Raw genomic sequence first — 57,671 nt, forward strand, 5'->3', positions numbered from 1 at the left:
CCCCGCCTCCCCCTCCCTCCCGCCGCCTTACGTCCACAGTGGACAGTAGCCCAAAGCCACCGCATCCGAAACGATCGCCCGCCGAGCCAAGGAGCTCGGCGGACTGATCCGGCACGACGAAGCAGCTGCCCCGCGGGCGTGCGCCCTGCGCTGATGGAACTGCAAGTCCGGCCGCACCGCCCGCTCGCGGGTTCCCGAGCGCGACGCGTTCCCCGGTTTCGCCGCGGAGACGGCAGTGGAGTCCCTGCGCACGGCCTGATTCGTCGGAGCGGAGGAACTTTCCCCGCGCTCTCCTCGGTCCGGACGAACAAGTGACGTGCGCCACCGACCTAGCATTTCCGAAACGCCGGTCCACCATCCCTCGGACAGAAGGTGCACATGTCGAAAATTTCCGAAATCGAGACCTGGCTTCAGGAGAATTTCGCCGCGTTGCTGGCCAAGCATCAGGTCCCCGGAGCCGCCATCGCGGTGCTCGCCGACGGCGAGGTGATCGACCACGCGGCCGGCGTCGTGAACAAGGGCACCGGCGTGGAGTCCACTGTGGACTCGGTGTTCCAGATCGGGTCGATCACCAAGGTGTGGACGACCACGCTGGCCATGCAGCTGGTCGACGAGGGCAAGCTCGACCTCGACCGGCCGGTGCGCGACTACCTCCCGGAGTTCGCGCTCGGCGACGAGGACGCCGCGGCGGCGATCACCGTCCGGCAGCTGGCCTGTCACACCGCCGGGTTCGAGGGCGACATCTTCACCGACACCGGACCCGGCGACGACTGCGTGGAGAAGCTCGTCGCGACGCTGTCCGACGTGCCGCAGCTTTTCCCGCCGGGCGAGCGGTTCTCCTACAACAACGCCGGCTACTGCGTGCTCGGCCGCGTGATCGAGGTGCTGCGCGGCAAGTGCTGGGACGACTGCGTGCGCGACCACCTCTTCGCTCCGCTCGGCCTGACCCACGCGGCGTCCGGTCCGTACGACGCGATCCGCTACCGCGCGGCGATCGGGCACGTCTCGCCGAAACCGGGCGACGACCCGGTGCCCGCGCCGGTCTGGGCGCTCACCCGCTCGAACTCGCCGGCCGGGTCGACGCTCGCGATGCGCCCGCGCGACCTGCTGACGTTCGTCCGGATGCAGCTGAACGAGGGCAAGGCCGACGACGGCACCCAGGTGGTGCTGCCGGAATCGCTGCTCGCGATGCGCGAACCGCAGGTCGACGTGCCCTACCTCGGCCTGATGTCCGCGCACTGGGGTCTCGGCTGGATGCTTTTCGACTGGGACGGCGGCAAGGTGATCGGCCACGACGGCGGGACCATCGGCCAGTCGGCTTTCCTGCGCGTGGTGCCCGAACGCGGCGTCGCGGTCGCGCTGCTGACCAACGGCGGCAACCCGATCCACGTGTACCACGAGATCTACACAAAGCTGCTCGACGAACTCGCCGGGGTGCAGGTGCCGCCGCTGCCCGAGCCGAACCCCGCCGCCGCGCCAGCCGACCTTTCTCGCTACGTGGGCGAGTACTCGTCCATGGTCGCCGACACCGTCGTCGTCGAAGAAGACGGCAAGCTCTGGATGACGCGCACCCCCAAGGGCATCTTCGCGGAACTCAGCAGCGCACCGCCGGCCAAGGAAGAGCTGTTCCCGTGCCAGGGGGACACGTTCGTCGCCAAAACCGACCAGCTGCCCGGTGTTTACCTGGCACACGCGTTCGTCGGCGATGACGGCAACGGCCGCGCCCAGTTCGTCCACACTGGACGCGCGGACCGGCGGGTTTCCCAGTGAGCGGTATCCAGGCGCAGATCGAAGCTGTGTTCGCCGACGCTGGCGCGGAAGGGTTCCTGCATGCCCGGGAAATCGGTGCGCCGGGCCCGGAAGTGTCGGCGGGCGGGGACGCCCCGGTCGTCCTCGCTTCGGTATTCAAGATCCCGGTGGCGCTCGCGTACGCCCGCGAGGTCGCCGCCGGACGGCTGGACGACACGGAACGGACCAAGGTGACCGCGCGGTACCGGATCGGCGGCATCGGCACCGCGGGCTGCGCTGACGACGTCGAAATGAGCTGGCGCGACCTCGCGCACTTCATGCTCACGATGAGCGACAACGCCGCGACCGACGTGCTCTACCACCGGCTCGGCCAGGAAACGATCGACGGGGTGCTGGCCGACCTCGGACTCGCCCGCACCCGGCTGATCGGCTGCTGCGAGGACTTGTTCGCCACCGTCGTCTCCGATCTCGGCGGCAGTCCGGAGTCCGATCTCGAAGCGCTGCTGGGTGAAGCGACTCCGGAGCAGCTGGACAAACTGTCGGTTCGCGATCCGGAACGCACCACCTCCTCCACGCCGCGCGAGATCACCGAGTTGCTCGACGCGATCTGGACCGACCGGGCGGGCGAACCGCAAGCGTGCGAACGGGTCCGCACGATCATGGCGCAGCAGATCTGGCCGCACCGGCTGTCGTCGGGCTTCCCGTCCGGCGTGCGGGTGGCGGCGAAAACCGGGACGCTGCCCGGAATCCGCAACGAAGCGGGCGTGGTGACCTTGGGGGACGGCCGCCGGTTCGCGGTCGCGGTGTTCACTCGCGCGCATTCTCTCGAAGACCGCCTTCCCGCGGTCGACGCGTCCATCGGCGCCGCCGCCCGGCTGGCGATCGACCACCTCCAGAGCGCGACTCCGTAGGAGAAATCCCATGAAAACTGCCCGGCTCACCGCCGCGATGGCGGGCGTGGTGGCCTTGACCGTGAGCGCGTGCGGGGGATCAGCGCAATCCGGGACGGACCGGACCGCGAACCAGAAACTGGTCGACGGCAAGACGTTCACCTATGCCATCCCGACCGATCCGGGAACGCTCGACCCGGCGATCACCGTGCTGTCGGTCGCCCGCAACCTCGACGGGTTCCTCTACGACAGCCTGATCAATCTCGATTCGAAGGGCCAGCCGGTGGCGGGGCTCGCGGAAAAGTGGGACGCCACCACGACCACCGCGACCTTCACCCTGCGCAAGGGCATCACCTGCGCTGACGGCAGCCCGCTGAGCGCGGCCGACGCGGCGGCGAACATCAACTACGTCGGCGACCCGGCGAACAAATCCCCGCTCGCCGGGGTCACGGTGGCCCCCGGCACGAAGGCGGCCGCCAGCGCGGACACGGTCACGGTCACCAGCGGAGCGCCGGACGCCTTCCTGCTCCGCAACATCGCCGGCCTGCCGATCGCCTGCGCCAAGGGGCTCGCCGACCGCAAGACGCTCGCCAAGGGCGAGAACGGCACCGGCATGTTCACCATGACCGAGATCGTCCCGAACGACCACTACACGCTGACCCGGCGCAAGGACTACACGTGGGGTCCCGGCCAGTTCGACCCGAAGCAGAAGGGCCTTCCGGACAAGGTCAACGTCCGGGTCATCCCGAACATGACGACGATGTCGAACCTGCTGCTGTCCGGCGAGGTCAACGCGGGCTCGGTGATCGGGCAGGACCAGCAGCGGCTCAAGGCCCAGCGGCTGTACCACGCCGACATCGTCTCGCCGTTCGGCGAGCTGTTCTTCAACCAGGCTCCCGGCCGGTTCGGCGCGGACCAGGCGATGCGCCGCGCGCTGGTGCAGGCGATCGACCTCCCGCAGGTCGCGAAGGTGCTGACCCGCGACGGCAGCGCGCCGGTCAAGGGCATGGTCACCATCGAACCCCGGCCGTGCGACGGCGATTCGGCCACCGGGAAGATCCCCGGTTTCGACGTCGCCGCGGCGAAGGCGGCGCTGGATCAGGCGGGCTGGAAACCGGGACCGGACGGCATCCGCGTGAAGGACGGGAAGCGGCTCGCGCTGACCGCGATCTACGGCACGCAGGCCGGTCCGACGATGCCGCCGGGCGCGGAGTTGATGCAGCAGGGCTGGAAGGCCGTCGGCGTCGACGTCACGCTCAAGGGCCTCGACAGCCCGGGCATCAGCCAGGCGCTGTTCGCCACGGGCGAGTGGGACATCTCGATGGCGCCGCTCGGCCTCACCCTGCCCAGCCAGCTGGTGCCGTTCATTTCCGGCGGGCAGCCGCCGCAGGGCACGAACTTCGCGCACATCAAGAACCCGCGGTACGACTCGCTGGTCGCCAAGGCGGCGACGCAGGCCGGGGAAGCGGGCTGTGCGGACTGGACGGCCGCGGAATCGGCGCTGTTCGAGAAGCAGGACGTCGTGCAGTTCGCGAACTCGGTGATCCCGACCTACGGCAGCAACGCGAAGTTCGAGATCGTCAACGGCTACCTGACGCCGGCGTCCATCCGGATGTACGCCTGATGACCGGCGCGATCGCCGTAACGGGCCCGAAGGTCAGTCCCTGGCTGACCTTCGGCGCCCGCCGCCTCGGGCGGTTCGTGGTGTCGCTGTGGGTGCTGGTGACCATGGCGTTCCTGATGATCCAGCTGATCCCGGGCGATCCGGTGCGCGCGGCGCTCGGCCTGACCGCGCCGATCGAACTGGTCAACGCCCGGCGTGCCGCGCTCGGGCTGGATCATCCGCTGTGGCAGCAGTATCTCGATTATTTCGGCGGGCTGTTCCGCGGCGATTTCGGCACGTCCATGCTGACCGGGCAACCCGTCGGCGACGTCATCTCCGACCGGCTCCCGGCGACCCTGCAACTGGCGTTGCCCGCGTTCGCGGTGGTCATCGGGCTGGCGATTCCGCTCGGCCTGACGTTCGCCGTGCTCACCCGCGGCGGCCGGCACCGCGGCGCCGAGCTGGGGTTCACCTCGACCACCGTGCTGTTCGCCGCGATCCCGGAGTTCCTGGTCGCAGTGGCGCTGGTGGCGTTCTTCGCGGTGCAGCTCGGCTGGTTCCCGGTGGCCGGGCACGACGGCGCGGGCTCGCTGGTGCTGCCGATCATCGCGCTGGCGCTGGGCCCGGCCTCGACGCTGTCCCGGATTGTCCGGGTCGAGACGCTTTCGGTGCTGGGCAACGATTTCGTCCGCACCGCGCGGGCGAAACGGCTGCCTGCCCGGCTGATTTACCTGCGCCACGCGCTGCCGAACGCGCTGACCGCGACCCTCACGCTCGGCGGCCTGATGCTGACCAGCCTCGTCGCGGGCACCGTGCTGGTGGAGAACGTCTTCGCCTGGCCCGGTCTCGGTTCGACGATCTCGCAATCCATTCTGCAGAAGGACTACCCGCTGGTGCAGGGAATCGTGCTCGTGTACGGCATCGGCGTGCTGCTGGTGAACCTCGTCGTGGACCTGCTGCTGGCGATTCTCGATCCGCGTTCGACGATCCGGGAGAACTGAGATGGCGAAACGGCGCGGACAACAGTGGCTGGCCGCCGTGCGCACCCCGCTCGGCGCGTTCGCCGCCGTCCTGCTCGTGCTGGTGCTCGTGCTCGCGGTGCTGGGCCCGATCCTGTGGCGGGACGCGGCTTCGGCGATCGACACGAACGCGATCAGCCAGGGCCCGTCGGGCGCTCATCTGGTCGGCACGGACGAATTGGGCCGCGACATCTTCTACCGCGTGCTCGTGGCGACCCGGCTTTCGGTGGTGCTGGCGCTGCTGGCCGCCGCGCTCGGCGTCGTGACCGGCCTGGTGCTCGGCATGCTGCCCGCGGTGCTGCCGCGTCCGCTCGGCCGGCTGCTGACGGCGGCGGTGAACATCGCGGTCGCGTTCCCCGGCCTGCTGCTGGTGCTGTTCTTCGCGGTGATTTTCGGCGTGGGCACCCAAGGCGCGGTGATGGCGATCGGGTTCGCGCTGGCCCCGCAGTTCGCCCGGCTGACGCAGACGTTGTCGGCTTCGGTGGCCGGGCGGGATTTCGTGTCCGCCGCCCGGGTCGCCGGAGTGGGCCGGATCCGGTTGCTGTTCCGGCACATCCTGCCGAACATCGGAGAGCCGCTGGCGATCAACGCCACCCTCGGCGCCGGTGGTTCGCTGCTGGCGTTCTCCGGGCTGTCGTTCCTCGGAATCGGCGTGCAGGCCCCGGAATACGACTGGGGACGGCTGCTCAACGAGGGGCTGAACGGCATTTACGTCAACCCGGCCGCGGCGCTCGCCCCCGGGGTCGCGGTGGTCATCGCGGGCCTGGCGTTCAACCTGTTCGGCGAGACGGTCGCCGGGGTGATCGGCGTGCGGACGCGGTTGCCGCGGCTGGGTCCGCGAATCCGGCGCAAGTCCACAGTGGATACCGCGGCGGCGGACGAGGCCGTGCTGGTGGTCGAGAACCTGGAAGTCGCGTTCCCCCGGCCGGCCGGCTGGACGGTGCCGGTGCGCGGGGTGAGCTTCACCGTGCGGGCGGGCGAAGTGATCGGGGTCGTCGGCGAATCCGGTTCCGGCAAGAGCTTGACCGGGCTGGCGGTGTCGCGGCTGATCGAAGCGCCGGGTCGCGTGACCGCGGACCGGCTGGACTTCGCCGGAACTCCGGTGCTCACCACACCGGAGCGCGAATTGCGGACGCTGCTCGGGACGTCGCTGGCGATGGTGTTCCAGGACCCGATGACGTCGTTCAACCCGACCCGGCGGATCGGCCGTCAGCTCGCCGAGGTTTCCGAGCAGCACCACGGGCTTTCCCGGGCCAAGGCGTTCGAGCGGGCGGTCGACCGGCTGCGCGCGGTGCGGATTCCGGCCGCGGAACGGCGGGCGATGCAGTACCCGCACGAGTTTTCCGGCGGCATGCGGCAGCGCGCGATGATCGGCATGGGACTGATGGGCGACCCGCGGCTGATCATCGCCGACGAACCCACGACCGCGCTGGACGTGACCGTGCAACGGCAGCTGCTGCGGCTGCTGGCCCAGACCCGCGCCGAACGGGACACCGCGGTCATCCTGATCAGCCACGACATCGCGGTCGTTTCCCAGACCTGCGAACGGATTCTGGTGATGTACGCCGGACGGATCGTGGAAGATCTGCCCGCCGCCGGACCGGACCTCGCGACGCGGCATCCGTACACGCGGGCGCTGCTGGCCACGACGCTCGACCTGGAGACGGACCCGGACGCGCCGCTCGCGGTGATCCCCGGTCGTCCGCCGGAACCCGACCGGCTGCCGTCCGGCTGCGCATTCGCCAACCGCTGCCCGGTGGCGACCGAGCGGTGTCGCGAGGAGGACCCGGAACTGACTGTGCTCGCGCCGGAACATCGGGTGGCGTGCTGGCATCCGGATGCGGCAGGGTCGGAAACAGCGGTCGCGGCGGTCGTGGCGGGAGGGGCGGAATGAGCGAGCTGGCGTTCGATTCGGTCAGCGTCCGGTACGGCGGACGACGCGGGCTCACCGCGGTCGACGGAGTTTCGCTGACCGTCCCGGCGGGCAAGGTCGTCGGCCTGGTGGGCGAATCCGGGTCGGGCAAATCGACGCTCGCCCGGGCGGCCGTCGGCTTGTCGCCGGTGAGCGCCGGACGCGTGCTGCTCGGCGGCGTGGACGTGCGGAAACTGCCGCGCCGGCGTCCGCTGCAGATGGTGTTCCAGGATCCGTATTCCTCGCTCAACCCGCGGATGACCATCGGCGAGTCGATCGCCGAAGCCATGCCGCGCGGGACGGACCGCCGAGCCGAGGTCGCCCGGTTGCTGGAACTGGTCAATCTCGATCCGGAACGGGCCGCGCACCTGCCCGGCCAGCTGTCCGGCGGGCAGCGGCAACGGGTCGCGCTCGCCCGGGCGCTCGCGGGCCGTCCGCAGGCGCTGATCGCCGACGAGATCACCTCGGCGCTCGACGTTTCGGTGCAGGGCGCGGTGCTCAACCTCGTGCGCTCGGTGCAGCGGCAACTCGATTTGTCGATGCTGTTCATTTCGCACAACCTCGCCGTGATCCGGTATCTCAGCGATTTCGTCGCGGTGATGTATCTCGGGCGGATTGTCGAGGCCGGACCGGCACATCAAGTGCTCACCGATCCGCGACACCCCTACACCCGCGATCTGCTCGATGCCGCGCCCTCGGCGCACAAGCCGCTGTTCGACCTCGAACCCGGCCCGACCGCGGACGCGGAACCGCCGGATCCGCACCACCCGCCGGCCGGCTGCCGGTATCACCCGCGCTGCCCGGTCGGCCCGCTCGCGCGGAGCGACCGCGAGATCTGCCTCCGGACCGATCCGGCCGACGGCGCCGCGACCCGCAAGCACGCCGCAGCCTGCCACTTCACTGAATCCGAGGGCCACGAGCCCGCGATTTCCCAAGGAGCCAGCGTATGACCCGCCGTCTCGGCATCGACGACCTTTACGACCTCGCCGCGCCCAGCCAGCCCGCGCTCTCGCCGGACCGCAGCCGGATCGCCTACGTGGTCCGGACCGCGGACCGGGAGGAGGACCGGAACGTCGACGCGCTCTGGACAGTCGGCGCCTCCTCCGGAGAAGCCCGCCAGCTCACCCGCGGCAACGCGGACGCGGCGCCCGCCTGGTCTCCGGACGGTTCCCGCCTCGCGTTCCTGCGCGCCCAGGACGGTCCGCCGCAGGTTTGGGCCCTCCCGGCGGACGGCGGCGAGGCCGAGCAGCTCACCAAGCTCCCGCTCGGCGCGGGCGCCCCGGTGTGGAGCCCGGACGGCAGCAAGATCGCGTTCTCCGCGGCGGTCGACCTCGCCGCGGTGGTCGAAGAGCCGCCGGCGAACACGCCGATCGTCGCCGAGCGGCTGGACTACAAGTCCGACGGTCCGGGCCTGCTGAAGACGCTCCGCGGCCACGTGCACGTCCTCGACCTCGCGACCGGCGAAGTCGAGCAGCGCACCTTCGGCGACTGGCACGCGGGCCAGCCCGCCTGGTCGCCCGACGGCACGCACGTCGCGTTCACCGCGGCCCTGGACGACGACGCCGACCTCACCTTCCGGGCCGCCGCCTACGTCCTCGACGTGACCGAACGCAACGCCGAACCGCGCCTGGTCGGCACCGACCAGGGCATGGCGGGCACGGTCGACTGGACCAGGGACGGCAAGGCGCTGCTGGTGGTCAGCCGCACCGACACCGCGACCGGACACCTCGGTCTGCTGCGCGTTCCGCTGGACGGCGGCGAGACAGTCGACCTGGCCGCCAGCCTCGACCGCAACGTGATGCCCGGCGGCCCCGGTTACCCGGGTGCCCTCCCGCAACTGACCGCGGCGGGCGACGTCGTGCTGTTCGCGATCCGCGACCGCGGCTGCACCCATCTGTACGAAGTGGACGTTGCCGGCGGCGAACCGCGTGCGGTGCTGACCGGCGAGGGCAACGTGGTGTCCGGAATGGACCTGGTCGGCGATCAGGCCGCGATCGTGTTGGCTACCGCCGATTCCTTCGGCGAGGTCGCCGTTCTCGACCGCGTCACGGGCAAGGTCGACGTGCGCACGAAGCACGGCGATGCAGTGTCCGAAGTGGAATTGTTCGCTCGTGAGTCGCGTGAATTCACCATCAGCGACGGCACCGTCGTGCAGGGCTGGCTCATCCGCGACCCCGAACGCACCGGCCCCCAGCCGCTGCTGCTCGACATCCACGGCGGTCCGCACAACGCCTGGAACGGTGCCGCGGACTCGATTCACCTGTACCACCAAACCCTTGCTGAACGCGGCTGGGCAGTGCTGCTGATCAACCCGCGAGCCAGCGACGGGTACGGCGAAGCGTTTTACAACGCGGCGATCGGCGCGTGGGGACACGCGGACGCGCCGGACTTCCTCGAGCCGATCGATCAACTCATCGCCGAAGGCCTGGCCGATCCGGACCGGCTCGCCGTCACCGGCTACAGCTACGGCGGTTATATGACCTGCTACCTGACCAGCCGCGACGACCGCTTCGCCGCTGCCGTGGCCGGTGGGGTGGTGAGCGACCTGACCAGTCTGGCGGGTACGTCCGACGGCGGGCATTTCATGGCAGTCAACGAATTCGCCGGACTCTCGTGGGGCAAGTACGAGAAATCCTCGCCGCACGCGCAGGTCGAGAACGTCCGCACCCCGACGTTGATTCTGCACGGCGGCGAGGACGTCCGGTGCCCGGTCGGGCAGGCTGAGCAGTGGTTCACCGCACTGCGCGAGCGCGATGTGCCGACCCGGCTGGTGCTGTACCCGGGCGGCGCGCATCTGTTCATTTTGGACGGTCCGCCGTCGCACCGGGCCGACTACAACCGGCGCGTGGTCGACTGGGTCGAGCAGTACGCGGGCTCGCGGGTGCCGATCGAGGCCGCGCACTGGAGCCGGCGGCTCGCGGAACTGGCGCGCAAGTACGACGTTCCCGGTGCGTCGCTGGGAATCCTGCGCGTCGACACCGGCGAGGAGGTCTTCGCGACCCACGGCGTGCTGAGCAAGACGACCGGGGTCGAGGTCACCGAGGATTCGCTGTTCCAGATCGGCTCGATCTCCAAGGTGTGGACGTCGACCGTGGTGATGCAACTCGTCGACCAGGGCCTGCTCGACCTCGACGCGCCGATCATCGACGTGCTGCCCGAACTGCGGCTGTCCGATCCGGAAGTGGCCAAGCGCGTCACCATGCGGCATCTGCTGACGCACACCAGTGGCATCGACGGCGACATCTTCACCGACACCGGCCGCGGCGACGATTGCGTCGAGAAGTATGTCGACCTGCTGGAGGACGCCGCGCAGAACCATCCTCTCGGCGCGACTTTCTCCTACTGCAACTCAGGGTTCATCCTCATGGGCCGGGTCATCGAGAAGCTCACCGGGAAGACCTGGGACGCCGCGATGCGGGAGAAACTGTACACGCCGCTCGGCCTCACCCACACCGTCACGCTGCCGGAAGAGGCGCTGCTGTTCCGTGCCGCGGTCGGACACGTCTCGCCGGACGGCGAAGAGCCGGCCCCGGCCCCGGTCTGGCAACTGCCCCGCTCGGCCGGACCGGCCGGGCTGATCACCGCGCGCGCCGCGGACGTCCTCGCCTTCGCCCGCCTGCACCTCACCGGCGGCCTGACCGCGGACGGCACGCGGATCCTGTCGGCGGAATCGGCCAAGGCGATGGCGGAGAAGCAGGCCGACGTCCCGGACAAGCACACCCTCGGCGATTCGTGGGGCCTCGGCTGGATCCGCGACGAGTGGGGCGGCCGCCGCGTCATCGGCCACGACGGCAACACCATCGGGCAGTCGGCGTTCCTGCGCCTGCTGCCGGACGCGGGCCTCGCGGTCACCCTGCTGACCAACGGCGGCCACGCGCGGGACCTGTACACCGAGCTGTACCGGGAAATCTTCGCCGAACTGGCCGACGTCGCGATGCCGCGCCCGCTCGAACCCCCGGCCACGCCGGTGAAGGTGGACGCGAGCCGCCACCTGGGCGTCTACGAACGGGCGGGCGCGCACATCGAGGTCGTGGAGCGCGAGGGCGGACTGCGCGTCATCTACACGGTGACCGGACCGCTGGCCGAAATGATGCCAGACAACGTCCACGAATACGACCTGGAAGCGGTCTCGGACACGCTGTTCCTGCTCCGCATGCCGGGCGGGCAGTTCTGGACGCCGGTGCTGTTCTACACCCTGCCGACGGGGGAGCCGTACCTGCACTTCGGTGCCCGGGCGACGCCCAAGGTGTCCTGACGCGGGAGGGGCTGGGCATTCGCTGCCCAGCCCCTCCAGCCGGGTCAATCCTTGCGTCGGGCCATAAAACGCCCGATCAGCAGCACCAAGCACACCACCGCCACTCCGCCGCCGAGGTAGCGGTAAATGTCCGCCAGCCCGGCGAACTGGCCGATCGAATTGACGGCGGCGCCGGCGAGAAAAGCCAGCCACAGCAAGGTAGTCACAACAGCGCCGCCAGCGGTGCGGCTCGGGGAAGTCTCCATGCCGAGAACACTATGGAGCGCCGAGGGCGGCGACCACGCCGTAGACCCCCCACTTCGTGGTAGCGCCTGCGCTACCTCTTCCCGTTCAGATAAGCCAGCACCGCCAGCACCCGCCGGTGCCCGCTGTCCTCCGGCAAGCCCAGCTTCGCGAAAATGTTGCGGATGTGCTTGAGCACCGTTCCGTCGCTCACCACCAGAAGTTCCGCGATCGTGGCGTTGTTGTAGCCCTCCGCCATCAACCCGAGCACCTCGCGCTCGCGCGCGGTCAGCGCGTCGAGCGGATCGCGGCGGTGCGCCAGCAGCTGGGTCACCACCTCCGGGTCCATCGCCGTGCCGCCTTCCACCACGCGGTGGTGATTTCCGTGGCCAACACGCTGGTGATGACCACCGCGCAGCGATCGCGGGAGTTCGCCCTGCTGCGGCTCATCGGCACCACGCGAGGCCAGGTCGTCCGGATGATGCGCCTGGAAGCCTTGACGACCGCCGGGTATCGCGGCCTTGCTCGGCACTGTGGTGGCAGCAATTCCGTTGGCACTGCTCAATCTTGCCCTGCGGGAAACTCCGCTGCCGTCCGGCACGCCGGCGGTGTTCGGCGGAATCCTCGCCGGAGCGTTCCTGCTCAGCCTGGTCTCGCTCGGTCTGTCCACGCGGGTCGCCTTGCGTGTCAAGCCCATCGACGCCATCGGCCTCCGAGAATAGGAACAACTGGCCCGCGGCGGATCGAACGCCAAGCCGCGCGCCGTCGTCCGGACCAATCCGGACGCGGCCGCGGCGACGGAGAGCGATGGCCGACTGGACTGGACCTCGTCCGCCGCACCTGTCCCACTGACCGGGAGCAACTCCCACAATCCGGTCGCCGCCGCCGAATGGCCCAGCGTCCAGGCAAAACGCCCCCACGTCGTGAGCATTCCGTGATCAAGTCCGAACCCCGCGTATCGACCGCGGCAGTTTCTACCCTGGTCATCGGATTAATCGGGCACACTCACTCATTCGGCTTAACAACTTCGCTATCTTGGACCCCGTGGTGCACGCAAAGTCACGTTCCGCTCAGCGGGCGAGCCTTCGGCTGGGCGCCGTGGCAGCGGCCACGGTCCTGGGGGCCGGGCTCGCCGGAGCCTACGTCGGCCTGCACCGGACCGCGGAAGCCGACACCGCGAAGCCGGTGTCGAACGTTGCCGTCGCGCGCAGCGCCGGCGGCAACGCGGGCAACGCCAGCAGCACGGTCAGCGGGGGCCCGGGCAACACCGGCGGCAAGGGGCAGGCCTCCGCGCCGCCGCCCGCGCTGCCCGACCACCCGACTCCGTTCAGCGTCAAACTGTCCTCGAAGGACATTCCGGAGAAGGGCGGCGGCGTCCGCACCGGCGGGTGCAGCGGTTCGCTGATCGCCCCGCAGTGGGTCGTCACCGCGGGCCACTGCTTCCACGACCTCGACGGCACGCGGGTCAGCGGCAAACCCGGCTACACGATGACCGCCGCGATCGGGAAGCTCACCGACTCCGATCCGCGCGGGCACGTGCTGACGATCGTGGACACGCGCCAGTCCGCGGTCAACGACCTCGCGCTCGCCAAGCTGTCCGAGCCGGTCACCGACATCGAACCGCTCGCGCTCCCGGACGGTCCGCCGGAACCGGGCGAGCACACCACGTTCGTCGGCTGGGGTTCGCTGTCCTCGAAGGTCATCGTGCAGACCGACCACCTCAAACGCGGCGACTTCCAGGTGGACGAAGTGCGCAAGGACGAGATCACCCTGGAGCCGCTGAAGAAGCGGACGGTCGAGAACAGCCCGTGCCCGGACGACTCGGGCTCGCCGTTTTTCGCGCCGGTGAAGGGCAAGAACACGCTGATCGCGGTCGAGAACTTCGGTCCGGACTGTCCTTCGCCCGGCATCGAAACCGCGGCGCGCGTGGACCAGCTCGTCTCGTGGATCCGCGAACAGATCGGCTCGTGAGCGCCGATGCCGGTTAGAACCGGCATAAACACGCACGACTTCACCGGGGCAGCAACGCCGCCAATTCCCGTGCCGCCGCACGCAAAGCGGGCACGAACTCCTCCAGCTGCGCCACGGTCAACCGGTAAGCCGGGGCCGCGGTGGACAACGCGGCGATCGCGGTCCCGTCCGGGGTCCGGATCGGAACGCCGACCGCGCGGATGCCTTCCTCGTGTTCCTCGTCGGCGATCGCGAAACCCCGTTCGCGCACCGCCGCGATTTCCGCCGCGAACGCCTCCCGCTCGGTGATCGTGCGCGGGCCTAGCGCGGGCAGTTCGAGCGAAGCGACCAGCTCGTCCCGGTTCGGCGCGAACGCGACCAGGCATTTGCCCATCGACGTGCAGTGCAGCGGGCCGCGCGCGCCCGGTTCGCCGCGGATCTGCAGCCGCTGCGACCCCTGCACCGAATGCACGTAAACCTGGTTGTGCCCGTCGAGGACCGCCAGCAGCGTCGGCTCGCCGGTCTCCGCGGACAGCTTCTGCATCACCGGCAGCGCCACGCCGGCGAACCCGCGCGCCTGCGACACCGACTGGCCAAGCTCGAACAACCGCAGCCCCAGCGAATACCGCTTCGACACCGGGTCGTTGCGCGCGAATCCCTCGCTCTGCAAGGAACTGAGCAGCCGATGCGTGGTGCTCACCGGATACCCGGCAGCCCGCGCCAGCTCGGACAGCGGCACGCCCTCGGGGTAGCCGCCGAGCAGCGACAGCACCCGCAAAGCCTTGCCGACCATGTCCGCCATCGGACCCCCTTGACGTCCCGCGCGCGGCGACGCACACTGCCTCTCACCGCATTGCGGAATAGCTTTCCAGATTACGGAAAGCGCGTCAAGGACTTGGGTCAGCGGCGACAGGAGTACCGGATGAACACCGTCGAGCAGGCGGGCACGCTCGGGAGGCAGCGCTGGCTGCGGCTGATCCCGATCGTCTTCGTCACCTACAGCCTCGCCTACCTCGACCGGTCGAACTTTTCGATCGCGACCGCGGGCGGCATGGCCGAGGAACTGCATCTCACGAGCACGACGTCCGGCCTGATCGGCGCGTCGTTCTTCCTCGGCTACTTCCTGCTGCAGGTCCCCGGCGTGCTCTACGCCGATCGCCGCAGCGTGCGCAGCCTGATCTTCTGGTCGGTGCTCGCCTGGGGCGTGCTGGCGACGGCGCAGGGACTGCTCAGTTCGGTGTCGGTGCTGATCGGGGTCCGGTTCCTGCTCGGCGCGGTCGAAGCGGCGGTGCTGCCCGCGCTCGTCGTGCTGCTCGCGCGGTGGTTCACGAAGGCCGAGCGCGGCCGGGCCAACGCCTTCCTGATCCTGGGCAACCCGGTCACGGTGATGTGGCTGTCGGCGGCGTCCGGGTACTTGATCGAGGCCACGTCCTGGCGCGGCATGTTCATCATCGAGGGCATTCCGGCGCTGATCTGGGCTTTCGTGTTCCGTGCGCAGGTTCGCGACCGGCCCGCCGACACGCCGTGGCTCGACCCGGCCGGTCGCGACGCGGTCGAGGCCGCGATCGCCGCCGAACAGGCGCAGCTGCCGGTGCCGGCGGAGCGTCCGGTGCGGGAAGTGTTGCGCTCCAAGGCGGTTCTGCTGCTGGCGGCGCAGTATCTGTTGTGGAGCATCGGGGTTTACGGCTTCGTGTTCTGGCTGCCCTCGATTGTCAAGGCGGGTTCGTCGGCCGGGATCGGCGCGACCGGTTTGCTGTCGGCGATCCCGTACGCGTTCGCCGTGGTGGCGATGCTGATCAACTCGCGCGGCTCGGACCGGTCCGGAGCGCGCCGCCGGTTCGTCTGGCCGTGGCTGCTCGCCGGCGCGGTCGCGTTCTACGGTTCGTACCTCTTGGGAAAGCAGCATTTCTGGTGGGCGTTCGTGCTGCTGGCGATTGCCGCGGTGGCTCTCTACGCGCCGTACGGCCCGTTCTTCGCGATGATTTCCGAACTCCTGCCGCAGCGGACCGCCGGAGTGGCGGTGGCGGTGGTCAACGCCGCCGGCGCGCTCGGCGGGTTCCTCGGGACCTACCTGGTCGGCTGGCTCGAACACGCCACCGGCAGCACGGCCGCCGCGTTCTTGATGCTGGCGGGGACAATGGCCGCGGCCGCGGTGCTGGTGCTCGCGGTTCCGGCGAAGACGAAGGAAAGGCGAGCATGACCGCGCGTGTACTCCTGCCCTGGTCCGACATTTCCGTTCCGGCCGAACTGGACGCGGTCGTCTGGGACGGCCGCGGCGCCCCGCCGGACGGCCTCGGCGACGTCGAGTTCTACGTCCTGCCCTACGACCAGGGCCCGGCGGCCGCGAAACTGATCCCGGAACTGCCGTCGCTGCGCGTGGTCCAGACGCTTTCCGCCGGCTACGACAATCTGCTGCCGCTCGTCCCGTCCGGGGTACGGCTGGCGAACGGCCGGGGCCTGCACGACCTCAGCGTCGCCGAGCACGCGCTCGCGCTGATCCTTGCCGCGCAACGGTATTTCCCGCGCTGGTTCGCGCAGCAGCGGACCGGTTCGTGGGACCGGGTGCACACGCGCTCGCTCGCCGACTGCCGCGTCCTGCTGGTCGGCTACGGCTCGATCGGCCGGGCCATCGAGCGATACCTGGAGGCGGGCGAGGCCGAGGTCGTCCGGGTCGCCAGCACCGCCCGCTCCGGCGTGCACGGCATCGACGAACTGCCGGAACTCCTGCCGACCGCGGACATCGTGGTGCTGGTCCTGCCCGACACCCCGCGGACGCGCGGCCTCTTCGGCGCCGCGGAACTGGCTCTGCTGCCGGACACCGCGCTGGTGGTGAACGTCGGCCGCGGCACCGCCGTGGACACCGAGGCACTCGCCGCCGAGGTCGCCGCCGGCCGCCTGCGCGCGGCGCTCGACGTCGTCGACCCGGAGCCGCTGCCCGCCGACCATCCTCTGTGGACCCTCGACGGCGCGATCATCACCCCGCACATCGCGGGCGGTTCGGACTCGTTCTACCCGCGGGCGAAGCGGCTGGCGGAACGGCAGCTCGCGCATTACGCGAAAGGCGAGCCGCTGGAGAACCTCGTCAACTGAGCGGGTCACGGCCATCGCGGGCCGACCCGGCGCGGAAAGGACGCTGCCTGCACATGCGGCGAGCAACGAGTCGAGGAAACGCTGGATGAATTCTCGCCCGCGCTCGCAGTCGCCCTAAGTCCCGCCTTCTCGCAGAACCGGAACGCCCGGTGCGCTCGAAGGCGGCCAGCACGCCCGCCGAAGCTCGTCGCCTGCCCTTTCCCCGGCGCGCTCCACCGGGTTTCCGCAGCTCTTCGCACACCTACCCAGAGCAACGCAAGAGGAGGAACGACTCCGACTGCAGGTACGAATGCGCAGTCGGGGGACCACCGAAAGTAGGTATGTGAGCCCTGTGTATGCTTCGCCATCGCTTGACTGGGTGGATTCTTCACCCGAATTGGTGGCCGTCGTGGTCGGGGAGATGTGTGGTCTCACGCGGTCCGTCGTTCGTGGTTCGGGACTCGATGGGAGAAAGCATGCACGGCAGGTCAATTCTGGTCCGGGGAGGGGCCGCGGTGGCGTCCGCGGCAGCGGCGCTCATGATCGCCGCGCCGGTCGCCCTCGCGGACGACAACGCCCCGTCGGCGCGCAGCGGCGCGGCCTCGGGCACGCTGGAACACGGCGGCACGTCGGGCTTCGACGTCAACATCGCCGACAAGGGCACGGTTCAGACGACGCTGTTCAACCTGAAGCTGTCCGACGGTGCCGTCTCGAAGATGTACTGCGTGCAGATCGAGGTCGGCGCGCGGTTCGGCGAGACGATGGTCGAGCACGCCTGGAACGACTACCCCGACGCGAAGTCGCCGTTCCGCAAGAACAACAAGAACATCAACTGGGTGCTGCACCACAGCTACCCGTCCGAGGATGTCGCGTCCCTGGAGAAGACGCTGACCGACAAGGGCGTCAAGCTCCACGACGGTCTGTCCGCGAAGGAAGCGCTGACCGCGACCCAGGCCGCGGTGTGGCACTACAGCGACGGCAAGGACCTCGACGAGAAGAACCCGCTGGCCAACGGTTCCGAGGACGAGGCGGCTGACGTCGTCGCGCTGTATGACTACCTGACCGGCGACGCCAACACCGGTGTCGAGGAGACGAAGCCGGCGCTGAGCATCACGCCGGCCAAGGCGTCCGGCGAAGCGGGCACGAAGATCGGTCCGTTCACCGTCGCCACCACCGGCACCATCACCGACTTCACGAGCAAGCTCCCCGAGGGCGTGAAGATCGTCGGCGAGAACGGCGAGGAGATCAAGTCCTCGGCGATCAAGAACGGCACGAAGCTGTTCCTGGACGTCCCGAAGGACGCGCAGCCCGGCACGGCCGAACTCGCGGTGAAGGCCGCGGGCGACGTCAACACCGGCCGCCTGTTCGTGGCCAAGAACTACGCGGACAAGCCGGCGCAGTCGCTGATCGTGGCCCAGTCGCAGAAGAGCAGCGTCGAGGCCGCCGCGACCGGCACCTGGACCGAAACGGGCCCGGTCACCACCGCTCCCGCGACGACCGCCCCCGCGGCCGGCAACACCTCGGGCCAGGCCCCGCTGGCGAACACCGGCGTGAACGCCGCCCTGCCCATCGGCATCGGCGCGGCCTTGGTGGTCGCCGGTGGCGCGATGCTGCTGGTCGTCCGCCGCCGGCGCAGCAACGCCTGATTCACCGCGTCACCCGCGTTAGCAACGGGCCGGTCCGGCAGGACCGGCCCGTTTTGCTTTCCTGGCCCGTGCTTCCGCCGGAGCCCGTGACAGGCTCCTGCGACCTCGGGCGGCTCTCCCTTTCCGTGAGGGGCCCCTTCACGGCCCCAGATTCCCTCAGGTTCCCCTCACGGCCCGCCGCTTTCCGTGAGGGGCCCCTTCACGGACTTGCATTCCCTCAAGGGGCCCTTCACGACCCGCTAGCCACGCCGGTGAGGGCCACCTTCACGGATTCTGATTCCCTGAGGGTTCCCCTCGCGGCCCGCCGCTTTCCGTGAGGGGCCCCTTCACGGACTTAGATTCCCTCAAGGGGCCCTTCACGCCCCCGCCGCGCCGCCGCCCCGCCGCCGGGCTAGGCCCAATGCCACCTTGGGGCGCTAGCCCCACTCACCCCCAGAACCGCAACCGCCGCACCCAACTCATCGAGGCACCCACCCCACCCCCGCACCCCGATACGAAGCCTCTCTGCGGTTCAGGGGTGCTTGTCAAGGCACGCTTTCCCGCCTTGACAAGCACCCCTGAACCGTCAGCACAATCAAGCTTCGGGGTGCCCCACGCCAACCCCTCGGGGCGATGTGCGAAGCACGAGCAGTCAGTTCACACAAGTAACCCCATCAGCGGTAATCTCCGCCGCACCCCCACCCGGAGCCTCCATCCCCACCGGCGCGACCACCGGAGCGGCCGCCGGAGCGACCTCCGGAGCAGCAGCCGGATGCACCCCAGAATCATCCGAATACTTCTGCCCCAAATAAACCCGGAAATGATCCTTGTCCAGCGAACTGTCGGAAGCCACCGCAACCCCGCCGAGCTTCTGCGCGATAACCTCAGCCTGACTACGCTGCCCCCGCCCGTAATAAACGGTCGAAGTCCGCCGAGTAGCGCTATTGCTCACCGACCCCCGCTGATATCCAGCAGCGGCAAGCTTGTCCGCGACGCGATTGGCCAACCCATCCACCCCAGACGAGTTGCGCACGTCCACCACATACGCACCCAACGCCGGATCCCCGCCAGCAGAAGTCGGCGGCGCGGAAGCGGAAGAAGACGGTGCGGCAGGAGAAGCCCCAGTCTGCTCCTGAATAAACCGCTGCACCTGCTGAGGATCCACCTGCACGGCGTCCCCGTCATTGGGCGTCTTCAAGGTAATACTGACCACCGGCACGGTCACGAAGTTGATGCTCCCCGCGCTCATCCCGTGCAGTTGCTGCGCGAACGCCAGCAAATCCCAGTTGGTATCGACAACAACGGCCTTCTTGACCGCCCCGATCAACGCGTCCAGCTTGCCCGGATCGGTCAGCGTCCCGGCGGAAAGGATCGTTTTGGCCATGCTGGCCATGAAAACCTGCTGCCGCTTGATCCGGTCCAAGTCCCCGTTGGGCAACCCGTGCCGCTGCCGGACGAACTGCAGGGCCTGCGCCCCGGAGACATTCTGCGGTCCAGCCGGGAAATTAGCCCCGGAGTAACTGTCCCGAACCGGAGCCTTGAGACAAACCGGCACCCCGCCGACCGCCTGGCTCACGTAGTAGAACCCGGCCAGGTTGACCGCCGCGTAATGCGTGATCTTCAGTCCGGTCAACTGCTGCACGGTCTCGATCGCCGTCTTGGCCCCGGCCTGCGCCGAATCGGTCTCCAGCTGCGCCCCGGATTCGCCCTGCGCCTTGAGCTCGTTCTTCCGCGCGGTCTGCCCGTAGGTGTAAGCCGAATTGATCTTGTGCTTCCCGAACTTCCCGGCAAGCTGGACATACGAGTCGCGCGGGATCGAGAAGGCCGTGGCGTTCCCGCCGCCCGCCGGGATGTGCACGACGATCATCGTGTCGGTCGTGTCGCCGCCGTCCTCGGCACCGCCCGCGTGCAGCTGGTCGAGCACGTCGTCGGGCAGCGGATTGCCCTCCGCGTCGGTGCGCGTGTCGAGGCCGACCAGCAGGATGTTCTGCTCGTCCATCGGCGAGTTCGAGCCGGAGCCGATCACATCCGACCTGGCCAGGCCGTCGGTGATCTGGTTCAGCTTCGACCACGCGAACGCGGTGCCGCCGAGGACCAGCAGCGAAACAACGGCCAGGAGCACCTGGGCGACGCGGAGCGCGCTGGAGGTCTTGCGACGCATCGGGGTTCCTCTTCCTGCCACATCCGGTGGTCTAAAGACCCACGGTAGCGGGCGTCTCACCTGGACGGGTTACCCACTTCCCCCAATTGCGGGGGAAGGTGCCCGGAATGTCGGACCGAGGGTGTATCGCCGGAAGTGGGCCGGCCTCGACTCTCATTCTACAGCGCTGTAGTTTTACTACAGCTGTGTAGAAGCAGAAAGAGGTGCCCGATGGCCCGCGTGGTGATCGTGTCCGCCCGGATCGGGGCCGGGCACGACGGTGCCGCCAGGGAACTGGACCGGTGGTTTTCCGGCCGTGGCGCGCGCGTCGTGCGCGCCGATTTCCTGGACCTGCTGCCAGGGAGACTCGGCGAGCTGCTCTGCGGCGCCTACCACCAGCAGCTGAACACGGTGCCGCGCAGCTGGGACTGGCTGCTCGGCGCACTCGGCACCCCCGCGCTGGCCGGAGCCGCCCGCCGGTTCGCCGGGCTCGCCACCCCGCGCCTGCGGGAGCTGCTCGGAGAGGACACCGACGTTGTCGTGTCCACCTATCCGCTCGCCACGCACGCGGTCGCTCGGCTGCGGCGGTCGAAGGAACTGACCGCGCCGCTCGTCGTCTACCTCACGGACCCCTCGGTGCACCGGCTGTGCGTCAGTCCGGACGCGACGCTCACCGTCGCTCCCAACGAAACCGCCGCCCGGCAGGCCCGGGCGCTCGGAGCCGGTCGCACGCTTGTCTCGCGTCCGCTGGTCGCGCCGGCCTTCCGTCCCGCCACCGGAAGGACCGAACGGATGCGGCTCCGGCTCGCCTTCGGTCTCCCGCACGACGGTCCGCTCGCGGTGGTGGTGGCCGGGTCCTGGGGCGTCGGCCAGATCGGGCAGACCGCCGACGACCTGCTCGCGACCGGGCTCGTCGAGCCGGTCGTGGTGTGCGGCCGCAACGAAGCGCTGGCCGAGCGGCTGCGGAGGACCGGGCATCGCCACGTCTTCGGCTGGGTCGACCGGATGCCGGAATTGCTGCGCGCGTGCGACGTCGTGGTGCAGAACGCGGGCGGGTTGACGACGTCGGAGGCGCTCGCGACCGGCCTTCCGGTGCTGACCTACCGCTGCCTACCCGGTCACGGCCGCGCCAACGCCGCCGTACTGCACAACGACGGCATTGTGCCGTGGGTGCATTCGCCGGGCGAGCTGACCGAAGCGCTGGAGTGGTTGCTGCGCCGCGCGGTCAAGGCGGCCGGATGATCCGCGGACTCGCCGCGGCCGCCGTCGCGCATGCCGCACCGGCGGCGCTGTTCGTGCCGCGGCTGCGAACGCCCCGGCTGGCCGGACAAGGCGACCCCGGCCATGTCGCACTGACCTTCGACGACGGCCCGAACAAGGAATCCACGCCGCGGTTCCTCCGCGCGCTGGAGAAGCTCGACGTCCGCGCGACCTTCTTCGTGCTCGGCCGGGAACTCGCCGCCGCGCCGGAGCTGGGCCGGGAAATGGTCGCGGCCGGGCACGAGATCGCGGTGCACGGCTGGGATCACCGCTGCTTCCTGCGCCGCTCGCCCAAGGCCTTGCACGACGAGCTGACTCGCACCGTCGACCTGATCGCACTCCTGACTGGCACTCGGCCGCAGTGGTTGCGCGCGCCGTATGGAGTGTTCAGCGCGAGCGCCTTGGTGTCGGCGCGAATGCTCGGCCTTCAGCCCGTTTTGTGGAGTACCTGGGGATTCGACTGGACCAGTCGCGCCACTCCGCGCTCAGTCGTGCGCACCGTGTGCCGAAAACTGGCCGGTGGCGGCACGATCCTGTTGCACGACTCCGACGTCGCGGCCGCGCCGGGAGCGTGGCGCTCAGCGCTCGGTGCAGTCCCGGTGCTCGTGGCGGAATGCCGGGAGCGTGGATTCGCCGTGGGGCCCCTGCGCGAGCACGCAAGCGGCGTGCTGCGCGGTCTCGAGCCCGGAGTGCAGATCAGTCGCCGCGTCGAGCGTGCTGGCCGCTGACCACGCGCACGCACCGAGCACGACCGCCACGGCCACCGCCGCGAGCGGATTTCGCCGCGAACCCGACGACGGAGCGGAAAGCAGCGCACGCACGCGTTGCGGCACCGGCCCACCGGTCGCGGCAAGGGCGAGCGACGGCTGCGCCCGGCTCGCCAGCGCGGCTTTCGCGACCGCCGTGGCTACCAGCTTCCGATCGCCGACGCGGTCCGCGGCCGCTTCGTCCGCCCAGCGTTCCAGCGCGAACCGAGCCGCCGAGCCGAGCGGACGCAACACCGGGTTGACCGTGGTCGCGACCGTCACGATCGCGGCGAAAACGTGGTGCCGCAGGCGCAGATGCGCGGTTTCGTGTGCCAGCAGCGCGCGACGCTCCGATGGCTCCAGCGCCGAGAGCATCCCGCTGGACACCGCGATCCGGCCGCCGCCTCCCGCCACCGCGAACGCGACCGGTTCCTCGCCCGGCAGCAGAACGACGCCAGCCTCGCGAGTGTGCGTGTCCAACTCGGCGTGCACCTTCCGGTGCCAGCGCACGTGCTGCGTCGCCGTCCGGGCCAACGCGACTCCAGCGACGACGAGCACGACCCCGCAGACGATGGCGAGTGGCAGGTTCACCGCGTCGGCCCCGTGGAACGCGACCGCGGAGAAATCGCCCAGCTCGCCGACCAGTGGCAACTGCGCCAGACCCGCGGCGGCGAGCACCGCGAGCGTCGCCGTGCTGCCGATGGCCAGCACCAGCGAGGATCCGGCGAGCAGCCAGCTGCCCAGCCGCGGCGACAGCCGGGGTGCGACCCAGCGCGCGACCGGCCAGGACGCCAGTGGCAGCAGCAGGGGAACGAGCAGGTCGAGGTTCACGGGTCAGCCGCCGTTCTGCCGCAGCAGGTCGCGCAGCACCGCCTCGTCCGATTCGGACAGGTTCGACACGAATTTCGCCAGCACGCTGGAGCGGTCCGCCTCGGCGTCGAGCACCTTGCTCATCCGGCGGGCGGCGAGCCCGGGTTCGTCGTCGACGGCGCGGTAGGTGAACGAGCGGCCCTGCTTCTCCCGGGTCGCCACGCCCTTGTCGAACAGCCGGGACAGGATCGTGACGACGGTGGTGTAGGCCAGCCCGCCGCCGATCCGCTCCTGCACCGCGGTGGCCGACATCGGCTCGTCGGCTTCCCACAGCACCGCGAGCACCTCGGCCTCCAGCTCGCCGGGAGCCCGCCGCACGCTCTCGCCCCGTCCATTGCGCATGGTCCAAATTCTACCTGTTTGTCGAAGCGGCCCGGCTCACTACTACGTTCATGTAGAATTTCGACAGTTGTGTAGTAGTTGGAGGTGGGCATGCTCGACCCGAAGTGGCTGCTGGCCACGTTCGGCCCGCTCGGCGTCTTCGCGGTGATGTTCGCCGAGACCGGTCTGCTCGTGGGCTTCTTCCTGCCCGGTGACTCGCTCTTGTTCACCGCGGGGGTGCTGGCCGCCTCGGCGAAGCTGCACCTGTCCCTCCCGGCGGTGATCGTCGCCGCGGCGGCCGGAGCACTGCTCGGCGCCCAGGCCGGATACGTCCTCGGCCGGCGCGGCGGCGGCGCGCTGCTCGTGCGGGTGCGCAGCAAGCACCTGCACGAGGGGGTCGCACGCGGGTCGGCGCTGCTCACCCGCTACGGACTCGGCAAGGCCGTGGTGCTGGCGCGGTTCATCCCGGTGGTCCGGACCGTGCTGAACCCGCTCGTCGGCATCGCCGGGATGCCCGCCGCGAAATTCGCGTTGTGGCAGGTGGTCGGCGGTCTGCTGTGGACGGTCGGGGTGACCCTAGCCGGGTACGCGCTGGGCGCGTCGGTGCCCAACATCGACACCTACCTGCTGCCGATCATCGCCGTGGTGGTGCTGCTTTCGCTGAGCCCGCTGCTGGTCGAACTCGTCCGCGCGCGGAAGAGGGCGACGCGATGATCGACGCTGGCTGGTATCGCGACGTCACGAATTTCGCCTGGTCACAGCACTGGCTGGCCGGAATCGTCACGACGTTCAGCGAGTACGGGGTGTTCCTGGTGGTGCCGGTGATCCTCGCGCTGCTCTGGCGGGCCCGCACGCGCGGCCCGGCGGCGTTGGCGGCCGCGGCGTGGGTGCCGATCGCGATGGCGGTGGCGATCGCCGTGGACACCGTGCTGAAGTCGGTGTTCGCCGAGGTCCGGCCGTGTCGCGTGGTGCCGGGCGTGCACACGCTGTTGCCGTGCGACCCGCCGACCGACTACGCGTTCCCCAGCAACCACACGGTCATCGTCGCGGCGTTCGCGGTGGCGTTGGTGCTGGTGAACCGCAAATGGGGGCTCTGGGCGCTCGTTTTCGCGGTGCTGATGGGGATTTCGCGGGTGTACGTCGGGGCGCATTACCCGCACGACGTGCTCGCGGGATTCGTGGTCGGCGCCGCGGTCGGTGCGCTTGGGCTCGTGGTCCGCGAACCGCTCGCCAAGCTGGCGGTTCGGTTGCTTCCAGCCGTATCCGGGAGGAAAGCATGACTGAAGATCGGCCTGTCCGCTGCTCCGACGCCGAACGCGAGCAGACGACGAAACACCTGAACAACGCGGCGGGCGAGGGGCGGCTGACCCTCGCCGAGGTGGAGGAACGGGTCACGGCCGTTTACTCCGCGCAGTACCGGCACGAGCTGGACGCGGTGGTCGCGGACCTGCCCGCACCCGCGCCGCGGGCCCGCTGGCAGCCGCTGCTTCTGCTGGCCGGGCACCAGCTGGTGACGGAATTCGGAGCCGCGGCACCGCGACGGAAACTCGCGGTCGGAATTCTGCTGATGTTCGCGGTGGCGCTGATGGTTTTCCTTGCCGCGCACGGCTTCGCCGATGAGGGACACCACTTCGGGCACCACTAGAGTGCCGCTGTGCGGAGAAAAGCGGCTTTGGTCACCGGGAGTTCGCGCGGGATCGGCAGGGCGATCGCGGAACGGCTGGGCGCGGACGGGTTTTCCGTCGCGGTCAACTACCGCGCCGATCAGGACTCCGCCGAGGCCGTCGTCGCCAAGATCCAGGCGGACGGCGGGGAGGCGGTCGCACTGCGCGCGGACGTCACCGACGACGCTCAGCTGCGCGGCCTTTTCGATCGAACGGAACAGGAATTCGGCGGTCTCGACGTGGTCGTCGCCAACGTCGGGATCGCCCGGTTCGTGCCGCTCGCCGAATCCTCCGACGAGGTCTTCGACCTGATCTTCGCCACGAACTTGCGGCCCACCTTCGTCGCCTTGCGCGAGGCGGCCCGGCGAGTGCGCGACGGCGGCCGGATCGTCGTGGTGTCGAGCGGAGTGGTCCAGACGGCCCGGCCCGGCACCGGGCTCTACGGCGCCGCGAAGGCAGCCGGAGACCAGTTCGTGCGCGTGCTGGCGAAGGAACTCGGCCCGCGCGGCGTGACGGTGAACAGCGTGCTCCCGGGCGCGGTCCGCACCGAGGCGCTCCTCGCGGACGGTCCTCCGGGCGTGGTCGAGTACAGCGCGAAACAGACCCCGCTCGGCCGGATCGCCGAACCCGGCGACATCGCGGACATCGTCGGTTTCCTGGCGTCGCACCAGGCCCGCTGGGTCACCGGCCAGACGGTGCACGCGGGCGGCGGTCAGTTCTGACCGGCCCTTGTCGAGGCGGACAAGATCGCTTGTGCCGCGCCACTCGGTTACCCCTGCGGAGTGGCGATGCCGGGTGCCGCCCCCGATCCGTGGTTAGGATGCGCTCGGACGGTCACCGGGCGAGAAGGGGTGCGCGAGCGTGCAAGCGGGGGACCTTGAGCCGCCTGAGCCGCAGGCCGTTTCCGCGCCGTTGACCAAGGCGGCGATCTTCCTGATGGTCCAGGTCGAGGCCGGGGCCGAGCAGACCGCGAAAGACCTCCTCGCCGACCTCGCCGGACTGCAGCGCGCGGTCGGTTTCCGCGACGCCGGGGCCGGGCTCACCTGTGTCGCCGGGATCTCGTCCGCGGCCTGGGACCGGATATACGGCGATCCGCGGCCGGCGGAACTGCACGAGCTGCCGGTCTTCTCCGGCGAGAAGCACACGAGCGTCGTCACCGCCGGGGCCGACCTGCTGTTCCACCTCCGCGCCGACCGGCTCGACCTGTGTTTCGAGCTGGAATCGCTGATCATGGACCGGCTGCGCGGGTCGGTGCGGGTGCTCGACGAGGTGCAGGGCTTCCGGTACTTCGACGCGCGCGACGTGCTCGGCTTCGTCGACGGCACGGAGAATCCGACCGGCAAGGGCGTCAACCAGGCGGTGCTGGTGGACGACGACGGGCCGTTCAACCGCGGCAGTTACGTCGTCGTGCAGAAGTACCTGCACGACATGCGGGCGTGGAACGCGCTCACCACCGAACAGCAGGAGCTGGTGATCGGGCGGCGCAAACTGTCCGATGTGGAGATGCCGGACGAGGAAAAGCCGGCCAACGCGCACGTCGCGCTCAACGTGATCACCGACGACGAGGGCAACGAACTCGACATCCTGCGCGACAACATGCCGTTCGGCCGTCCCGGGCACGACGAGTTCGGCACCTATTTCATCGGCTACACCAAATCTCCGGCGGTGATCGAGAAAATGCTGGAGAACATGTTCGTCGGTTCGCCGCGGGGCACGTACGACCGCATTCTCGACTTCTCCACGCCGCACACCGGCGCGCTGTTCTACGTGCCGACCGCGGACTTCCTGGAAGATCCCAACGCCGCCCCGCCCGAGCCGGAACCGCCGGCTGCCGCGACGCCCGCCGGGTCGTCGCTGGGCATCGGAAGCCTGCGAAGGAGCACTCGGTCATGAACAACCTGCACCGCGAACTCGCCCCGATCTCCGCCGCCGCGTGGGCGGACCTGGAGGAGGAGGCGAAGCGCACGTTCGCCGAGTTCGCCGCGGCGCGCCGGGTGGTCGACGTCGTCGTCGCCGGTGACCCGACGCTCGCCGCCGTCGGCACCGGGCGCCGCGAACGCGTCGGCGGGAAGTTCGACGGTGTCGCGACGAGCTTGCGCACGGCGCAGCGGATCGTGGAGCTGCGGGTGCCGTTCACGGTGTCGCGCGAGGAAGTCGATTCGGTCGAGTGGGGCGCGAAGGACGCGGACTGGCAGCCGGTGAAGGACGCCGCGCAGCAGATCGCGTACGCCGAGGACCGAATCGTGCTCGACGGTTTCGCCGAGGCGGGCATCACCGGGATCCGCCCGGCGTCGTCGCTCTCGCCGATCGCGCTGCCGCCGGAGGCCCCGGGCTACCCGAAGGCCATCGGCGACGCGATCGCGGAACTGCGCGACGCGGGCGTGGCCGGGCCGTACACCGTCCTGCTGAGCGACGACGAGTTCACCGCCGCGTACGAGGCGGCCAACCACGGTTATCCGGTGCTGGAACACCTGAAGCAGATCGTGGACGGCGAACTCATCCGCACGCCCGCGATCAACGGTGCCTGCGTGCTGTCTACGCGCGGCGGCGACTACGAACTCCACTTCGGACAGGATCTGTCCATCGGGTACTCCAGCCACGACGCGTCCACTGTGGAGCTGTACTTCTACGAGACGCTGACCTTCCTGGTCAACACCGCGGAAGCGGGGATCGGGCTGACCGCCTGAGGCGTTACCTGATCATGCGGTCCTGTTACGCGGCGCGGACATTCGCCGAACGTTCCGGGGATACCCGCTCGCGATAGTTGCGGCGTGCCGCAGAACAAGATCAAAGCCGCGCTGTTTCTGCTTCCCGCGCTGGTCGCCGCCGGGTGCTCTGGTCTGCCGACGCTCGACGGCGACCCGGACCACGACCCGGCTCAGGGCGGTGTCCCGGAAGGCGTCACGCTGACGCCGTTCGACACGAACTACCCGGCGGTCGGCAATCTCGATCCGGCCTTGCGGAAAGCGTTGCAGGAAGCGGCAACCGACGCTCGGCAGCGCAAAGTGGACATTCGCATCGCGTCGGGCTGGCGAACGAAGGAGTATCAGCAGAAGCTGCTCGAGGACGGCATCGAAAAGCACGGCAGCCTGGAAGAGGCGCGGAAGTTCGTGAACACGCCGGAGAAATCAACGCACGTGTCCGGCAAAGCCGTCGATGTCGCGCCCACCCGAGCCGCGGACTGGCTCATTCAGCACGGGGAGAAATACGGCCTGTGCCAGGTGTACGCGAACGAGATGTGGCACTTCGAACTGCTGACCACCTCAGGCGGGAAGTGCCCGCCCGCCCGCACGGACGCCGCTGGTTAGCCGTCCGCGCGGGCAGGTCCGCGGTCACGGGGCCCAGTAGTTGCCGGACATCACCAGGTAGACGAGCAGTTTGATGGTTTCGCCGTAGTAGGTGTCGCCATAAGGGTTGCCCGCCAGGTACTTCCAGAGCGTATCGGTCCAGACCTGGTCGCCGGCGACCATCGCGGCGGCGTCGGGGAGAGCCTGCTGCAGCGGGTGTTTGGTGTCAAGATGTCGGACTCGAAAGCCCCGGGTGAACCGGTTCCGTAGCCCTCCGTGAGGGGCTCCTTCACGGACTTGGATTCCCTCAAGGAGCCCTTCACGAACCGCCCGCCGCAGTGACCTCGCCCCCATGCCACGTTGGGCTCGTCAGGCGCACCGAACGCCGCATTTGGGTCAAGCCCGCGCAACGCAGACGCCGCGCACGCAGCCAACTCGCCAGTCCCGTCGCGAAACCGCAGCTTGCCTGCTCAACTCGCCAACCCGCCGAACCCAGCCCCGCCCCCAGAGCCTCAGCACGCCCAGCAGGCAAAGCGCTCAGCCGTAGGCCTGCACCCGTACGCCCAACCAACCACGCACCCAGCCCGAAACCGCCGCCGATGCACTAGGCGCGGCCGGGTCCCGAACCGCAGCCAACACGCCCAAGCAACCACGCACCCGGCGCGGAACCGCCGCCGTTGCACCCGACGATCGAGACATCCGGCGCGGCCGGGTCCCGAACCGCGGCGAACACGCCCAAGCAACCGCGCACCCAACCCGGAAACCGCCGCCGTTGCACCCAACGATCGAGGCACCCAGCCCAGGCCCTGCACCCCGATACGAAGCCTCCCTGCGGTTCGGTGGTGCTTGTCAAGGCATCTTTCCCGCCTTGACAAGCACCACCGAACCGTCAGCACACTCGGGCTTCGGGGTGCCCCACGCAACCCCCGGGGCGCAATGTGCGAAGCACGAGCCGTCATCGGGCGACGAGCCGCCACCACCGAAGAGACCGACCTCCCAGCCCCAACCCCGCCCCCATGGGATCATCGCCAGGGCAACAACCCAGGCACCAGGGAGCCACCCATGACCACCGGCCGTCCGGCCCCAGACGAACTCAACAGCGGCATCCTCCCCGGCAACGTCCGGGCCGACGACTGGATCATGCTCGCCCTGGCCGTCGTCTCGACCGGCATGCTGGCCTGGCTCCTGATCGGCCCGCCCCCGGCGGACATCAGCCGCTGGTTCTTCCTCGCCGACTGCGTCATCTGCGGCATCTTCTTCCTGGAGCTCCTCCACCGCTGGCGCAAACAGGCCTGGCGAGCCGCCTTCCTGGCCCGGACCTGGTACGAAGTCTTCGCGATGATCCCGGTCGCGCACCCGGCCTTCACCGCGCACCACCATGTCATCGGCGTGATCCTGCTGATCGTCCGCCTGGGCCGGGCGGCCGACCGCGCGGTGGGCGAGCAGTTCACCTACCGCCTGGTCGACAAACTCTCCGAACCGATCGTGCACGCGATCAAAAAGCCGGTGACCATCGCGGTCCTGGACGAGGTGGTCAAGGTGCTGGAAACGGGGAACTACCCGGAGAACCTCGCCAAATCCCTCAGCGAAAACAAGACCGAACTGCGCGCCATCATCACCGAGAAGATCTCCGAAGACCCGCAGCTCGGCAAACTGCGCCGGCTGCCGTTCCACGACGAGATCGTCCGCGCCACCGTCGACACGTCCTTCCGGGTGCTGCTGGAAGTCCTCCTGGATCCGCGGATCGACGACTTCTTCTCCGCGGTCGTGCGCGACAACCGGGAGCAGATCCGCCGCGCCGTCGCGCTCGGACTGGCCGATGTGGACGACTCGCCGGACGAGAAGCTGCTGCGCACCCGCACTCAGCGCGCCGCCGCGCACGAGTACGACGCCAGTCATCCGCGACCTTGATCATCCATTGTGGACATATCTACCGTGCGCCGCCGGGCGCGCACTCTCCGTTGCGGCACAGCACATCCACGGCTAACTGCCCGCCGCCGGAAGCGTCAACCGCTGAAAGAGTGCACTGTGGTCGCGCGGTGCGCGCACGGGCGCCTGGAGTAAGGTGAGATCTCCCGTTCCGTTGCTGCACAAGGGTTGTGTTGGCGCGAGTACGAGGCGTTCCCGCCGGAGTCGAGGCAGACTGGAACCGGCGGGAGGTTGAGCGCGGTTTGGAGTCGTGGACGTGATTGATAGCGGGCAGCAGGTACGCAGGTGTCGTCGGCGGGACTGTGCGGAGGATTCGTTGTGGCGCGGATTGTGCGCCGTGCACTGGAACCGCTGGCAGAGCGGCGCGGACGCACTCGAACTCCCAGACGATGACGTTCCCCCGCCGCCCGCGCAGGTCTGGTGGCCGCCGGAGCGGTCCCACGCGCCGCTGAGCAGCCGGGTGCTCCCGGGCTCGTAACGCTTCCCGGCGCGCGTCGAACACTGTCGGCGCGCGCCCGGTTACCTCAGGCCACCGGAGAAACCGGGGTTCCCCAGCCGCGAATGCCCGGGGAACCCCGCCTCACCGGCGGGAACGCGGAATGCGCGGCTCGTCCGGTGCGGACAGCATCCGCACCAGCCGGGCGCGCGCCACGCGGTAGAGCAGGTCGCCGTGCTCGTCCGGGACCACCCGGCCGTCGAGGTCGCGGCCGGCCGCCCGCACCACCACCTTGACCGCCTCGACGGGCACCCGGCCCGCGAATTCCCCGGTCAGCCACGTGGTGACCTCGTCGGCCACCCGGCTCCGCACCGTCATCGGACACTCCAGTCTCCGCTCGCGAGGCCGTTCGGGGCGGCCCCGGCACTGGTCCGACGGCCGCGCCCGGATCCCGTGACGCGAAAACTGAAGCGAAACTCTTTCCCGGTGAGGCAAGGAAACCCGGGAGTAGGTCACTCCGGGCTCAGGTGAGCGCGTTGCGCGCGATCACCTCCGCATACCACCGCGCGCTGCGCTTCACCGTGCGCTGCTGGGTGCGGTAGTCGACGTGCACCAGGCCGAAGCGTTTCGCGTACCCCTCGGCCCATTCGAAATTGTCCAGCAGCGACCAGTAGAAATACCCGCGCAGATCGACTCCGTGCGCCAGCGCGTCATGCGCGGCCCGCAGATGCGCGTCGAGGAAAGCGATGCGGTCGTCGTCGGAGACCTCGCCGTCGCGAAGCGTGTCCGGATACGCCGCGCCGTTCTCCGTGACGTACAACGGCACCGGCGGATAGTCCCGATGCACCTGCAGCAGCGACTCGGTCAGCCCGCCGGGACGCACCTCCCAGCCGGAGTCGGTGCGCGGCGCGGCCGGGTCCGGGACGAAGTGCACCTGGTCGGCTCCCGGCCATTCCCGGCCCGCCGGGGTGCTTCCCGGCCGCGGCGAACCGGCCACCCGGTAGCCGCGGTAGTAGTTCACGCCCAGCCAGTCGATCGGCTTGCCGAGCACCGCCTCGTCCCCGTCGCGCACCACGGTGTCGAAGCCGAACCGGGCCAGGTCCTCGCGCAGGTCAGCGGGGTAGCCGCCGCGCAGCAGCGGGTCGAGGAACAACCGGTTCTGCAGTCCGTCGATCCGGCGGACCGCATCGGCGTCGAGGTCGTCGGTGGAGTCCGCGACGACCGGGTACAGGTTCAGCGTGATCCCGGAAGGGCTGCTCGTGTGCTGCCGGAGCACGTCCATCGCCAGTCCGTGCCCCAGCAGCAGGTGGTGCGCCGCGGCGACGGCGCCTTCCGGCGATGTCCGGCCGGGCGCGTGGACGCCGGAGCCATAGCCGAGCATCGCCGCGCACCACGGTTCGTTGAGCGTCGACCAGCTCGCCACGCGATCGCCGAGCCGGGCCGCGATGGTCTCGGCGTATTCGGCGAACCGGTAGGCGGTGTCGCGCGCGGTCCAGCCGCCGCGATCTTCCAGCGACTGCGGAAGATCCCAGTGATACAGCGTCGCCCACGGCTGGATGCCCGCGGCCAGCAGCCGGTCCACGAGCCGGTCGTAGAACGCGAGCCCGCGCGGTTCCGGTTTGCCGTGCGGCAGGATTCGCGGCCAGGAAAGGGAAAACCGGTATGCGGTGAGCCCGAGGGACTGCATCAGGTCCACGTCCTCGGCGTAACGGCGGTAGTGGTCGGCCCCCGGATCGCCGGTGTCGCCGCGGGCCACCGCGCCCGGGCGGGCGGCGAAGGTGTCCCAGACGGACGTCTCGCGCCCGTCGGAGGTGGTCGATCCTTCGACCTGGAAGGCCGCCGTGGCGGCGCCCCAGACGAACGCGTCCGGGAACGCGAGCACGTCGGGGATCGGCTGTGCGGGCATGGTCACCCTTTCACGGCGCCTTGCATGATCCCGGCCACGATCTGGCGGCCGAGCAGGAGGAAGACGATGAGGATCGGAATCGTGGCCAGCGTGGTGCCGGCGAGCACCAGCGAATAGTCGACGTAGTAGCCGCTCTGCAGTTTCTCCAGCGCCACCTGCACGGTCGGATTGCCCGCGTCGAGCACCACCAGCGGCCACAGGAAATCGTTCCAGGAGGTCATGAACGTGAACATGGCGAGGATCGCCGCGGCCGGGCGGACGGCGGGCAGGCACACGTTCCAGAAGACCCGGATCATGCTGCAGCCGTCCACGCGCGCGGCTTCGATCAGCTCGTACGGCAATGCGTCCACTGTGTACTGCCGCATCCAGAACACGCCGAACGCGGTGACCAGGTTCGGCACGATCACCGACTGCAGGCCGCCCGCCCAGCCGAGCTTCGACATCGCGATGAACAACGGGATGATGCCGAGCTGGGTCGGCACCGCGAGCGTCACCACGATGAACACGAACAAACCGTTGCGGCCGCGGAAGCGCAATTTGGCGAAGGCGAATCCGGCCAGCGACGAGAACAGCACCGTGGTGAGCGTGACCGTGCCGGACACGATGACGCTGTTGGCCAGCGCCCGCCAGAACGGAACCGTGTCGAAAACGCGGGCCGCGTTGGCGAAGAAGTTGCCGCCCGGCAGCAGCGGCGGAATCCGTTCGGTGAGCATTCCGTTGTCGCGGCTGGCCACGAGGAACGACCAGTAGAACGGGAACAGTGAGCCGAGCACGAACACGACCAGCACGCCGTAAGTCGCCTTGCGCGGTTTGCCGAGCCGGGCCGCGCCCGCCCGCAAAGTGGATTGCATGCTCATGCGCGCCTCCCCGCGAGCCGTCCGGTGACGAAGTAGTTGATCAGCGCGATCACGACGATGATCAGGAAAAGCACCCACGCGATCGCGGACGCGTAGCCGAGATTGAAATTCTCGAAAGCGGTCTGATACAGATACAGCGTCACGGTCTGGAATTGATGGGTGGAACCGCCGTTGTTCGACCCGGGCATCGCGTCGAACAGTTTGGGCTCGGTGAAGATCTGCAGTCCGCCGATCGTCGAGGTGATGGCGACGAAGATCAGCGTGGGCCGGAGCAGCGGCAACGTCACGTGGGTGAACCGGCGTACGGCGCCCGCGCCGTCGATGAGCGCGGCCTCGTGCAATTCCTTCGGAATCGCTTGCATGGCCGCGAGAACGATCAACGCGTTGTAGCCGGTCCACCGCCAGTTCACCATGATCGCGATGGCGACGTGGCTGGCGAACCGGTTGGCCTGCCAGTCCACTGGGGACAGTCCGAGGGTTTGGAGCACGCCGTTGACCAGCCCGTACCGCGGCCCGAAGAGATTCGCGAAGATAATCCCGAGTGCCACCAGGCTGGCCGCGTAGGGGAGCAGAATGCCGACGCGCCACCCGGTCGCGCCGCGCAGCCGCAGCGTGAGCACCGCGGCGAGCAGCACCGCGATGATCAGCTGGGGCACGCTGGACAGCAGGAAGATGCTGACCGTGTTTTCCAGCGCGTGCCAGAACTGCGCGTCGGCGAACAGTTCCTTGAAGTTGTCCAGGCCGATGAAATCGGGATTGTCGTCTCCGGCTTCCCAATGGAACAGCGAGACGTACGCGGTGTACAGCAACGGGAACATGCCCGCGATGGCGAACACGATGAAGAACGGCGCCACGTAGAGATACGGCGAGACTTTGACGTCCCAGCGCGCCAACCGGTCGCGCAGGCCGGGCCGCGGCGCGGCCTGCTGCCGCGTCGTGGCCCGGCTCTCTGGAGTGACCTTGTCGGTGACAGTCATCGTCAGTGGACGAGTTTCTTCGCGCCGTCGACCAGCCGCTGCCAGCCGTCCGCGGCCGAGGCGCCCTGTTCCACCGACTGCAGTGCCGGGCTGGCTACGTTTTCCTGGATCTGGCCGTCATTCGGGCCCTTGTACTGCGGCTTCGCCACCTTCTTCGCCTGCTCGGCGAACAGCTCGCCGATCTTCGCGCCGCCGAAGTACGCGTCGGTCGCGTTCAGCAGCTGCGGGCTTTCCAGCGCCTTCGTCTGGCTCGGGAAGTTGCTCTTGGCCTCGAACGCCTTGATCTGCTGCTCCGGCGCGGTGAGCCAGGCGGCCAGCTCCGCGGCCTCCCGCGGGTGCTTGCTCTGCTTCGGCACCGTCAGATACGAACCGCCCCAGTTGCCGCCTCCGCCGGGAAACGCCGCGGTGACCGCCCATTTGCCCGCGTTGTCCGGCCCGGCCTGCTCCTTGATCACGCCGAGCATCCACGCCGGGCAGGCCTTCGTGGCGAACGCGCTCTGCTTGAACCCGGAGTTCCATTCGTTGCTGAACGCGGTGAGTTTCGCCGATTCGCCCTTCGCGACCGCGTCGGTCACCTTCGTCCAGGCGTCCTTGATGCCTTGGTTGTTGTCCAGGGTGAGCTTGTCGTTGGTGTCGAGGTAGCCGACCGGAAGCTGGTTGACCATGGAGTTGAAGTTCTGCGCCGCCGAATCGAACCACGCCTTGCCGGTTTTGGCGGTGTACTGGGCGCCCGCCGCGAAATAGCTGTCCCACGTCGCGAACAGCGGTTTCACTGACTCCGGGTCGCTGGGCAGCCCGGCCGCGGCGAGCAGGTCCTTGCGGTAGCACATGGCGAGCGGGCCGATGTCCGTGCCGTAGCCGATGAGCTTGCCGTTCTTGTCTTTGCCCGCGTCGTATTTCCACGAAAGCCACCGGTCCGGCGTGACGTCCGAGGGGCCGATCTGGCTCAGGTCGTTGAACTTCGAGGACTTGCTGAGGATGTCCGACAGGTGGCCTTCCTCGACGGCCTGCACGTCGGCGAGACCGGAACCGGCCGCGAGTTTGGTCATCATGTCCTGGGCGTACGGCCCGCCCTGCCCGGTTTTGCGGTGGGTGATCTTGATGTTCGGGTGCAGCCGCTCGTACTCCGGGATGAGCGCCTCGTAGCCGAACTCCGTGAACGTCGCGAGCGTCAGTTCCACGTGCTCGTTCGGCCCGGCTGCCGCGGGCACGTCGCCATCGCCGCCGCCGCACGCCGCGGCGCACGCCGCGGTCATCGTGATGCCCAGTGCCAGCACCAGGCCCTTCCGGAACGTTGTCACCGTCGTCAACCCCTTGGAAGTCGTTCTGGGAGCGCTCCCAGATGCCGCACGAGTGTGTTGCAGGTAACGAGGGATGTCAAGGCCACAGTCTCCGGGAGCGCTCCCGGAAGAGCGCGGCTAAGCTGGCCCAACCGACTGTCAGGGGGTGGGCGAAGTGGTGCCTCGGTCCGAGGACGAACGGCCGACGCTGGAGGACGTCGCGGCGTTCGCCGGGGTGTCGCGGTCCACCGCGTCGCGGGCGCTGAACGGCGACGCGTACGTCAGCGCGCGCTCGCGCGAGAAGGTGCTGGCCGCCGCGCGGGACCTCGGGTATTCGCCGAATCAGGCCGCGCGCTCGCTCGTCACCCGGCGGACCGGCGCGATCGCGGTGGTGCTGTCGGAGCCGGAAGCGCGGCTCCTCGACGATCCGTACCGGACCGCGGTGATGCGCGCGGGCTATCGGGAGCTGGCCGACGTTGGCTGCCAGATGGTGCTGCTTTTCAGCGACACCCGAGAGGACCTCGGGCGCACCGTGCGGTTCCTCGAGGGCGGGCACGTCGACGGCGTCCTCGTCTTCGCTCCGCACCGCGCCGATCCGCTGCCCCGGGCGCTGCGGCTGCTCAAGCTGCCGACGGTGTTCGGCGGGCAGGCCGCCGATCTGCGCCGGGGCGTGCACCTGGTCGACTTCGACAACGAGGGCGGGGCCCGGCAGGCGGTGACGCACCTGGTGGAATCCGGCCGCCGCCGGATCGCGACGATCGCCGGACCGCAGGATCAGGGCGCGCCGATCGACCGGCTCGCCGGCTGGCGCAAAACACTCGAGGACGCCGGGATCGACCCGTCCGGCCTGGCCGAGGAAGCCGACTTCACCCTGGCCGGCGGCGCGAAAGCAATGGCCGCGCTGCTGGAGCGGGCGCCGGACCTGGACGCGGTGTTCGTCGGCAGCGACATGATGGCGGTGGGTGCGCTGCGCACGCTTTCGGACGCCGGCCGCGACGTGCCCGGCGATGTCGCGGTGGTCAGCTTCGACGACAACGCCGCGCTAGCCCCGACGATGACCCCGCCGTTGACCTCGGTGCATCAGGATCCGCGCGAACAGGTCCACGCGATGGTCTCGACGCTGATGCGGCTGCTGGACGGAGAGGACGTCCCGCCGGGTGCGCAGATCCTGCCGGTCTCGCTGGTCGTCCGCGAGTCCAGTCAGCCCAGCTAGGCCGGTCGGCCTGGGACCCCTCCCGGCCGGGTCGCCTTACCTTCCCCGGCATGGGAGCGAACGAGGGGCGCGGCCGGGCCGCCGCCGCGCGGGTGCGGGAGGTCTCGACGCCCGAGCTGTACCGGCGCAACCCGTTCCGGATCGTCGGGCTCACCACGACCGCGACGCGGCGGGAGGTGCGGGAGCGGCGTCTTCGAGTCCTGGGGGTGCTCGAAGTCGGCGGCGCGGCGCCGGAAGGGGTGCCCGCGGACGCGACTGTCGACGAGGTGCGGGCGGCCTTCGACGCGCTCGGCAACACCGAACACCGGTTCGTCGACGAGATCTTCTGGATCTGGGGCCTGCCCGCCGACTGCGGGTGTCCGCTCCAATTGCACCGCAAGCACGACAACGCGGTCGCGGCCTACGCGGCGGCTCTCGACGCGGAAGCCGACCGCACCGACGACCATCCCACTCCACTGTGGACTGAAGCCGCGCGGTGCTGGGCGGTGGTTCTGCGGAGCGAATCGTTCTGGCGGCATCTGAACCACCGGGTCGAGAAGCTGGGCGATCGGCGGCTTGACGAATCTACTGTGGACGGACTGCGCACCGCGTTGCCGGACGCGGTGCTCGCACCGTTGATCGAAGTGGCCACGAGGTCGGCCGAGCCGCGGCGGTTCACCGGGTATCTCGCGTTGTTCGGGGCGGACCGGCACACGGTCGAGGACGCGCGGTCGGCGATTGCCGACGGGACTTACCGGCGGATCGAGGCGTTGCTCAAAGACCTTCGGGGCGATCTGGACGGCAACCGGGTGCGGGCGGCTGCGGAGCGGGCTGTCGAGGAGGTCGAGCCGCTGTTCGACCGGCTCGAAGAGGTGGTGCCGCGGGAGGAATTCCGCCGGACGGCGTCGCTTGCCGAGTCGATCGCGGTGGTGGCGAACAACATCGGGGTCGCGCTGGCCGAGTTGAGGGGCGGGTCGACGAGTCTGATCCGAGAGGTGTTCGCGGTCGCCCGGCGGTACAGCCGTGACCCGGTGACCCTGGAAGCAGTGGCGCGCAACGAGATCGCAGCCACGGCGTATGTACCGAGTCCGCCACCGAGGAAGGAACCCTCCGCGGCTCGGGTTTTCGGCGCGTTGCTGCACGCGGTGGCGGCGACGGTGTTCCTGGCGTTGAAGCTTCCGGAAGAGGTGTTTCCGGCGAGCATGTTTCTCGGCGCGGTTCCGGGCGCGTTGACGAACTGCCTCGTCGCGGCACGGCCGTGGACCAGCCCAAGGCGATATCCGGCTTTGCTGGGGCTGGACGTGGTGGTCTACCTCGGGCTCAGTCCGGTCGAGCTGCCGTATTGGCTGGCCATTGTCGTAGCGGTGGTGCTGTTGTACGTCGCTCCGTTCGTTCGGGTGAAGAGGGGCTTGTGATGCGAGACCGGCGGAGCGAAGAAGCGCGGCAACGCAGACAGCACAAGGAGTTCCGGATCGCCGAACCTGGCCTGCGGGAAGAGGAACGCGCTCGGCTTCGCGAGGCGCTTCACCAACTTTCCGCCGTCTTGGCCACAACGGACAATGCGCCGTCACTGTCCGAAGCGGACTTGGCGGAAGCGGCGACAGCGTTGTGGCGGGCGCGGCGCAAGCTCGCCGGGGTCGAGGACCGGGTGGCGCGGCAGGCGGGCCGGTTCCTCAGCGCGAGCCAGGACGCGCTCGACGCGGCCGGGGTGCTCGTGCAGGACCACGACCGGATTCCGTTCGGCTTCGGGATGGCGCTCGAGGTGCTGTTGTTCCAGGACGAACCGGACCTGGACGTCGAGCGGGTGGTGGAGACCGTGCGGCCGTCGATTTACCTGACCGGCCGCCGGATCCAGATGGGACAGGTCATCGTCGGGCGCCCGGCCGCCCGGGAGAACGGGGAAGCGGATGCGTGACACGATCGATTTCGGAATCGACCTCGGCACCACGAACAGCGCGATCGCCGTGCTGGAGGCCGGCGCGGTGTCGGTGATCAAGAACAACGCGCAGATGGATTACACGCCGTCCGCGGTCTGGATCCGCAAACGCGGCGTGATCGAGGTCGGCGCCGGGGCGCGGCGCCGGCTCGAGGACGACCCGGACAGCGTGCAGATCGAATTCAAGCAGTCCATGGGGCTGCCGGACGCGAAGCGGGAATTCCCGAAAGCCGGCGTCAGCATGACGCCGGTGGAACTGTCCGCGGAAGTGCTGCGGACGTTGCGCGGCTCCGTTGCCGGCGAAATGCCGGACGCGGCGGTGATCACCGTGCCCGCGGCGTTCTTGCTCAACCAGACCGAAGCGACGCAGGAAGCCGCGAAACTGGCCGGGTTCACCGGGAACTGCCCGCTGCTGCAGGAACCGACCGCGGCGGCGTTCGCGTTCGGCTTCCAGAACGAGAGCAAAGGCGCGCACTGGATGGTGTTCGACCTCGGCGGCGGGACCTTCGACTCCGCGGTGGTCAGCACCGTCGAGGGGGAACTGAGCGTGCTGCACCACGCGGGCGACACCCACCTCGGCGGACGCAACATCGATCAGGCAGTGCTGGACCAGGTGCTCGCGCCGGAGGCGGCCCGGCAGCTCGGTTTCCGCGAGTTCCATCGGGACAATCCGCGCTGGCGACGGAACTTCGCCCGGCTGCGCAGCGCCGCCGAGACCGCGAAAATCCAGCTCTCCCAGGCAGAACAGACTCAGGTGCTGCTCGACCTCGACCGCGGTGACGGCGAGGAAGAGATGTTCGAATACACCCTGCGCCGCGACCAGGTCGACCAGCTGGCGCGACCGTTCTACCTCCGCGCGGTGCAGTTGTGCCGGACCGCGTTGGGGTCGGCGAATCTGCGCCCGGCGGACATCGACCGGCTGCTCCTCGTCGGCGGCCCGACGCTCTCCCCGGGCCTGCGCGAATTGTTGGCCGATCCGTCGGCCGGCCTCGGCATTCCGCTCGACCACAGTCAGGACCCGAGCACGGTAGTGGCGCGCGGTGCGGCCGCGTATGCCGGAACAGTGGCGCGCCCGCGAACCGTACGCCCGGCGAAGCGCGGGGAGTACTCGCTGGAACTGTCCTATCCGGCCACCACCAGCCTGCCGAGGGTGCCGGTGTCCGGCCGCTGTTCGACGGACGGTCCGGCAGACTGGGCCAGGTTCCGCATCGCGCTCAGCGCGCCGCAGCGGAGGCCGAGCTATCGGACCTCCGAAGTCTCGCTTTCCGCGGACGGCACCTTCACTGTCGACGCGGTACTCGACGAGCTGAGCGCGAACCGCTTCGAAATCGAGCTGCTCGACGCGACCGGTACGCGCGTTCCGGTGCGGCCGGACTCGCTCACGATCACCCACCAGCTCAACGAAATGATGGGCCAGACGGTGGTCAACACGGTCGGGCTGACCGAGGCCGACGGATCCTTCACTCCCATGCTGATGAAGAACTCGCCGTTGCCGGCGGCGAAACGGCAAACGTTCTTCACCACCGCGACCCTCCAGCGCGGCAACACCTCCTCGGTGATCCGGATCCCGGTCGCGGAGGGCGAACGCCGCCGCGGCGAGCGGAACCAGCAGGTGGGCGTGATCGAGATCCGGGCCAAGGACGTGCGGTTCGACCTGCCGCGCGGCAGCGAGGTCGTGATGACCTTCGAGATGGACGATTCGCGGCGGGTGTCCGTGGTGGCCGAGGTTCCGTTGCTGGACAACGAGTTCGAGGCGGTCATCGACCTCAAACAGCAGCACGTGCCGGACCCGCAGACGCTGCGGCGGCTGCTGAACGAACTGGAAGCGCGGCACGAACAGGTGCGGACGCTGGTCGAGGGGACCCGGTCGGACCGGGCGCGCGGGCTGTTGCACAAGCTGGACGAGCAGGGCAGCGTCGCGGCGGTCCGGGAAGAGGTGCGGTCCGGCAGCACCGACGAGGGGGCTGCGGTCGCCGCGGAACGGCGGATGCGCGACGTGCAGGCGGACCTCGACGACATCGAGGCGGAGCTGCGCGTTCCCGAGGTGCTGGAACGGCTGCGGGACCAGCTCGGCCACTGCCGGGAGCTGGTCGACCGGGTGGGCGCGGACGAGGACCGCGCCGAACTGGCCGAGATCGAGCGCCGGTACGCGGCCATCGAGGAATCCCGCGACGTCGAGGCGGGCGAGCGGCTGTCCGAACGGGTGCTGGACCTGCAGGTGCTGCTGTTGCGCCGGGACGGGTCGCTGGATTTGGAGGTATTCAACGCGCTGCGGGCTTCGCGCGACACGATGACCGACCCGGCTCGTGCCCGGGAACTGATCCGCGAGGGCGAGCACGCGATCGCGACGTCGAACTGGGTCGCGCTGCCGGACGTCAACCGCCGGTTGCGTCGCCTGCTCCCGGACGATCGGCCGGGCCAGCCGGGCGGCGGCATTCTTCGCGGGGAGCGGTGATGAGCGGGCTTTCGCAGGCGCTGGAACGGGAACTCGTCCTCGCCGAGGGTGCCGACCTCGCCCGTCGCGGGGACTACGAGGCGGCTGTCGCGCTCCTGGAACCGGACTCGGCGGGCGACCCCGCGCGGCTCGATCTGCTGGCCCGCGTCCACGCGCAGGCCGGTGATCTCGCCGCGGCGGACGCGGCGTGGGCGGCCGTGCTGGCATTGCGGCCGGGCGATCCAGCCGCGGAGGCGGGACGCCGGGTGATCGCGAAAGTCCACTCCGGACGGTTGCGTCGGCGGCCGATCCGGCGGTACCTGCTGACTGCCGGGGCCGTGCTCGTGGTCGGCGGCGCGATCACGGGCGGGGTGGTGCTGACATCCCGCCATTCGTCGCCGCCGGTCGTTTCGGCGGCCAAATCGGACGATGGCCACCGGGCGGAACTGGATCGCCTGCGTAGTGCGCAATCCCGCGACGCCACTGTTGCGAAGGAACGGCAGGAGAGGCTGACCGATTTAGCGAAAGCCTTGGCGGCACCGGGCGTCACCACCAAGGCAGGCACCGACGCGGTCACGGTCAGCTTCGACCGCAGGCTGTTCGGTCCTAACGCGACAAGTCCGAACGAGTCCGGGCGAACGGCATTGACGGAGTGGGCGCGTGTCCTGAAAGGACAGTCCATTCGGGTCACCGTAATCGGGCACGGCGTTGCGGTCCCCGGCGGTCCCGCGAGCGGCGGCTCGACAGTCTCCTTGGCCCGCGCGGCTTCCGCGGCCCGGATGCTGGCCGGAGCGAGCGGACTGCCGTTGACCGCGTTCGCCGTCGCCAGCGCGGACCAAGGCGCGAACTCGGCCCGGACGGTCACCCTCGAAGTACGGCCGTCCGGCGCATGAACGCCACGTACAGCGCACCAGGCACGATGAGGCCGAGCAGCCACGAGATGTCCGCGCCGCCGAGCAGGGGTGCGATCGGGCCGACGAAGATGCCCTCCACGTTGGCGAACGGGATCTGGACCGCGATGCCGAGCACGTAGGCGGCCAGTGCGGGCCACGCCCAGCGGCCGTAGCGGCCGTTCGGGTCGTAGAGCGCGTCGAGGTCGTACTTCTCCTTGCGCAGCAGGTAGAAGTCGACCAGGTTGATCGAACTCCACGGCGTGAGGAAGTACAGCAGGAAGTCGAGGAACAGCACGAAGTTCGACAGGAACTGGCCGCGGCCGAGAATGGCGATCACTGCTCCGGCCACACCGACGCCGGCGATGTACCCGATCCGCGTGGCCTGCGAGAGCGCCGCGCGGCGACCGAAACCGGTCAGCGCGGTCGCGACGGTCATGTAACCGCCGTAGATGTTCAGCACGTTCACCGTGAACTTGCCGAGCGCGATGGCCAGCAGCAACGGGATCAGCAACGCTTCGCCGCCGAGGCCGACGACGTACGCGACTTCGTGCCCCTTGAACGCCTTCCCGGCAATGGCGTACGCCAGCGCACCGAACGACATCGCCCACACCGCACCGAGCACCGTGCCGCCGTACGTCCACCAGAACGTCGCGCGCACGGACGTCGCTGACGGCAGGTAGCGCGAGGTGTCCGCGACGTACGGGCCGAAGGTGAGCTGCCACGACGCGGTCAGCGACACCGCGAGCAGGAACTTCGGGAAGTCCAGGTGCGGCGCGGCGAGCACGGCGCCGAGGTCGTGCCCGCTGATCAGCCGGATGGTCAAGTAGAGGAAGACGACCACGGACAGCGCGGACGCGATCCAGCCGAACCGGTGGATCAGCCGGTATCCGACGATCGCGATCAGCGCCGAGGCGAGGGCGTAGACCGCGATCGCGGCGTCCGTCGGCAGATGCGTGATCTGGGCGACCGCCTGGCCGCCGAGCAGCGAACCGCTCGCGAAGTAGCCGAGGTACATCACCACGACCAGCACCAGCGGAAGCGCCGCCCCGTACACGCCGAACTGCGCGCGCGACTGGATCATCTGCGGGATGCCGAGCTTCGGCCCCTGCGCGGCGTGCAGCGCCATCGGAATGCCGCCTAGCGCGTTGCCCGCCACGACCGCGACGAGCGCCCACAGCGGATGCACGCCGACCAGCACGGTCAGCGCGCCGGTGACCGCGGACGTGATCTGCGTGTTCGCGGCGAACCACAAGGTGAACAGGCTGCGCGGGTGCCCGTGTCGCTCGGACTCCGGCACCGGGTCGATCGAGCGTCGCTCCAAGGTGGCCGCCACGTGCCCCTCCTGCCGTTCTTCGGTGAATGCGCTGGACGAACTCAACGTCAGCGCGGGCCTGGCGGCCAAGTAGCCGCCGGGCGATTGTGTCTCGGATCCCAGACTTCGCCGCTGTCCGGGCGTGGCAGCGTGCTGCCAGCGCGGTGTGCGGCCGGTGCCAGCGCCGAACGCCAAGCTTCGGAGGTCACCAACGCACGGGGGAAAACAATGCAGACTCCAGTCACCATCATCGGTGCCGGCCTGGGCGGACTGACCCTGGCGCGGGTCCTGTACCTGCACGGGATCCCGGCCACGGTCTACGAGGCCGAGCCTTCGCCGATGGCGCGGTCCCAAGGCGGATTGCTCGACATTCACGACTACAACGGTCAGATCGCCATCGAGGCGGCCGGCTTGATGGACGAGTTCCGCGGCCTGATCCTCGAAGGCCGCCAGCAGATGCGGATCCTCGATCCCGACGGCACCGTCCTGCTGGACCATCCCGACGACGGCACCGGCGGCCGTCCGGAAGTCCTGCGCGGCGAGCTGCGGCAGATGCTGCTCGACTCGCTCCCGGACGGCACCGTCCGCTGGGGCCGGAAGGCCAGCGGCGTCCGCGCGGTCGCCGACGGACACGAGGTCTCCTTCGCCGACGGGAGTTCGGTCGTCGCGAGACTGCTGGTCGGCGCAGACGGCGCGTGGTCGCGGGTGCGTCCGTTGCTGTCCGGCGTGGTGCCGGAGTACACCGGTCTCGCGTTCGTCGAGACCTACCTCTACGACGCCGACATCCGGCATCCGGCGGCGGCGAAGATCGTGGGCGGCGGCGGCATGGGCGCGCCCGGGCCCGGCCAGCGCATCATGGCGCACCGCGAACGCGACGCCCTGCACACCTACGCGATGCTGAGCAAGCCGGAGGCATGGTTCGACGCGCTCGACGGCCTCGACCCCCGGACCGCGCTGGCCCGGATCGCGGCCGAGTTCGACGGCTGGGCGCCGGAACTCCGCGAGCTGATCTCCGGCGGCGACACCGCGCCGATCCTGCGCCGGCACTACCGGCTGCCGGGCGTGCACCGGTGGGAGCGGATCCCGGGGGTGACGCTGATCGGCGACGCGGCCCACGTGCAGGGCCCGAACGGCGAGGGCGCGAACCTGGCCCTGCTCGACGGCTCCGACCTCGCCGAACTGCTGGCCGCGCACCCGGACGACGTGGATACCGCGCTGGCCCGGCACGAGGAACGGATGTTCGCCCGCAGCGAGGAGGTCGCCGCCGAATCCGCCGAGATGGCCAAACGGATCACCGCCGACCACGGCAAGGACACCGCGAAGGTGGTGGCCGACGGGTTCCGCCGGATGCTGGCCAAGAAGCGGGAACCGGCGGAGCGGGTCCGCTGAGGCCGCGCTGGAGGGTTACTCCGGCCGTGCGCGGGTCGGTGGCCTGGAGGGTTTCGGTGCCCCGCCCGGCGCGGAACTTCAAGCGAGCCGGTGCGCCTTGAAGAACTGGAGGATCACCGGGGTGGCGTCAATGGCGGTGGGGGTGTCGGAATCGTTGTTCGGCTGGGTGCTCGGCCAGACGTGCCCCGCTCCCTCCACCCGGTAATGCACCAGCGAACACCCAGGCCACCACTGCTTCACCACGCCGGGCACCGGAGAAACCGAGACCGGGTGAGGGAAACACCGGTCGCGGGCGGCCCAGCCGGCCAGCCAGTCCGGAATGGACGGAAGGCCCTTGTCCGGATTGCCGCCGTAGGGAATGGTGGTGTCGGCCGTGCCGTGGAAGTCGAGCAGCGCGACCTTCCGGCTCGGGTGGCAGGCGCCGCCCTGGGGGTAGAACGCGCCGGAAACCGGGGCGAACGCGGCGATCCGGTCGGCCATCCGGCAGGCCAGCACGCCGACGAACCCGCCGCCGTTCGATTTGCCCGCGGCGTAGATCCGCGCCGGGTCCACGCACATCCGGTGCTGCAGCGAGGTGAGCAGGTCGCCGGTGAACTGGACGTCGTCGACCGGGGCCGAGTAGGGCGCGCCGGTCCAGGCGGATTTGCCGTCGGTGCCGGGGACGCCCTGCGGGTACACCGCGATCACGTCCGAGCCGGAGAAACCGGAGAGCTGCTCCTGGTACTCCGCCGTTCGGCCGTGCCCGTGATAGGAGAGGACGACCGGGTACTGCCGGTGCGGGTTGTACCGCGCGGGGACGTAGATCCGGTACTCGCGCTCGATCCCGCCGGACGTCAGATGCTCGACCGTCGTGGTGCCGGAGCCGGCCACCGCCTGCCCGCACCCGGTCGTCCGCGCCGGCTCAGCCGCCGAAGCCGGTGCGGTGAGCACCCCGAACCCGATCGCCGCGGCTGCTACGGCAACGCCTGCACGGAAACGTCCGGACATCCGATCCTCCTCGATCGACGGGCGAGCGCGACCATAGTCACCCCGCATCGGCCCCGGACGAACCTTTCGTTCATTGAGTTAACGGCTACGCTGGCTCGGGTGACGGACGCGGAAGAGTCCTCTGTCAACCGCATCACCGGCGGCCAGTTCGACAAGGTCGTGATGGCCGGGGCGGTGCACGGCGACATCAATGTGGGCCGATCGGGCGACAGCCCGGCGGATCTGGCCGACCCGCTCCTCGCCTCGGTCCGCCTGCGCCCCGGCGGAACCCTGGCCGACCTGGTTCTCGACACCGATCCGCCGCGGGTCGCCGTGCCGGGCGGGACGGTGCACATCATCACGGTGGAAGCCCGGACGAACCGAGCCGTCGTCCTGCAATCCGCGCGCGTGGTGGTCGTCTCGCGGACCCCGCCGCGCCCGGCCTGCCTGCTGGTCCGGCTCGGCGCACACCTGGAACCGCGTCCCTTCACGACTGATTTCGACGCCCCGTCGCCGCGGCTGGTCGCGCAGGGCCCGGATTTCCCGTTCACCGTCAGTGCGACTGACGTCGAACAGTTCGAGATCGAGCCGATCACCACCACCCACGAGGTCGCGTGGCGGCTGGAAGTGGACTGGACCTGCGCGGGCCGCCAGGGCACCACCGTCATCGACAACCACGGCGAACCGTTCCACGCGTACCCGGTGCCCGTTCTCTACTCCGGCCGCTCCCACTCGGTGCTCAGCTCCGGCTGCGACCTGTTCCACGAACGTGGTTGCCCAGCCAACCTGCTGGCGGGGTCGGGGGCTCCCGCTTCCCTGTGGGATCGCGAACAGCCGCCGCCTTACCCCGTGCTGCCGCCGCTCTCGGAAGTCCCGGCCTTCGTGGACCTGGACCCGGACCAGGCGGAGTCGTGGCCCGAATACCGCCGGGTCGCGGTCGCGCTCCGGATGTCCGCCGCGTCGGGCGATTTCCGCAGCCACGAACCGCCGGAGCGCCGCGCGCTGCTCCTCCGGGTGCTGCGGTACCTGTTCGTCTCGGGCCAAGCCCACCCCGGCGTCGCACTGGGGCGGCTCGTCCACGCCGAATGGACCGCGGCGCTGGGCGAGGACCACCCGGACACCCTCGCCGCCGCCAACCGCCTGGCCGGTTGCCTGATCGGGGCCACCGACCACGAGGCTGCCCGCGACCTGCTGGCCGATCTCCTGCGCCGAACGAGCCGCGTGCTGGGCGAGGACGACCCGCTGACGCTGACCGTCGCGAACAACCTTTGCGTGGTGTACCTGGAGTTGGACGAATACGAGCGCGCCCGCGAGCAGACCGAGGACGTCCTGGCCCGAAGCCGCCGCGCCCTGGGGCCGGACGCGCTGGGCACCCTGCGGACCACCGGCAACCTGGTCCAGATCCACCTCCGGCTCGGCGACCGGGCCTCGGCGCTCGCGGTGCTGGATGACCTGCTGCCAAGGTGCCGAAGGGTGCTGGGGGAGGACCATCCGCAGACGGTGAGCGCCGCCGCGGTCTTGGCCCAGGTCCAGGAGCAGGAGGACTGAGCCAGTATTCGCCTTCCCGCAGTGCGGTTTCCGCCGCGGCGAGACGGCCAGGCGGGGCCGACCGGGATCAATGCGGTCGCTGTGCCGCCGCGGGGTTCGAGGAAGCTGCTTGGCAGCAGGAAACAGGTCGAAGTACGGCAGGGGCCGCCCCGCCGCGAAGCGGGCGACCGCGCCGTACTTCCAGTCCGGAGGCTCATCGTTGGAGTCGGTCTCGTCTTCCACACCGTGCCCCAGACCAGTTCGGCGCCGGCCCGCTCGGCGAGCGCGAGCAGCGCGGTCCCGGAGCCTGAATTGAGCCAGGCCCGGCGGCCGGGCTCTCCGCCGCGAAGGCATTCAGCGGCCCGTCCACGTCGAGCAGCAGAATCGCCTTCACAATCCGGACGCTACCCAGCACCCCCAGGTCAAGGACGGCAAAACCCCTTGCCCGCCAACACCCGCTCCACCGAAGCCTGCACCTGTGCGCCCGACAGCTCCCCGCTTTCCACCGCCCGCTGGAGCCGCTCCACCACTGCTCCCACGTCGTTGTGGCCAGACGAGAACAACGCCTGATCCGCCCCGGCCCGCAGCGCCTTCAGCACCGCGTCCGGCAGCGCGAACCGGTCCGTGATCGCCTTCATCCCGCCCAGGTCGTCCGTGATCACCGGGCCGGTGAAGCGGAACTCGTTGCGCAGCAACCGATACGCCGCGGGCGCCAGCGACGCCGGCTCGTTCCCGGTCAGCCCGGGCACCTCGAGATGCCCGACCATCACCCCGACCTGTCCGTACTCCGAGATATCCCGGTACGGCACCAGATCCACCCGGCGCAGCTGGTCGAGGGGCGGCGTGACGACCGTCCCCCGGTGCGAATCCCCGGAACCATGGCCGTGCCCCGGGAAATGCTTCAGCACCGGCTGCACCCCGCCCGCGCGCAGGCCCTCCGCGAAAGCCAGCGCGTACTGCCGCACCTTCTCCGGATCCGGGCTGTACGAACGGTCGCCGATGACCGCGTCGTCGGGTTCGTCGCTCACGTCCGCGTCCGGCGCGTAGTCGACCGTCACCCCGCGTGCGCGCAGCTGCTTGCCCCGCTGTTCCCCGATCGCGCGCACCTCGTCCGGCGTCTTCGAGGCCGCCAGCTGCCGGGCGCTCGGGAGCGAGCCGTCGAGGTCGTCGATGCGCTGCACCCGGCCGCCCTCCTCGTCGACCGCGACCGAAACCGGGATCTTCGCGGCCCGCTGGACGTCGTCGAGCGCGCCATTTTGCAACAGCGTGGTCTTTTTGTCCCCCACGAAGATCCCGCCGACCTGCTGCGTGCGCACGACGGCCGCGACGGCCGCCGGATCGCCCGCGTTGACCCCGGGCACCACCAGTTGCGCCACTCGCGCCCGCAGGTCCATCGCGGATACCGCCGACGCGCACGACCCAGGTCCCGGCTGGGTCTGTGTCGGTGAAGTCGACGCAGGTGGAGCGGCTTGCGGAGAACTGCCCGCGGTCGGCGGGGTGAGCGCGGTGGACGTGGGGGTTCCGGAAACGGAACGATCCCCGGAGCACGCGGAAAGCGCACATATGAGCGTTAACGCGCTGACGGCTCCTGCGGTGCTCCGGCGGGGTCGTGCGTGCGCCTTCATCATTTCCTCTGCTGGTCCGGACAGGTCTCCGTGACGGTAACGGAACCCCACCGGCGGGCCCAACTTCACGCTGTGAAGAATGAGCGCGTCCCGACTAGAGATTTCGTGAAGCCGCGGTGGGCACACTGACCGGCACACGACAAGCACAGGCTCTGCACCGGGGAGGCAGCGATGAATCAGGTCAAGGTTGCGGCATGGGCTTCGGACCCGATCACCCTCGCGGGCCTCATCGACCATCTGCGCACGCGCCGCGAGGTGCGGGTGCTGCCGGGCCAGCAGCGCGGGGAAGCGGCGGTGCTCGTGTTCGCCGCCAACCGGGTCACCCGTGAGGTGAAGGCGGCGCTGCGGGCGGCGGCCTCGGAAACCCCGGCGGCCATCGTGTTCGTCGCCGGATACGTCGACGCCGACGATCTCGCCGAACTGGCCGCCTGGCACGTCGCCGCGGTGCTGCCGCGCGACGCGATCGGCGGCGACCAGCTGGTGCGCAGCATCGTGGCGGCCGCTTCCGGGCGCGAGACCTCGATGCGGGACCTGCTGCAGCAGGCCGAGACCCTGCGCCAGGGCGGCGACCGCACCAACCTGTCGCCGCGCGAGGTCGACGTGCTGCGGCTGATGGCCGAGGGCTGGGACACCGCGGAAATCGCGAACAAGCTCTGCTACTCGGAGCGGACCGTGAAGAACGTGATCTACGGCATGACGAACCGGCTCAAGCTGCGGAACCGCCCGCACGCCGTCGCCTACGCGCTGCGTGCCGGAGTGATTTAAAGGATGCTCACCACGTGCGAAAGCTGACCCGGCGCCCGGCCGTTGCCGCGCTCGCCGCCGCATTCCTGTCACTGGCGGCCGCGTGCGGTTCCGCCGCGTCCTCGGGGAAGATCACGCTCAGCGTGGCCACGTTCGGCGAGTTCGGCTACGCGCCGTTGTTCGAGCAGTACCAGAAGGACCATCCGAACATCGAGATCCGCAGCCGGGTCACCGATTTCGACACGCATTTCAAGAGCCTCGCCACGCAGCTGGCGGCCGGGCGCGGCGCGGCCGACGTCGTCGCGGTCGAGGAGCAGTACCTCCCGAAGTACATCCGGGCCAAGGACAAATTCGTCAACCTGGCCGACTACGGCGCGGACAAGCTGAAACCGCAATGGGCGCCGTGGAAGTGGGCGCAGGGCACGTCGGGCGATTACGTCTTCGGGCTCGGCACCGACATGGGCAGCCTCGCGATGTGCTACCGCCGGGACCTGTTCCAGCAGGCCGGATTGCCCACCGACCGCAAGGCCGTCGCGGCGCTGATGCCGGACTGGCCGGCGTACGCGAATCTCGCCGCCCGGTTCACCGAAAAACTGCCGAACGTGAAGTTCGCCGATTCGGCCGGAACCGTCTATACCGCGATGCTCAACCAGTCGCCGGAGAACTACTTCTCCGCCAAGGACGATTCCTACATCGCCGACAAGAATCCCAGCGTGCGCAATGCCTTCCAGCTTTCCGGCGGTCTCGCGCAAGCGCACGAAACGGCGGGCGCGACCACCTATACCCAGGCTTGGAACGTCGCGATCAAACAGGGCACTTTCGCGACCATCGCGTGCCCGGCGTGGATGCTCACGCAGATCAAGGAGGCCGGCGGCGAAGCGGGCAGCGGCAAATGGGACGTCACCACGGTGCCGGGCAACAGCGGCAACCAGGGCGGTTCCTTCCTCGCTGTGCCGAGGCAAAGCGCGCACCCGAAGGAAGCGTACGAACTCGCGCAGTGGCTGACCGCGCCCGCGCAGCAGAAACGGCTCTTCCTGTCCGACGGAATCCTGCCGAGCGAACCGAGCGTCTACCAGGACCCGCAGGTCATCGCCCACACCGATCCGTATTTCTCGAACGCGCCGGTCGGCCAGCTCTACGCGGCTTCGGCGGACCGGCTGCGGCCGAACTACCGCGGCCTGCACGACGCGGACGTGCGCCCGGAATTCGGCCGCGCGCTCGGCCGGATCGAGGACGGGAGCGAGAACGTCGAGCAGGCGTGGGCCGATGCGGTCCGGATGGGCCGCGAAGCGATCAAGTAGCTGTCGTGGACCGGAAGCTCACCCCCTACGTCTTCATCCTGCCGTTCTTTGTCCTTTTCGGACTGTTCGGCGCGTTCCCGCTGCTGTACACGTCTTGGGTTTCGCTGCACCGGTGGGATTTGCTTTCCGGTCCGGAAGGCGGGCTGGGCCTCGCGAATTACCTGGAACTGTTCGCCGATCCGCGGTTCTACAACGCGCTGTTCAACACCGTCAGCATCTTCCTGCTCGCCGCGATCCCGCAGTTCTTCCTCGCGCTCGGCATCGCCGCGCTGCTGAACCGGCCGCTGCGCGCGGCGACCTGGTGGCGGGCCGGGCTTTTGCTGCCGAACCTGGTGTCCGTGGTCGCCGTCGGGCTGGTGTTCGCGCAGCTGTACAGCTCGGGCTACGGCGTGGTCAACGAGGTGCTCGGCTGGTTCGGGGTGCCGCCGGTTTCCTGGCAGGCACACAAGTGGTCGTCGCATCTCGCGGTGGCGAGCATGGTGATGTGGCGCTGGACCGGCTACAACGCGCTGATCTACCTGGCCGCGATGCAAGCGGTCCCGCAGGACCTGTACGAAGCCGCCGCGCTCGACGGGGCTTCTCGCTGGCGGTCGTTCTGGTCGATCACCGTACCCGGCATCCGGCCGACGATCGCGTTCACCGCGGTAGCCGGCACGGTCAACGGCCTCCAGCTGTTCGCCGAGCCGCAGCTGTTCGACGCCACCGGAAACGGCGGCGCGGGAGGCAACGACCGGCAGTTCCAGACCCTCACGATGTATCTGTACGAAAAAGGCTTCGGCAAATTCGACGCCGGATACGCCGCGGCCTTGTCCTGGGTGATGTTCCTGATCTGCCTGGTGTTCGCGATCGTCAATTACCGGCTCGTGCGCCGGTTCGTGGGTGCGCCGTGATCCGCCGAGGCCGGGCGGGAGCCTGGGTGTATGCGGTGCTGGTGGGGCTGGTCGCCGCGTCGCTGTTTCCGCTGTACTGGTCGTTCGTGGTGTCCACTCGGGACAACGCGGCGATCGGCGAGACCTCTCCGCTGCTGCTTCCCGGCGGTCATCTCTTCGACAACATCCAGCGCGTCTTCACCACGGTGGATTTCTGGCTGGCGATCGGCAATTCGCTGATCGTCGCGACGACGGTGATGCTGTCCAATGTGGTCCTGTCCAGCTTCGCCGGGTTCGCCTTCGCCCGGCTCCGCTTCCGCGGCCGCAACACGCTGTTCTTCCTGGTGGTCGGCTCGGCGATGGTGCCGGCACAGCTCGGGGTCGTCCCGCTGTACCTGGTGGTGAGCGATTTCGGCTGGTACGGGCGGCTGGAGGCGGTGATCGTGCCCGCGCTGGTGAGCGCGTTCGGCGTGTTCTGGATGCGCCAGGCCTGCGAGGGCTCGATCGACCAGGACCTCGTGGACGCGGCCACTGTGGACGGAGCGTCGATCCTGCGCACGTTCTGGCACGTCGCGGTCCCGGCGATCCGTCCACAAGCGACCGTCCTGGCCATGGTGACCTTCCTCGGCGCGTGGAACGACTACTTCTGGCCGCTGGTCATCCTCGACCCGGCGCAGACGCCGACCGTGCAGGTGGTCCTGTCCCAGCTGGCCAGCGGGTACTTCACCGACTACGCCTTGATGCTGACCGGCGCGACGCTGGGCGTGCTTCCGGTGATCATCCTCTTCCTGCTGCTCGGCCGGAACCTGGTGCGCAGCATCTCGACCGGGCTAAGGACGTCGTGAGACGTACTGGCCGAAGAACCCGGCAATCGCGGACCGCTGCACGGCGATACTCGCCCGAGGATCAATAGTCCCGATCCGGTTTTCCCGGACCTTCGGATCCACCGGCACTTGTTCCGCCAGCTTCGGCAGGAACCACTGCACGTCGGTGTAGCTGTAGTGCATCGCGGTAGCCAGCGTGATGTCCCGCTTCGGTGCCGAAGTGTGCTCCCACAACGACTTCCACGCGGGTGCCGTGCGGTGACTGCGCGCCTGGCCGTCGCTGGTGCTGCCGGAAGACCCCATCAGCAGCACCGGCCGCGACACCCCCGCCGCGCCAGCGCGAGTGAGCTGCTTGCCGTCGACGTCGTAGGCGAGCCAACCGTCCAGATCAGCCGCAGCGTCCACTCGGGAGTCCACCGTGGACACTTCGGCAGCCGTGTCCCCGCCGAACGAATGCCCGATCAGGCCGACCCGGCTCAGGTCCATCGCCTTGCCGAGCCCCGGAATGCTGGGCAACCGGTCCAGCACGAACCGGACGTCCGATACCCGCGTCTGCATCCCCGCCACCAGGTCCTTGCTGTGCTGCGAGAACACCACCCGCCCGTCCGGGAAGACGACGAACGGTGCCTCGCCAGTGTGGTCGATGGTCACCACGAGGTACCCGCGGCTGGTGAGGTCCTCGGCCGTCGCGGTGCCCAGCGCGCGCAGCGAAGCCCAGCCCGGCGAGTACACGACCACCGGCCACCGTGCCCGCACCGGCGCGTCCGCCCGGGCATGGGTCTCGACGGCTGCCCAGTCGACCTTGCCGGTCGGCAGCCCCAGCGCCGGGGCCGCGCCCTGGTCGAAGTACTCCGCGGACGCGGCGGGCAGATACCGCGCCTTCGGCCCCGTGCCCGGCTGGGCGGGATACCAGACGCTGATCATCAGCTCCCGGTTCCGTGCCTGGTCAACGAGGTGGACATCGCGTTCGCCGATCGCGTGCGGCCCAGTTGGCGTCGGCAGTTCGAAAGTGGTCTCCGCCGAAGCGGGCGCGGCGTTCAAAGCGGTGAGGAGGAGAGCCGCGGCGAGGACAGTTCGGAAGCGCATGCCGGAACTCTGCCGTTCCGGCCGGGCGGCCCGCGCCTGCCGACCGTCCCCGGTTACCCCTGACTTTCGTCAACCCGTCCGGCGCGCCACGGCGGTTGCCAGCTCGCTGCGCGACGGCGCGTCCAGCTTTCCGAGCAGCCGCACGACGTGGGCCTGGACCGTCCGGCGAGGCAGCCGCAGTTCCGTCGCGATCTCCGGATTGGACCGGCCGGCGGCGACGAGCCGGGCGATGCGGACTTCCAGCGTCGACAGCGACTCCCAGCCGCGTTCCGGCCGCGCCGACGCCACCGAGGACCCGCGCTGCACGCCGACCGCCTGCAACCGGGTCTCGGCGTGCCGCAGATTCCACGCCGCCGAAAGTTCGGTGTACAGCGAGGCCGCCTCGTCGAACGCGGTCTGCGCGGCATCCAGCCGGCCGACCCGGGCCAGCAGCACGGCCGCGTCCTCCAGCGCACTGGCCAGTTCCGGTTTCCGTCCCACCGCACGGAAATGTTCCGCCGTCCGCAGAACCGGCTCCGGATCCTCGCCCAGCAACCCACGACACCATTCGGCCGCCGCGAACGCCCGCGCCGGTTCGAGTTCCTTCTCCGCCTCTTCGACACATACCGCGAGCGCCCGCTCCGCCGCGGCCCGGTCGCCCGCCGCCAACGCGATCTGCGCGAACTGCGGCAACCACTGATGCCGCAACATCATCTGCGCGTACGTCGGATTCAGAATCGGCTCGAACACGGTGATCGCCTTCTGCGAATCACCCTGCTGATAGGCGACCAGCGCGTGCGCGGCGAGCAAGAAGTCGAAACTCTCCCGCTCGGCACTGGTCGCGGGCGCGTGCTCCTCCGCCGCGTCCAGCAGCGCGGCCGCCTGCGCGTGTTCGCCGCGTCGCGCCGCGATCAGCGCCGCGACCCCGTGCAGCAGCAACGCCGCCGCCCCCGGTTCGCGGAGGCCGAAGAAGGTGATCGCCGGGCCGTCCTCGGTCACCGTGTCCAGCTCGACCAGCGCTTCGTCCCACCGGCCTTCCCAGTACCGGTGCACCGCGACGGAAACCTGCAGTCCGCTCGGCATGCTGTGCCGCCGCGTCACTTCGGCGGCTTCCTGCAGCGTGCGGTTCGCGTCGTCCAGCCGGTCGAGGTTCTGCAGCGTGAAGACGCGGTTGTCCAGCAGATCCAGGTGCAGATCGGCCAGTTCGGGCTCGTCGCCGACGGCCGCGATCGCCTCGTCCACGTGCTTCAACGCGCTTGTGTGGTGCCGCCGCACGGAATCGACCAGCCACAACGTCTGCAGCGCGTGCGCGGTGAGGTAGGCGTCGCCGTCCGCCTCCGCCCGCGCGCGATGCGCGTTCTTCTCCGCGACATCGAGGTCGTCGAGCCCGCCGCGCCGGAAGTTCGCGAGCAGATGGCGGCCCCGGACCCGCCACAGCTCCGGCACTCCCGGGTCCTCCGCCGGATTCCCGAGCGTCTCCACAGCGAGCCGCACGTCCCCGCGGCGGAACCGCATCGCGGACACGACGTGGCGCATCTCGGCCGCGTGGTCCGGATCGCGGGCCAGCTCAAGTGCTTGCAGCGCGAGGTCTTCCGGATTCCGTTCGAGCCGGAACAGCACCCGCACCAGCGCGACGAGCAACGGTTCGCGGCGCGGATCGTCGTCCTCGACCACGGCCAGCGCGCGCTCCAGCAGCTCGACCGCGATCAGCGGGGCCCGGTTCGACACCGCGCTCTGGTGCTCCACCAGCCAGTCCGGTACCCACGGATCCACAGTGGACGGAACGGCGACGAGCTGCTCGGCGACCCGCTTCACCGGCGCGCCGATCTTGGCCAGCGCCTCGGCCGCCTGCCGGTGCTGCCGCGCCCGGGTTTCTGGCGGGAGATGGTGGTACAACGTCTGGCGCAGCAACGGAAGCCGGAACGCGAGCTGGGTCCCGGTGTCGAGCAGGATGTTGTCCGCCACTGCTTCTTCGAGCGGGCCGAGCAGGTCCGACGGCCGCTGTCCGAGCACCGCCGCGATGTCGCCGACCTCGAACTCCATGCCGAGGATCGCTCCCCAGCCGAGCACGTGCCGGGTCTTCGCGGGCAGCAGCTCCAGCCGCCGGTTGACCGCCGCGACGATCGACTCCGGCGGCTCGAACCGCAGCGGATCCGGGACGTCAGCGAGCCCGTCGCGGTGCTCGACCGCGCCCGAATGCACCAGCGCGTCCAGTGTTTCCTTGAGGTACAACGGATTGCCGCCGGCGCGGGCGACCAGGTCCCGCAACCGCGGCCCGGGCTCCGCGCCGATCTGCCGGCGCAGCAGGGAGAGGACGTCTTCCTCGCCGAGCGGACCGAGGTCGAGCACGATCCCGTCGCGTGTCTCGACCCCGCGGCGCAGCTGGGTCATCTCCGGCCGCTCCGGCGCCGGTCGCGTCGCGGCGACCAGCAGCAACGGCAGCTGCCGGGCGGCCGCGGACAACCGGTGCCACACCAGGACACTCGACTCGTCCGCCCACTGCAGGTCGTCGACCACGAGCAACAGCGGCGATTCGGCGCACAGTTCGTCGACGAGCGCCAAGAGCCGGTCCACCGAATCCAGCACCGGGTCGCCGACGCGCCGCACCGGTTCCTCGCTGCTCAGCGCGACGCGAGCGCGGCGGGGATCCGGCGAATGCGGGTCGATCGCCAGGCATTCGTGCATCACCTGCAACGGGAACCGCATGCTCAGCTCGTCCGCGGCGACCCAGGCGACCTGCAGGCCGCGCACGTCGCCGAACGCGTGCGCGAGCAGGTCGGATTTCCCGATGCCGGGTTCGCCCTCGATCCACACCGCCCGGCCGCGGCCCGCGCGGACCCCGTCGAGCAGCTGGCGCAGCTTGCCGGCTTCGGCTTCCCGGCCGAGCAACGGCTCCCGCGGCGCCCGCACGACCGGCTCGGGTGCCACCGGTCGGCGCAGGTCCAGCGCCGGGTCCTCGGCGAGCACGAGCTGGTGCAGTTCGCGCAGCCCGGGACCGGGTTCAACACCCAGCTCGGCGCGCATCGTCTGGCGCGCGTCCTGGAACACTTCGAGCGCGTCGGAATGCCGGCCGCTGCGGTAGAGCGCGAGCATCAAGGAGGCCCGCAGTGATTCGCGCAGCGGATATTCCGCGGTAAGCGCGGTCAGCTCGGCGATGATCTCCTGGTGGCCGCCCATTTCCAGCCTGCTGCGGGCGGCCCGGTCGAGGGTGTCCAGCCGCAGTTCGGCGAGGTACGCGCGATGCCGTTCGGCGAAGTTGCCGGGCACGCCGGACAGCGCTTCGCCGTGCCAGAGTTTGAGCGCGGCGCTGAACTCGGCCACCGCCCGGTTGTGCGCCCCGGCCTCCGCCTCGCGTTTGCCGTTTTCCCGGTGTTGCTCGAACTTCGCCGCGTCGAGCGCTTCCGGGGCGAGGTCGAGCGTGTAGCCCGCCGGGCCGGAGCCGAGCACGGTCGACGCGGACCACCGGGTGCGTTCCGGCTCCAGCGCCCGGCGCAGCCCGGAAATGTAGGTGTGCACGCTGCCCTCGACACTGGCCGGCGGCGAATCGCCCCAGACGCCCGCGATCAGCTCCGCGCGCGGCACCGGCCGTCCGGCGGCGACCGCCAGCATGGCGAAGACCGCCCGCTG

The 57,671-nt window shown here is 69.6% G+C and carries 48 protein-coding genes and 2 pseudogenes (1 of these 50 running past the window's edge); 33 read left to right on the forward strand and 17 right to left on the reverse strand.

Going from position 1 to position 57,671, the window contains the following annotated elements; translation table 11 throughout:
- Window positions 1-378: 378 nt before the first annotated feature.
- The 7 genes from L942_RS32600 to L942_RS32630 are packed head-to-tail and all read left to right on the forward strand — an operon-like array spanning window position 379 to window position 11,428.
- Window positions 379-1,770, forward strand: coding sequence for a serine hydrolase domain-containing protein (locus L942_RS32600; RefSeq protein ID WP_037367704.1), 1,392 nt, complete (start codon window positions 379-381; stop codon window positions 1,768-1,770).
- Window positions 1,767-2,660, forward strand: a complete 894-nt coding sequence (locus L942_RS32605; RefSeq protein ID WP_037367706.1) for a serine hydrolase — start codon at window positions 1,767-1,769, stop codon at window positions 2,658-2,660. The genes L942_RS32600 and L942_RS32605 overlap by 4 nt, the downstream gene beginning before the upstream one ends.
- 10 nt (window positions 2,661-2,670) lie before the next feature.
- Window positions 2,671-4,263, forward strand: a complete 1,593-nt coding sequence (locus tag L942_RS32610; RefSeq protein WP_037367708.1) for an ABC transporter substrate-binding protein — start codon at window positions 2,671-2,673, stop codon at window positions 4,261-4,263.
- The gene (locus L942_RS32615; protein WP_037367710.1) at window positions 4,263-5,243 is read left to right on the forward strand and encodes an ABC transporter permease; all 981 of its coding nucleotides are present in this window, start codon (window positions 4,263-4,265) and stop codon (window positions 5,241-5,243) included. Before L942_RS32610 ends, L942_RS32615 begins: the two co-directional genes overlap by 1 nt.
- 1 nt (window position 5,244) lies before the next feature.
- Window positions 5,245-7,155, forward strand: coding sequence for a dipeptide/oligopeptide/nickel ABC transporter permease/ATP-binding protein (locus tag L942_RS32620; RefSeq protein WP_037367711.1), 1,911 nt, complete (start codon window positions 5,245-5,247; stop codon window positions 7,153-7,155).
- Complete coding sequence (locus L942_RS32625; RefSeq protein ID WP_037367712.1) at window positions 7,152-8,123, forward strand: ABC transporter ATP-binding protein; 972 nt, start codon at window positions 7,152-7,154, stop codon at window positions 8,121-8,123. Before L942_RS32620 ends, L942_RS32625 begins: the two co-directional genes overlap by 4 nt.
- The gene (locus L942_RS32630; RefSeq protein ID WP_037367713.1) at window positions 8,120-11,428 is read left to right on the forward strand and encodes a serine hydrolase; all 3,309 of its coding nucleotides are present in this window, start codon (window positions 8,120-8,122) and stop codon (window positions 11,426-11,428) included. Before L942_RS32625 ends, L942_RS32630 begins: the two co-directional genes overlap by 4 nt.
- 44 nt (window positions 11,429-11,472) lie before the next feature.
- On the opposite strand, the gene L942_RS32635 is transcribed toward L942_RS32630, so the two are convergent.
- Both L942_RS32635 and L942_RS32640 read right to left on the reverse strand, forming a co-directional pair.
- Entirely contained in the window at window positions 11,473-11,673 is a 201-nt protein-coding gene (locus tag L942_RS32635) for a hypothetical protein (protein ID WP_037367714.1), read from the reverse strand.
- Between the two features lie 71 nt (window positions 11,674-11,744).
- Window positions 11,745-12,023 (reverse strand): annotated as a pseudogene (locus L942_RS32640) (response regulator transcription factor); the annotation flags it as partial.
- A gap of 178 nt (window positions 12,024-12,201) precedes the next feature.
- Here L942_RS32640 and L942_RS46055 point away from each other — a divergent pair.
- Together L942_RS46055 and L942_RS32650 are read left to right on the forward strand one after the other, a co-directional pair.
- Window positions 12,202-12,372, forward strand: a complete 171-nt coding sequence (locus L942_RS46055) for a hypothetical protein (RefSeq protein WP_326929375.1) — start codon at window positions 12,202-12,204, stop codon at window positions 12,370-12,372.
- A 376-nt stretch (window positions 12,373-12,748) separates the two neighbouring features.
- Window positions 12,749-13,621: a S1 family peptidase gene (locus tag L942_RS32650; protein ID WP_037367716.1), complete on the forward strand. Its 873-nt coding sequence runs from the start codon at window positions 12,749-12,751 to the stop codon at window positions 13,619-13,621.
- Window positions 13,622-13,661: 40 nt separating this feature from the next.
- Here L942_RS32650 and L942_RS32655 read toward each other — a convergent pair whose 3' ends face one another.
- The gene (locus L942_RS32655; protein ID WP_037367718.1) at window positions 13,662-14,402 is read right to left on the reverse strand and encodes an IclR family transcriptional regulator; all 741 of its coding nucleotides are present in this window, start codon (window positions 14,400-14,402) and stop codon (window positions 13,662-13,664) included.
- A gap of 120 nt (window positions 14,403-14,522) precedes the next feature.
- Between L942_RS32655 and L942_RS32660 the strand changes: the two genes are divergently transcribed.
- The 3 genes from L942_RS32660 (at window position 14,523) to L942_RS32670 (ending at window position 18,315) form a co-directional block, all read left to right on the forward strand.
- Entirely contained in the window at window positions 14,523-15,800 is a 1,278-nt protein-coding gene (locus L942_RS32660) for an MFS transporter (RefSeq protein WP_037367719.1), read from the forward strand.
- Complete coding sequence (locus L942_RS32665; RefSeq protein ID WP_037367721.1) at window positions 15,797-16,690, forward strand: 2-hydroxyacid dehydrogenase; 894 nt, start codon at window positions 15,797-15,799, stop codon at window positions 16,688-16,690. The genes L942_RS32660 and L942_RS32665 overlap by 4 nt, the downstream gene beginning before the upstream one ends.
- A 494-nt stretch (window positions 16,691-17,184) precedes the next feature.
- A complete protein-coding gene (locus L942_RS32670; protein ID WP_235079545.1) occupies window positions 17,185-18,315 on the forward strand; it encodes a thioester domain-containing protein in 1,131 nt (376 codons plus the stop codon).
- A gap of 631 nt (window positions 18,316-18,946) precedes the next feature.
- On the opposite strand, the gene L942_RS32675 is transcribed toward L942_RS32670, so the two are convergent.
- The gene (locus tag L942_RS32675; protein WP_235079547.1) at window positions 18,947-20,515 is read right to left on the reverse strand and encodes an LCP family protein; all 1,569 of its coding nucleotides are present in this window, start codon (window positions 20,513-20,515) and stop codon (window positions 18,947-18,949) included.
- A 150-nt stretch (window positions 20,516-20,665) separates the two neighbouring features.
- Between L942_RS32675 and L942_RS32680 the strand changes: the two genes are divergently transcribed.
- Window positions 20,666-21,676 carry an MGDG synthase family glycosyltransferase gene (locus L942_RS32680; protein ID WP_051166408.1) on the forward strand — a complete coding sequence of 337 codons (1,011 nt, stop codon included), beginning with the start codon at window positions 20,666-20,668 and terminating at the stop codon, window positions 21,674-21,676.
- A pseudogene (locus L942_RS45660) lies at window positions 21,673-22,116 on the forward strand (polysaccharide deacetylase family protein); the annotation flags it as partial. The gene L942_RS32680 and the pseudogene L942_RS45660, both read left to right, overlap by 4 nt.
- A 156-nt stretch (window positions 22,117-22,272) precedes the next feature.
- Here L942_RS45660 and L942_RS32685 read toward each other — a convergent pair.
- Both L942_RS32685 and L942_RS32690 read right to left on the reverse strand, forming a co-directional pair.
- Entirely contained in the window at window positions 22,273-23,271 is a 999-nt protein-coding gene (locus L942_RS32685; protein WP_037367723.1) for a M56 family metallopeptidase, read from the reverse strand.
- A 3-nt stretch (window positions 23,272-23,274) separates the two neighbouring features.
- Window positions 23,275-23,652, reverse strand: coding sequence for a BlaI/MecI/CopY family transcriptional regulator (locus tag L942_RS32690; RefSeq protein ID WP_037367724.1), 378 nt, complete (start codon window positions 23,650-23,652; stop codon window positions 23,275-23,277).
- Between the two features lie 90 nt (window positions 23,653-23,742).
- Here L942_RS32690 and L942_RS32695 point away from each other — a divergent pair, with 90 nt between their 5' ends.
- The 7 genes from L942_RS32695 (at window position 23,743) to L942_RS32725 (ending at window position 28,603) form a co-directional block, all read left to right on the forward strand.
- Window positions 23,743-24,345, forward strand: a complete 603-nt coding sequence (locus L942_RS32695; RefSeq protein ID WP_037367726.1) for a DedA family protein — start codon at window positions 23,743-23,745, stop codon at window positions 24,343-24,345.
- Window positions 24,342-24,911, forward strand: a complete 570-nt coding sequence (locus L942_RS32700; RefSeq protein ID WP_037367727.1) for a phosphatase PAP2 family protein — start codon at window positions 24,342-24,344, stop codon at window positions 24,909-24,911. The genes L942_RS32695 and L942_RS32700 overlap by 4 nt, the downstream gene beginning before the upstream one ends.
- Window positions 24,908-25,276 carry a DUF1707 SHOCT-like domain-containing protein gene (locus tag L942_RS32705; RefSeq protein WP_037367728.1) on the forward strand — a complete coding sequence of 123 codons (369 nt, stop codon included), beginning with the start codon at window positions 24,908-24,910 and terminating at the stop codon, window positions 25,274-25,276. The genes L942_RS32700 and L942_RS32705 overlap by 4 nt, the downstream gene beginning before the upstream one ends.
- A 9-nt stretch (window positions 25,277-25,285) precedes the next feature.
- Window positions 25,286-26,017 carry an SDR family oxidoreductase gene (locus L942_RS32710; protein WP_037367729.1) on the forward strand — a complete coding sequence of 244 codons (732 nt, stop codon included), beginning with the start codon at window positions 25,286-25,288 and terminating at the stop codon, window positions 26,015-26,017.
- Window positions 26,018-26,156: 139 nt separating this feature from the next.
- Window positions 26,157-27,188, forward strand: coding sequence for a Dyp-type peroxidase (locus L942_RS32715; RefSeq protein WP_037367731.1), 1,032 nt, complete (start codon window positions 26,157-26,159; stop codon window positions 27,186-27,188).
- The gene (locus L942_RS32720; RefSeq protein ID WP_037367733.1) at window positions 27,185-27,982 is read left to right on the forward strand and encodes a family 1 encapsulin nanocompartment shell protein; all 798 of its coding nucleotides are present in this window, start codon (window positions 27,185-27,187) and stop codon (window positions 27,980-27,982) included. Before L942_RS32715 ends, L942_RS32720 begins: the two co-directional genes overlap by 4 nt.
- A gap of 84 nt (window positions 27,983-28,066) precedes the next feature.
- On the forward strand, window positions 28,067-28,603 hold the full coding sequence (locus L942_RS32725) for a M15 family metallopeptidase (RefSeq protein WP_037367735.1): 537 nt from the start codon (window positions 28,067-28,069) through the stop codon (window positions 28,601-28,603).
- 24 nt (window positions 28,604-28,627) lie between these two features.
- Here the strand turns inward: L942_RS32725 and L942_RS44795 are convergent, their stop codons facing one another.
- Entirely contained in the window at window positions 28,628-28,765 is a 138-nt protein-coding gene (locus L942_RS44795) for a hypothetical protein (RefSeq protein WP_162472760.1), read from the reverse strand.
- Between the two features lie 879 nt (window positions 28,766-29,644).
- Here L942_RS44795 and L942_RS32730 point away from each other — a divergent pair.
- Window positions 29,645-30,493: an ion transporter gene (locus L942_RS32730; RefSeq protein WP_037367738.1), complete on the forward strand. Its 849-nt coding sequence runs from the start codon at window positions 29,645-29,647 to the stop codon at window positions 30,491-30,493.
- 598 nt (window positions 30,494-31,091) lie between these two features.
- Here the strand turns inward: L942_RS32730 and L942_RS32740 are convergent.
- The 5 genes from L942_RS32740 to L942_RS32760 all read right to left on the reverse strand — a co-directional run bounded on the left by L942_RS32740 (window position 31,092) and on the right by L942_RS32760 (window position 35,943).
- Window positions 31,092-31,325 (reverse strand): hypothetical protein, encoded by a 234-nt coding sequence (locus tag L942_RS32740; protein ID WP_037367742.1) that lies wholly within the window; start codon window positions 31,323-31,325, stop codon window positions 31,092-31,094.
- Window positions 31,326-31,470: 145 nt separating this feature from the next.
- A complete protein-coding gene (locus tag L942_RS32745) occupies window positions 31,471-32,853 on the reverse strand; it encodes a GH1 family beta-glucosidase (protein WP_037367744.1) in 1,383 nt (460 codons plus the stop codon).
- Window positions 32,854-32,855: 2 nt separating this feature from the next.
- Complete coding sequence (locus tag L942_RS32750; protein ID WP_051166409.1) at window positions 32,856-33,704, reverse strand: carbohydrate ABC transporter permease; 849 nt, start codon at window positions 33,702-33,704, stop codon at window positions 32,856-32,858.
- Window positions 33,705-33,706: 2 nt separating this feature from the next.
- A complete protein-coding gene (locus tag L942_RS32755) occupies window positions 33,707-34,687 on the reverse strand; it encodes a carbohydrate ABC transporter permease (protein WP_037367748.1) in 981 nt (326 codons plus the stop codon).
- A gap of 2 nt (window positions 34,688-34,689) precedes the next feature.
- On the reverse strand, window positions 34,690-35,943 hold the full coding sequence (locus tag L942_RS32760) for an ABC transporter substrate-binding protein (protein WP_440201353.1): 1,254 nt from the start codon (window positions 35,941-35,943) through the stop codon (window positions 34,690-34,692).
- A 199-nt stretch (window positions 35,944-36,142) separates the two neighbouring features.
- Here L942_RS32760 and L942_RS32765 point away from each other — a divergent pair, with 199 nt between their 5' ends.
- The 5 genes from L942_RS32765 to L942_RS32785 are packed head-to-tail and all read left to right on the forward strand — an operon-like array spanning window position 36,143 to window position 42,422.
- A complete protein-coding gene (locus tag L942_RS32765; protein WP_081655331.1) occupies window positions 36,143-37,180 on the forward strand; it encodes a LacI family DNA-binding transcriptional regulator in 1,038 nt (345 codons plus the stop codon).
- 50 nt (window positions 37,181-37,230) lie between these two features.
- The gene (locus tag L942_RS32770) at window positions 37,231-38,574 is read left to right on the forward strand and encodes a hypothetical protein (protein WP_037367751.1); all 1,344 of its coding nucleotides are present in this window, start codon (window positions 37,231-37,233) and stop codon (window positions 38,572-38,574) included.
- Window positions 38,574-39,074, forward strand: coding sequence for a hypothetical protein (locus L942_RS32775; RefSeq protein ID WP_037367753.1), 501 nt, complete (start codon window positions 38,574-38,576; stop codon window positions 39,072-39,074). The genes L942_RS32770 and L942_RS32775 overlap by 1 nt, the downstream gene beginning before the upstream one ends.
- A complete protein-coding gene (locus L942_RS32780) occupies window positions 39,067-41,550 on the forward strand; it encodes an Hsp70 family protein (RefSeq protein ID WP_037367755.1) in 2,484 nt (827 codons plus the stop codon). Before L942_RS32775 ends, L942_RS32780 begins: the two co-directional genes overlap by 8 nt.
- Window positions 41,550-42,422: a hypothetical protein gene (locus L942_RS32785; protein ID WP_037367756.1), complete on the forward strand. Its 873-nt coding sequence runs from the start codon at window positions 41,550-41,552 to the stop codon at window positions 42,420-42,422. The genes L942_RS32780 and L942_RS32785 overlap by 1 nt, the downstream gene beginning before the upstream one ends.
- On the opposite strand, the gene L942_RS32790 is transcribed toward L942_RS32785, so the two are convergent.
- Complete coding sequence (locus L942_RS32790) at window positions 42,391-43,755, reverse strand: purine-cytosine permease family protein (RefSeq protein ID WP_037367759.1); 1,365 nt, start codon at window positions 43,753-43,755, stop codon at window positions 42,391-42,393. The two genes, L942_RS32785 and L942_RS32790, sit on opposite strands and share 32 nt — an antisense overlap.
- 207 nt (window positions 43,756-43,962) lie before the next feature.
- Here L942_RS32790 and L942_RS32795 point away from each other — a divergent pair, with 207 nt between their 5' ends.
- On the forward strand, window positions 43,963-45,123 hold the full coding sequence (locus L942_RS32795) for an FAD-dependent oxidoreductase (RefSeq protein WP_037367762.1): 1,161 nt from the start codon (window positions 43,963-43,965) through the stop codon (window positions 45,121-45,123).
- A gap of 78 nt (window positions 45,124-45,201) precedes the next feature.
- On the opposite strand, the gene L942_RS32800 is transcribed toward L942_RS32795, so the two are convergent.
- On the reverse strand, window positions 45,202-46,110 hold the full coding sequence (locus tag L942_RS32800) for an alpha/beta hydrolase family esterase (RefSeq protein WP_037367765.1): 909 nt from the start codon (window positions 46,108-46,110) through the stop codon (window positions 45,202-45,204).
- Between the two features lie 99 nt (window positions 46,111-46,209).
- Between L942_RS32800 and L942_RS45085 the strand changes: the two genes are divergently transcribed.
- Window positions 46,210-47,637, forward strand: coding sequence for a tetratricopeptide repeat protein (locus L942_RS45085; protein WP_200863003.1), 1,428 nt, complete (start codon window positions 46,210-46,212; stop codon window positions 47,635-47,637).
- Between the two features lie 401 nt (window positions 47,638-48,038).
- Here L942_RS45085 and L942_RS32810 read toward each other — a convergent pair whose 3' ends face one another.
- Entirely contained in the window at window positions 48,039-49,010 is a 972-nt protein-coding gene (locus L942_RS32810) for a glycoside hydrolase family 3 N-terminal domain-containing protein (protein WP_200863004.1), read from the reverse strand.
- Between the two features lie 402 nt (window positions 49,011-49,412).
- Here L942_RS32810 and L942_RS32815 point away from each other — a divergent pair, with 402 nt between their 5' ends.
- Genes L942_RS32815 through L942_RS32830 form a run of 4 tightly spaced genes read left to right on the forward strand, consistent with a single transcriptional unit; the run spans window position 49,413 to window position 53,000 of the window.
- Window positions 49,413-50,006, forward strand: coding sequence for a helix-turn-helix transcriptional regulator (locus L942_RS32815; RefSeq protein ID WP_037367771.1), 594 nt, complete (start codon window positions 49,413-49,415; stop codon window positions 50,004-50,006).
- Window positions 50,007-50,020: 14 nt separating this feature from the next.
- Window positions 50,021-51,286 carry an ABC transporter substrate-binding protein gene (locus L942_RS32820; protein ID WP_037367774.1) on the forward strand — a complete coding sequence of 422 codons (1,266 nt, stop codon included), beginning with the start codon at window positions 50,021-50,023 and terminating at the stop codon, window positions 51,284-51,286.
- 5 nt (window positions 51,287-51,291) lie between these two features.
- Complete coding sequence (locus L942_RS32825; RefSeq protein WP_037367777.1) at window positions 51,292-52,176, forward strand: carbohydrate ABC transporter permease; 885 nt, start codon at window positions 51,292-51,294, stop codon at window positions 52,174-52,176.
- Between the two features lie 26 nt (window positions 52,177-52,202).
- The gene (locus L942_RS32830; protein ID WP_326929374.1) at window positions 52,203-53,000 is read left to right on the forward strand and encodes a carbohydrate ABC transporter permease; all 798 of its coding nucleotides are present in this window, start codon (window positions 52,203-52,205) and stop codon (window positions 52,998-53,000) included.
- On the opposite strand, the gene L942_RS32835 is transcribed toward L942_RS32830, so the two are convergent.
- Window positions 52,986-54,065 carry an alpha/beta hydrolase family protein gene (locus L942_RS32835; RefSeq protein ID WP_051166411.1) on the reverse strand — a complete coding sequence of 360 codons (1,080 nt, stop codon included), beginning with the start codon at window positions 54,063-54,065 and terminating at the stop codon, window positions 52,986-52,988. The genes L942_RS32830 and L942_RS32835 overlap by 15 nt on opposite strands.
- Window positions 54,066-54,134: 69 nt before the next feature.
- Window positions 54,135-57,671, reverse strand: the 3' portion of a protein-coding gene (locus tag L942_RS32840) for a BTAD domain-containing putative transcriptional regulator (RefSeq protein ID WP_037367779.1). Its footprint extends 84 nt past the window's final position; 3,537 of the gene's 3,621 nt are visible here — the last part of the coding sequence; its start codon lies beyond the right edge, outside the window — the gene reads right to left on this strand; it ends in the stop codon at window positions 54,135-54,137.

The sequence above is a fragment of the Amycolatopsis orientalis DSM 43388 genome, from assembly GCF_000411975.1.
Lineage (GTDB): Bacteria > Actinomycetota > Actinomycetes > Mycobacteriales > Pseudonocardiaceae > Amycolatopsis > Amycolatopsis orientalis_D.

Coding starts and splice junctions, on each gene's coding strand:
- L942_RS32600 (WP_037367704.1), top strand. CDS start 379: ATGTCGAAAATTTCCGAAATCGAGACCTGGCTTCAGGAGAATTTCGCC.
- L942_RS32610 (WP_037367708.1), top strand. CDS start 2,671: ATGAAAACTGCCCGGCTCACCGCCGCGATGGCGGGCGTGGTGGCCTTG.
- L942_RS32615 (WP_037367710.1), top strand. CDS start 4,263: ATGACCGGCGCGATCGCCGTAACGGGCCCGAAGGTCAGTCCCTGGCTG.
- L942_RS32620 (WP_037367711.1), top strand. CDS start 5,245: ATGGCGAAACGGCGCGGACAACAGTGGCTGGCCGCCGTGCGCACCCCG.
- L942_RS32625 (WP_037367712.1), top strand. CDS start 7,152: ATGAGCGAGCTGGCGTTCGATTCGGTCAGCGTCCGGTACGGCGGACGA.
- L942_RS32630 (WP_037367713.1), top strand. CDS start 8,120: ATGACCCGCCGTCTCGGCATCGACGACCTTTACGACCTCGCCGCGCCC.
- L942_RS32635 (WP_037367714.1), bottom strand. CDS start 11,673: ATGGAGACTTCCCCGAGCCGCACCGCTGGCGGCGCTGTTGTGACTACC.
- L942_RS32655 (WP_037367718.1), bottom strand. CDS start 14,402: ATGGCGGACATGGTCGGCAAGGCTTTGCGGGTGCTGTCGCTGCTCGGC.
- L942_RS32660 (WP_037367719.1), top strand. CDS start 14,523: ATGAACACCGTCGAGCAGGCGGGCACGCTCGGGAGGCAGCGCTGGCTG.
- L942_RS32665 (WP_037367721.1), top strand. CDS start 15,797: ATGACCGCGCGTGTACTCCTGCCCTGGTCCGACATTTCCGTTCCGGCC.
- L942_RS32680 (WP_051166408.1), top strand. CDS start 20,666: ATGGCCCGCGTGGTGATCGTGTCCGCCCGGATCGGGGCCGGGCACGAC.
- L942_RS32690 (WP_037367724.1), bottom strand. CDS start 23,652: ATGCGCAATGGACGGGGCGAGAGCGTGCGGCGGGCTCCCGGCGAGCTG.
- L942_RS32695 (WP_037367726.1), top strand. CDS start 23,743: ATGCTCGACCCGAAGTGGCTGCTGGCCACGTTCGGCCCGCTCGGCGTC.
- L942_RS32700 (WP_037367727.1), top strand. CDS start 24,342: ATGATCGACGCTGGCTGGTATCGCGACGTCACGAATTTCGCCTGGTCA.
- L942_RS32705 (WP_037367728.1), top strand. CDS start 24,908: ATGACTGAAGATCGGCCTGTCCGCTGCTCCGACGCCGAACGCGAGCAG.
- L942_RS32720 (WP_037367733.1), top strand. CDS start 27,185: ATGAACAACCTGCACCGCGAACTCGCCCCGATCTCCGCCGCCGCGTGG.
- L942_RS44795 (WP_162472760.1), bottom strand. CDS start 28,765: ATGGTCGCCGGCGACCAGGTCTGGACCGATACGCTCTGGAAGTACCTG.
- L942_RS32730 (WP_037367738.1), top strand. CDS start 29,645: ATGACCACCGGCCGTCCGGCCCCAGACGAACTCAACAGCGGCATCCTC.
- L942_RS32740 (WP_037367742.1), bottom strand. CDS start 31,325: ATGACGGTGCGGAGCCGGGTGGCCGACGAGGTCACCACGTGGCTGACC.
- L942_RS32745 (WP_037367744.1), bottom strand. CDS start 32,853: ATGCCCGCACAGCCGATCCCCGACGTGCTCGCGTTCCCGGACGCGTTC.
- L942_RS32750 (WP_051166409.1), bottom strand. CDS start 33,704: ATGCAATCCACTTTGCGGGCGGGCGCGGCCCGGCTCGGCAAACCGCGC.
- L942_RS32755 (WP_037367748.1), bottom strand. CDS start 34,687: ATGACTGTCACCGACAAGGTCACTCCAGAGAGCCGGGCCACGACGCGG.
- L942_RS32760 (WP_440201353.1), bottom strand. CDS start 35,943: ATGACCGCGGCGTGCGCCGCGGCGTGCGGCGGCGGCGATGGCGACGTG.
- L942_RS32770 (WP_037367751.1), top strand. CDS start 37,231: ATGGGAGCGAACGAGGGGCGCGGCCGGGCCGCCGCCGCGCGGGTGCGG.
- L942_RS32775 (WP_037367753.1), top strand. CDS start 38,574: ATGCGAGACCGGCGGAGCGAAGAAGCGCGGCAACGCAGACAGCACAAG.
- L942_RS32780 (WP_037367755.1), top strand. CDS start 39,067: ATGCGTGACACGATCGATTTCGGAATCGACCTCGGCACCACGAACAGC.
- L942_RS32785 (WP_037367756.1), top strand. CDS start 41,550: ATGAGCGGGCTTTCGCAGGCGCTGGAACGGGAACTCGTCCTCGCCGAG.
- L942_RS32795 (WP_037367762.1), top strand. CDS start 43,963: ATGCAGACTCCAGTCACCATCATCGGTGCCGGCCTGGGCGGACTGACC.
- L942_RS32800 (WP_037367765.1), bottom strand. CDS start 46,110: ATGTCCGGACGTTTCCGTGCAGGCGTTGCCGTAGCAGCCGCGGCGATC.
- L942_RS32810 (WP_200863004.1), bottom strand. CDS start 49,010: ATGGACCTGCGGGCGCGAGTGGCGCAACTGGTGGTGCCCGGGGTCAAC.
- L942_RS32815 (WP_037367771.1), top strand. CDS start 49,413: ATGAATCAGGTCAAGGTTGCGGCATGGGCTTCGGACCCGATCACCCTC.
- L942_RS32835 (WP_051166411.1), bottom strand. CDS start 54,065: ATGCGCTTCCGAACTGTCCTCGCCGCGGCTCTCCTCCTCACCGCTTTG.